Below are 57,671 nucleotides of genomic sequence, written 5' to 3'. Positions count from 1 at the left end.
GTTCAGGCGCTGGGCTGACTGTGCGGAAACAACAAATCCACAAACCGTTCTGCCGTTGGCTGCGGTTCATGATTGGCCAGCCCGGCCCGTTCGTTGGCTTCGATAAACACGTACTCCGGTTGATCGGCGGCCGACACCATCAGGTCGAGGCCGACCATCGGGATGTCGAGGGCACGCGCGGCGCGCACGGCGGCGTCGACCAGCGTCGGATGGAGGATCCCGGTGACGTCTTCCAGGCAGCCGCCGGTGTGCAGGTTGGCGGTGCGGCGCACGGCCAATTGCGCGCCACGGGGCAGGATGCTGGAGTAGTCATGACCGGCCGCGTGCAGGGTGCGTTCGGTTTCGGCGTCCAGCGGGATTTTGCTTTCGCCGTCGGTGGCGGCCTGGCGTCGGCGGCTTTGCGCCTCGATCAGGGCGCGGATGGAATGCTGGCCGTCGCCGACCACTTCGGCCGGGCGGCGGATCGCCGCGGCGACCACCTCGAAGCCGATCACCAGGATGCGCAGGTCCAGGCCTTCGTGGAAGCTTTCGAGCAAGACCCGGCTGTCGAACTGACGCGCTGCTTCAATCGCCTGTTGCACCTCTTCGATGGTCTGCAGGTCCACCGCCACGCCCTGGCCCTGTTCACCATCCAGCGGTTTGACCACGATGCGCTGGTGTTGGTCGAGGAACTCCAGGTTGTCGTCGGCGCTGCCCGCCCGCTGTTGCGCCGGCAGTTTCAATCCGGCGGCCTTGAGCACCTTGTGGGTCAGGCTTTTGTCCTGGCACAGGGTCATGCTGATGGCGCTGGTCAGGTCGCTCAACGATTCACGGCAGCGCACGCGGCGCCCGCCATGGCTGAGGGTGAACAGGCCGGCATCGGCATCGTCTACCTGCACGTCGATGCCACGGCGATGGGCTTCTTCGACGATGATCCGCGCGTAAGGGTTGAACCCCGCCTGCGGGCCCGGGCCGAGGAACAGCGGTTGGTTGATGCCGTTCTTGCGCTTGATCGCAAAGGTGGCCAGGGCGCGAAAGCCGAGCTTGGCGTAGAGGCTCTTGGCCTGGCGGTTGTCGTGCAGCACCGACAGGTCCAGGTAGCTCAGGCCACGGCTCATGAAGTGTTCCACCAGGTGGCGCACCAGCACTTCGCCGACGCCGGGGCGCGTGCAGTGCGGGTCGACCGCCAGGCACCACAGGCTGCAACCGTGTTCCGGGTCTCGGAAGGCTTTCTGATGGTTGAGGCCCATCACGCTGCCGATCACCGCGCCGCCGTGTTCGTCCTCGGCCAGCCAATACACCGGGCCGCCCGCGTGGCGGGGCGTCAGGCGCTCGGCGTCGACCGGCAGCATGCCGCGTCCCTGGTAGAGCTGGTTGACCGCCTGCCAATCGGCCGCGGTCTGGACGCGTCGAATACGGAAGCCACGAAACACGCGGGTCGACGGACGATAGTCAGAGAACCACAGGCGCAAGGTGTCGGACGGGTCGAGGAACAGTTGCTGCGGATCGATCCCGAGGATCTGCTGGGGCGCCGCCACGTACAGTGCGATGTCGCGCTCGCCGGCCTGCTCGTTGAGCAGTTCCTCGGCCAGGCTGGCCGGGTCGGGAAACGTGTGGCCGATCAACAACCGGCCCCAGCCGCAATGCACCGCGATCGGCTCGGCGGCCAGTGGGCTGCCGTCTTCGGCCAGGCGCGCTTGCAGGCGCTCGTAGGTCGGCGCCTGGCCTTTGAGCAAGCGTTGGCTGTAAGCCGCTGCGAGAGGTTTCATTGATCAGATTCCTTGTTCGCTGAGCCACAGGTTTAGCGCCGCCAGTTGCCACAGCTTGGAGCCGCGCAGCGGGGTGAGTTGACCGTGTGGGTCGGTGAGCAAGCGGTCGAGCATGGCCGGATTGAACAGGCCGCGGTCCTGGCTCGGGTCCAGCAGCAACTCGCGGACCCAGTTCAGGGTATCGCCTTGCAAATGCTTGAGGCCGGGCACCGGGAAGTAACCTTTCTTGCGGTCGATGACTTCACTCGGGATGACTCGACGCGCCGCCTCTTTGAGGACCTGCTTGCCGCCATCGGGCAATTTGAATTTGCCCGGTACGCGGGCCGACAGTTCCACCAGGCGGTAGTCGAGAAACGGTGTGCGCGCTTCCAGGCCCCAGGCCATGGTCATGTTGTCGACGCGCTTGACCGGGTCGTCGACCAGCATCACCGTGCTGTCCAGGCGCAGCGCCTTGTCTACGGCGGCATCGGCGCCCGGCATCGCGAAATGCTCGCGCACGAAGTCGCCGGCGGCGTCATTGGCGGTCAGCCATTTCGGCGCGACGGTGGCTGCGTAGTCGTCATGGCTGCGATCGAAAAACGCCTCGCGGTACGCCGCATACGGGTCGCTGGCGCCGTCCACTTGCGGGTACCAGTGGTAACCGGCGAACAGCTCGTCGGCGCCCTGGCCGCTTTGCACCACTTTGCAGTGCTTGGCCACTTCCCGTGAGAGCAGGTAAAAGGCGATGCAGTCGTGGCTGACCATCGGCTCGCTCATGGCGCGGAACGCCGCTGGCAGTTGCTCGATGATCTCGCCCTCGGCGATGCGCAGTTGGTGGTGCCGGGTGCCGTAGTGCTTGGCGATCAGGTCCGAGTACTGGAACTCGTCGCCGCGTTCGCCGCCGGCGTCTTCAAAGCCGATGGAGAAGGTCGACAGGTCCTGCACGCCGACCTCGCGCAGCAGGCCGACGAGCAGGCTCGAATCGACGCCGCCGGACAGCAGCACGCCCACATCCACGGCGGCGCGTTGGCGGATGGCCACGGCTGCGCGGGTGCTGTCGAGTACGCGCTCGGTCCAGTCTTCGAGGGTCAGGTGCTGCTCATCTTCATGCGGGCCGTAGGGCAGGGTCCACCAGGTTTTCTGCTCGGTGTTGCCGTGGGCGTCGATACGCATCCAGCTGGCTGGCGGCAGTTTTTCGATGCCGGCCAGCAGCGTGCGCGGCGCGGGCACCACGGCGTGGAAGTTCAGGTAATGGTTGAGCGCCACCGGATCGAGCACCGGGTTGATATCGCCGCCCTTGAGCAGGGCCGGCAATGTCGAGGCAAAGCGCAGGCGCTGGCCGGTGCGCGACAGGTACAAAGGCTTCACGCCGAGACGGTCGCGGGCGATGAACAGCCGCTGGGCATCGCGCTCCCAGATCGCAAACGCAAACATGCCGTTGAGCTTGGGCAGCAGGGCTTCGCCCCAGGCGTGATAGCCCTTGAGCAGCACTTCGGTGTCGCCGCCGGAATAGAAGGCGTAACCCAGGGCTTCGAGCTCCTGGCGCAGTTCCGGGAAGTTATAGATCGCGCCGTTGAAGGCCAGGGACAACCCCAGCTGCGCATCGACCATCGGTTGGGCAGAGCCGTCCGACAGGTCCATGATTTTCAGGCGTCGATGGCCCAGGGCAATCGGCCCCTGGGCATGGAAGCCCCAGGCGTCGGGGCCGCGTGGGGCCAAGTGATGGGTGATGCGCTCAATCGCAGCCATGTCGGCAGGTTGGGCATCGAAACGTAGTTCTCCAGCTAATCCGCACATAAATTCCTTACCGGTTTTTCCGTTGGGGAGGGGTCAATACTCAATACGCCCAAAAGGCGCGTACCCAGAAACTGACACACGGCTATCAGTGGAGTTTTAGATCAATCTGTTATAAGGCAAACCGCCTTGACTGTTCGGGCGTGAGCCTGCGCAGCGTGTGGCGGCGGATTTGCGGGTGGTAAATAGGCTTGGCAAATATACAAGTTTTGCGCGGTTTGCCGTTGTGGACCGGCTGTTTGAAGAGGGCCAACAGTGTGTCGCTCGGGCGCTTGACCGCGCCGTTGTTATGACCCGCCGGTGCCGCGAATCAACGCGCGCACGGCGAATCGATTGGGATGGCAGGCGTCGGCCACGCTTCTGGGCAGCGGCAGGGGTTCATCGTCCAGCCAGGCCGCCAGCAGTTCGGCGCACAGCGGCGCGGTCACCAGGCCGCGTGAGCCGTGGCCGCTGTTGATGTACACGCCGTCGAGCCACGGGCACTCGGCCTCGGGGGGCTGACGGGCGTCCTTGCGCAGCGCGGCGTAGGCCTGGTCGAAGAGGGCGCGATCGGCCAGCGGCCCGATAATCGGCAGGTAGTCCGGGCTGGTGCAGCGGAACCCGGCGCGGCCTTCGAGCTGATCGGCGGCCAGTGTGTCGGCGTTCAAGCGGTGGGCCAGGTCGACGGAGATTTCCTGCAGCATCTCCAGGTTGCCGACATGCTCGGCGACTGTCGGTGTCAGGTCGTCACTCTTGAAGTCGAAGCTGGCGCCCAGGGTGTGCTCGCCGAGGCGCGCCGGAGCCACGTAGCCCTCGGCACAGACCACGGTGGCCAGCGCCTGGCTGTCTGGGGTTTGCGCCAGGCGGGTGATTTGCCCGCGAATGCGCTTGAGGGGCAGCTCGGCGCTGAACGGGAACCGCTTGATCTCGGCCGCGCCGGCCAGTACCACCACCGTGGCGCTGGCCAGCAGGGTGTCGCCGGCCAGGGCTTGCCATTGCCCGTCGACCCGTTGCAACTCAAGGGCCTCGTGATGCGTCAGCACGTTGATCAACGGGTGCCGGGCTTGCCATTCGCATAAGGCTGGCGGGTGTACCCAGCCCCCTTCGGGGAAAAACAGCCCGCCGTGTTCCAGCGCCACCCCGGCGCGCGCTTGAGCCTGGGCCTGGTCCAACGGCTGCAGCAGGCCGGGCGCAAACGCCGCGGCCAGCTGTGCCTGGCGCTCGGCTTCCTTGGCGTTGAACGCCAGCTGCAGCACGCCGCAACCGTCCCAGTCGACGCCCCGGTGCAGGTGTTCGAGCAGGCGCCGGGTGTGGCCGAACCCGCTCAAAATCAATTGCGAAAGGGCCGTGCCATGGGCCGACAACTTGAGGTACAGCACCCCTTGCGGGTTGCCCGAGGCTTCCTCGGCCAGGCGGGCATGGCGTTCCAGCAGGCTGACGTTCCAGCCGCGCGCGGCGAGGCTGGCCGCCGTGGTGCAGCCGGCCAGGCCGCCGCCGATCACCAGGGCGCTGCGTTCGCCGTGCAGCGGCGCCGGGCGGGCGAACCACGGTTTACCTGCGGCAGGCAACGGCGTCTCGGCCGGCCAGCCGAGGAATTCACCGCGCAGGATTTCCCATTTATGCCCGATGCCCGGCGTGCGCTTCATCTTGAACCCGGCGGCATTGATCAGGCGCCGTACCCAGCCGGTGCTGGTGAAGGTGCTGATGGTCGACCCCGGGGCCGCCAGGCGCGCCAGTTCGGCAAACAGCTCGGCGGTCCACATGTCGGGGTTCTTCGCCGGGGCGAAACCGTCGAGAAACCACGCGTCGATTTGCGCATCCAACTGCGGCAACTGCTCCAGCGCATCGCCGATCAGCAGGGTCAAGGTCACACGGCCGTTATCCAGCACCAGGCGCTGGAAGCCTGGGTGGATGGCGATGTACTGCGCCAGCAATTGCGCGGCGAACGGCTGCAGTTCCGGCCAGAGGAGTAGGGCGCGTTGCAGGTCGGCGTGGCTCAGCGGGTATTTTTCCACGCTGACAAAATGCAGGCGCGCGCCGGCCACCGCGTGTTGTTCGAACAACTGCCAGGCGCAGAGAAAATTCAGCCCGGTGCCGAACCCGGTTTCGCCGATCACCAGGCGCCCGCCCGCCGGCAAGGCGGCAAACCGTGCCTGCAAACGGTTCTGTTCGAGGAACACATAGCGCGTTTCTTCAAGGCCCGACTGGTCGGAAAAGTACACATCGTCGAAGACCCGCGAATGCGGGCGACCTTGGTCATCCCAGTCGATCTGGGCGTGGGTTACAGGGTTCATGGGCGACTCGGCAAAGGCAAGGTGGCCATTCTAGCCGATCAACCGGCAATGAATTGACCCACGGCAAGCGCATGTGGAATTTCCTCCCGCGTGTTGCTGCTCAATCCGCTAGTCTTGAGCGATCTTGAAACGGAGCTGCTCATGTTCGAATCCGCTGAAATCGGTCATGCCATCGACAAAGACACTTACGACACCGAAGTACCGGCCCTGCGCGAAGCCTTGCTGGAAGTGCAGTTCGAGCTGCAACAGCAGAAACGTTTCCCGGTGATCATCCTGATCAACGGCGTCGAAGGTGCCGGCAAGGGCGAGACGGTCAAACTGCTCAACGAATGGATGGACCCGCGTCTGATCGAAGTGCGTACCTTCGACCAGCAGACCGACGAAGAACTGGCCCATCCGCCCGCCTGGCGTTACTGGCGGCAGTTGCCCGCAAAAGGCCGCATGGGGGTGTTCTTCGGCAACTGGTACAGCCAGATGCTGCAAAGCCGGGTGCAGGGCGAAATCAAGGACGCCCGGCTCGACCAGGGCATCGCCGGCGCCGAACGCCTGGAGAAGATGTTCTGCGACGAAGGCGCGGTGATCTTCAAGTTCTGGTTTCACCTGTCCAAGAAACAGATGAAGGCGCGGCTCAAGGCCCTGGCCGACGACCCGCTGCACAGTTGGCGGATCAGCCCGCTGGACTGGCAGCAGTCCAAGACCTACGACAAGTTCGTTCACTTCGGCGAACGTGTGCTGCGTCGCACCAGCCGCGACTACGCGCCCTGGCATGTGATCGAAGGGGTCGACAGCAATTACCGCAGCCTCACCGTCGGCAAGATTCTGCTCGAGGGCCTGCAAAACGCCCTGAGGCAACCCAAGGGCAAAGTCAGCGGGATGAACCCGGCGCCGTTGCCGGCGGCCGTGGACCAAGTGAGCCTGCTCAACAGTCTCGACATGACCCTGAGCCTGGAAAAAGAAGACTACGAAGAGCAGTTGATCACCGAGCAGGCGCGTCTTTCCGGCCTGATGCGGGATAAGCGCATGCGCAAGCACGCGTTGATCACGGTATTCGAAGGCAACGATGCGGCCGGCAAAGGGGGCGCGATCCGCCGGGTCGCCGCGGCCCTCGACCCTCGCCAGTACCGCATCGTGCCGATCGCCGCGCCCACCGAAGACGAGCGCGCCCAGCCTTACCTGTGGCGTTTCTGGCGGCAGATTCCGGCACGGGGCATGTTCACCGTGTTTGACCGCTCCTGGTACGGCCGCGTGCTGGTGGAGCGCATCGAAGGCTTCTGCACCCCGATGGACTCGATGCGCGCCTATGGCGAGATCAATGATTTCGAAGAGCAACTGCGCGATGCCGGAGTGATCGTGGTCAAGTTCTGGCTGGCCATCGACAAGCAGACCCAACTGGAGCGCTTCCAGGCCCGCGAAGCGATCCCGTTCAAACGCTTCAAGATCACCGACGACGACTGGCGCAACCGCGAGAAGTGGGACGAATACCGTGCCGCCGTGGGCGATATGGTCGACCGCACCAGCACCGAGGTTTCGCCGTGGACCCTGGTCGAAGCCAATGACAAGCGCTGGGCGCGGGTCAAGGTGTTGCGCACTATCAACCTGGCGTTGGAGGAGGCGTTCGCCCAGTCCGACAAGCACGACCAGAAAGGCAAGAAGAAGTAGGCCTATAGGCGGGGTGAATGATCATCGCGGTTGGGCGGGCCTGGATTTATTCTCGAGCGCTCTCCCAACAACGACAAGATCGAGGTAGCCCCATGCGTGAAGTAGTGATCGTCGACAGCGTGCGAACCGGCCTGGCCAAGTCCTTTCGCGGCAAGTTCAACCAGACCCGACCGGATGACATGGCGGCCCATTGCGTCAACGCGCTGCTGACACGCAACGGCATCGACCCGGCCACGGTGGAAGATTGCATCGTCGGCGCGGGCTCCAACGAGGGCGCCCAGGGCTACAACATCGGGCGCAACGTCGCGGTGCTGTCGCAACTGGGCACCGGCACGGCGGGGATGACTCTCAACCGTTTCTGTTCCTCGGGCTTGCAGGCGATTGCCATCGCGGCCAACCAGATCGCCTCGGGCTGCAGCGATATCATTGTCGCCGGCGGCGTCGAGTCCATCAGCCTGACCATGAAAAGCGTCAACACCGACAACCTGATCAACCCGTTGCTCAAAGCGCAGGTGCCGGGCCTCTATTTTCCCATGGGCCAGACCGCCGAAATCGTTGCGCGCCGCTATCACGTCAGCCGCGAGGACCAGGACCGGTATGCCCTGCAAAGCCAGCAGCGCACCGCCCAGGCCCAGGCCGATGGCTTGTTCAACGATGAAATCGTGCCGATGGCGGTCAAGTACGCGGTCGAGGACAAGAACAGCGGCGCCGTGCAGGTGCTCGACGGTGTGGTCGAGCGCGACGACTGCAACCGCCCCGACACCACCCTGGCCAGTCTCCAGGGCTTGAAGCCGGTGTTTGCCGAAGACGGCTCGGTGACCGCGGGCAACTCTTCGCAATTGTCCGACGGCGCCTCGATGACCCTGGTGATGAGCCTGGAAAAAGCCCTGGCCCTGGGGCTCAAGCCCAAGGCGTTTTTCCGTGGCTTTGCCGTGGCTGGCTGCGAGCCCGATGAGATGGGCATCGGCCCGGTGTTCTCGGTGCCCAAGTTGCTCAAGGCCAAGGGCTTGCAGGTGGCGGATATCGACCTGTGGGAACTCAACGAGGCGTTCGCCTCCCAGTGCCTGTATGCGCGCGACCGCCTGGAAATCGACAATGCCAAATACAACGTCAACGGCGGCTCGATCTCCATCGGCCACCCGTTCGGCATGACCGGCTCGCGGCAAGTCGGGCACCTGGTGCGTGAGTTGCAGCGGCGTAATCTGCGTTACGGCATCGTCACTATGTGCGTGGGCGGCGGCATGGGGGCGACCGGGCTGTTCGAAGCTGTGCGCTGAGCCCACTGTGGGGGCAGGCCGGCTCCCGCACTTGCACAGTGCCGTATCCCAATCCGTCTACTTGCCCCTAGAATGCCGGTTCCACTTCCTCTGGCTTCTGGGACACTCATGCACATCTCTTCCGGCCGCTGGGTCTATGGCTTTTGCTTGACCCTGCTGGCCGCGCTGCTCTGGGGCATTCTTCCGGTCAAACTCAAACAAGTGTTGCAGGTGATGGACCCGATCACCGTCACCTGGTTTCGCCTGACGGTCGCCGGCAGTTGCCTGTTCGTCTACCTCGCCGCCGTCAAGCGCTTGCCCAGCCTGCGCGTGCTCGGGCCGCGTCGCGGTTGGCTGGTGGCGATGGCCGTGTGCGGGCTGGTGGGCAACTACGTGCTGTACCTGGTGGGCCTGAACATGCTCAGCCCCGGCACGGCGCAACTGGTGGTGCAGATGGGGCCGATCTTCCTGATGGTCGCCAGCGTGTTTGTGTTTAAAGAGCGCTTCAGCCTGGGCCAGGTGTTGGGCCTGGTGGTGCTGGTCATCGGCTTTGGCCTGTTCTTCAACCAGCGTCTGGTGGAGTTGCTGACGTCCCTGGGCAGCTACACCGCCGGGGTACTGACGGTTCTGCTCGCCACTACTATCTGGGTGTTCTACGCCTTGGGCCAGAAGCAATTGCTGACGGTGTGGAATTCGCTGCAGGTGATGATGGTGATCTACCTGTCGTGCGCGGTGTTGCTCACGCCTTGGGCGCATCCGCTGGAGGCCCTGCAACTGAGTCCGCTGCAAGGCTGGCTGCTGCTGGCGTGCTGCATGAACACGCTGGTGGCCTACGGCGCATTTGCCGAGGCCCTGGCCCATTGGGAAGCCTCGCGGGTGAGTGCGACCCTGGCGCTGACGCCGTTGGTGACGTTTGTGGCGGTGGCCCTGGCGGCGTGGTGGTGGCCGGATTTTGTGCAGGCTGAAGAGATCAATGCGCTGGGGTATGTGGGGGCGTTGGTGGTGGTGTTGGGGTCGGCGACCGTGGCGTTGGCGCCGTCGTTGTTTGCGGGGCTCAAGGCGCGGCGGGCGCGGTTGGCGTCTTGATCGGCCCAGGTGTTTTTATCGGGTGTACGCGGGCCTAAGTGTGGGAGGGGGGGTGCTTGCGATGGCGCCCTGACAGCCGATACATATCTAACAGGTTCACCTCGTTCCAAATGTGGGAGGGGGCTTGCCCCCGATGGCGGCCTCTGGGCCGACCATTTTTTTGGGTTGAGTACATATCCGTTTCTTTGGTAACGGCTGCTATAGGTTCCGCTCTTACAGCGGGTCACTTTTGGAAAAGAGCCCCAAAAGTAACCAAAAGGGCTCTTGCCCCACCACTCGGCACCTCGCCTAGGCTCGGTGTGCCCGAACGCAGGCTTGAATCCGTGGGCCGCCGTCATGGGCCATCCATGGCCCAGGACGGCTAACCCGGCGTCCTGCCGGGTTACCCACGGATTCAAACCTGCGTTCGGCCAGCGTGGTTTTACGGGGCGCCTAAGATCAAGATCAAAAGCAGATCAAGAGCAAGAGCAAGAGCAAAGCAAAAGCACGCGCTATGCGCTTATTGTCCGGCCTCCAGCATGTTTTCCGGGCGTACCCATTGGTCGAACTGTTCGTCGGTGAGGTAGCCCAGGGCCAGCGCGGCTTCCCTCAGGGTCAGGCCTTCGGCGTAAGCCTTTTTGGCTATCTGCGCCGATTTGTCGTAGCCGATGTGTGGGTTGAGCGCGGTCACCAGCATCAGCCCGCGTTCCAGGTGCGCGGCCATTTGTTCGGCGTCGGGCTCGAGGCCGGTGATGCAGTGTTCCTGGAAGTTGTTGCAGCCGTCGGCCAGCAAGCGGATCGATTCCAGCAGGTTGTGGATGATCACCGGTTTGTACACGTTCAACTGCAAATGCCCCTGGCTGGCGGCAATGCCGATGGTCACGTCGTTGCCCAGGACCTGGCAGGCGAGCATCGACAGCGCTTCGCACTGGGTCGGGTTGACCTTGCCGGGCATGATCGAGCTGCCCGGTTCGTTGGCCGGCAGTTTGACTTCCGCCAGCCCGGCGCGCGGGCCGGAGCCGAGCAGGCGCAGGTCGTTGGCGATTTTCATCAGGGCCACGGCCAGGGTTTTCAGGGCGCCGTGCAGCGTCACCAGCGGTTCGTGGCCGGAGAGGGCGGCGAATTTGTTGGGTGCGGTCACGAACGGCAAACCCGACAAGGCTGCCAGCTCGGCGGCAATCGCCTCGCCAAAGCCGTGGGGCGAATTGAGCCCGGTGCCGACCGCGGTGCCGCCCTGGGCCAGCTCGCACACCTGGGGCAGGGCGCTGCGGATCGCGCGTTCGGCGTAATCGAGCTGGGCGATGAACGCCGAGAGTTCCTGGCCAAAGGTGATCGGTGTGGCATCCATCATGTGGGTGCGACCGGTCTTCACCAGCTTCATATGCCGCGCCGACAATTCCGCCAGCCCCCCGGACAGGTGTGTGATCGCCGGCAGCAGTCGCTGGTTGACCGCCTGCACCGCCGCGATGTTCATCGCGGTGGGGAAGCAGTCGTTGGAACTCTGGGAGCGGTTCACATGGTCGTTCGGATGCACCGGGCTCTTGCCGCCGCGCGTCTTGCCCGACAGCTCGTTGGCACGCCCGGCGATCACTTCGTTGGCGTTCATGTTGCTCTGGGTGCCGCTGCCGGTCTGCCACACCACCAGCGGGAACTGGTCGTCATGCTGGCCGTCGAGCACTTCGTCGGCGGCCTGTTCGATCAGGCGTGCGATGTCGGCGGGCAGGTCGCCGTTGCGGCTGTTGACCCGGGCGGCGGCTTTCTTGATCAGGGCCAGGGCGTGCAAGACCGCCAGGGGCATGCGCTGCTCACCGATGGCGAAGTTCACCAGCGAGCGTTGGGTCTGCGCGCCCCAGTAAGCGTCATCCGGGACTTGGACTTCTCCCAGGCTGTCGGTTTCGATACGGCTCATCGGGCACACTCCTTCAGGTTCGTTTGCGCAGTTTAGGCCGTGATCGGCCCTGGGGGTTCCATAAAAGCCTTTTCATCGGATTCATCCACCGCAAATCCATGCCTGACAAGGGGTGGGGTTGAGCCATGGCGTTTTTTAGGCGCAGAATGGGCGCCCTTGGGGTCTTACCTCGCCTGCTAGAAAAGGAAACTCGATGACTCGTCTTCGTGCCATCTGTACCGCGGTTGCTCTGGTTTGCGCCAGCGGCCAGGTTTTTGCCGATACCGCCAGCCACAACGCCAGTGCCGAAGCCTTCCTTACCCTGGCCCACGCTGACAAGCTGGGGACCCCGGTGTACATGCAAGTGCAGCAAATGTTCGCCCAGCGTTTCGAACAGACCAAAGCGCCTGCCGCCAAGCAGTCCGTACTGGACAGCTACCAGGCCAAGGCCAACGCCGCCCTGGACCAGGCCATCGGCTGGCCAAAACTGAAACCGGACATGGTCAAGCTCTACACCAGCAACTTCAGCGAATCCGAACTCAAGGATCTGGTTGCCTTCTACCAGTCGCCGCTGGGCAAGAAAGTCCTGGAAAAAATGCCGCAACTGACCCAGCAATCGGCCCAGATGACCCAGGCCAAGCTGGAAAGCGCCGTGCCGGTGGTGAACAAGCTGTTGGAAGACATGACCAACGAGCTGACACCTAAAGCCGCCGCACCGGCCAAGAAGAAGTAAGCAGGAATGACCATGCAACAGCGTATCGAAACGGCGCTTGCCGCCCTGGGCCCGGACCACCTGAGCGTGCTGGACGAAAGCCACATGCACAGCCGTGGGTTGCAGACCCACTTCAAGGCCGTGCTGGTCAGCCAGCAGTTCGAAGGGCTTAACCGCGTCAAGCGCCACCAGAAGGTCTACGCCACCCTGGGTGACCTGATGAGCGAGTTTCATGCGCTGGCGCTGCATACCTATACGCCTGAGGAATGGGCGAAAACCGACGCAGCCCCGGCCTCGCCGACCTGCGCTGGCGGCCATTGACGGGTTGATGTTGAATTTACTGTAGGAGCGAGCTTGCTCGCGAAAAAACTCAGAGCGCCGCTGGGCGTCAGGTTATCCGTGTCATCGTTCACGACCTTCGCGAGCAAGCTCGCTCCTACAGTTAACGGTTCATCCCTGATAGAATCCGCAACGCGCCGCTTAGCCGGCGCGTTTTTTTTGCATCCGGTTCACCCCTTACGAGGGTAGCCACCTGGAGAGAACACCCATGACTCAACCGATTGTCGTGGCGGCACTGTATAAGTTCGTCACCCTCGAAGATTACGTCGCCCTGCGCGAGCCCTTGCTGCAGGCGATGGTCGACAACGGCATCAAAGGCACCTTGCTGATCGCCGAAGAAGGCATCAACGGCACCGTTTCCGGCAGCCGCGAAGGCATTGATGGCTTGATGGCCTGGCTGAAGAACGACCCGCGCATGGTCGATATCGACCACAAAGAGTCGTACTGCGACGAGCAGCCGTTCTATCGCACCAAGGTCAAGCTCAAGAAAGAGATCGTGACCCTGGGCGTCGAAGGCGTCGACCCGAACAAAAAAGTCGGTACCTATGTCGAGCCGCAGGACTGGAACGCGCTGATCAGCGACCCGCAAGTGCTGTTGATCGATACGCGTAACGACTATGAGGTGTCCATCGGCACCTTTGAAGGCGCGATCGACCCGAAAACCACCAGTTTTCGCGAATTTCCCGACTACATCAAAGCCAACTTCGACCCGGCCAAGCACAAGAAAGTCGCCATGTTCTGCACCGGCGGCATTCGTTGCGAGAAGGCCTCCAGCTATATGCTCAGCGAAGGCTTCGATGAGGTTTACCACCTCAAGGGCGGCATCCTGAAGTACCTCGAAGAGGTGCCGCAGGCCGAGACCAAATGGCAGGGCGACTGCTTTGTGTTCGACAACCGCGTCACTGTGCGCCACGACTTGAGCGAAGGCGACTACGATCAATGTCATGCCTGTCGCACACCGGTTAGTGTGGAAGACCGCGCATCCGAGCACTACGTGGCAGGCATCAGTTGCCCGCATTGCTGGGATAAGCTGCCGGAGAAAACCCGTCGCAGCGCGATCGACCGGCAAAAGCAGATTGAATTGGCCAAGGCTCGCAATATGCCGCACCCGATTGGCTACAACTACAAGCAAACCCCTTCCGAGGCCTGAACCATGTCCGCGCGCCTGCTCTACATAATGGACCCGATGTGTTCCTGGTGCTGGGGCTTTGCTCCGGTAGCCGAGGCGTTGGTCGAGCAGGCCCAGGCGGCCGGCGTGGAGTTGCACCTGGTGGTGGGCGGCTTGCGCACCGGCAGCGGCGCGGCGCTGGACCCGTCGACCCGGCGCTATATCCTGGAACACTGGCAGGCGGTCACCGACGCTACCGGGCAGACGTTCAAGCATGAGGGCGCGCTGCCCGACGGTTTTGTCTACGACACTGAGCCGGCGTGCCGCGCCATCGTCACCGCGCGCAACCTGGCGCCGGATTGCGCGTGGAAGCTGCTGGGGCTGATCCAGCATGCGTTTTATGTCGAGGGGCGCGACGTGACCCTCGCCAGTATTCTGGTGGAGCTGGCGGAAAAAGCCGGCATACCGCGTATCGAGTTCGCCGGGGCGTTTGACCGCGCTGAGCAGCACGCCGCCACCGCCGCCGATTTCACCTGGGTGCAGGATTTGGGGATCGCCGGTTTTCCGACGTTGCTGGCCGAGCGCAATGGCCAGTTGGCCTTGCTGACCAATGGCTACCAGCCGCTGTCCGAGCTGTCGCCGCTGCTCGGCCGCTGGCTGGAGCGAGCCGCCTGTGCCTGATCAGCCTGACACAGAGCCCTCCCACCGCGTCGATCGACTGACCTGGGCGGAAATCCGCCGCCTGGCTTTGCGTCACAAGAAATCCCTGTGGATCGCCAATGGTGTCGCCGTACTGGCGACCCTGTGCAGCGTGCCCATCCCCCTGTTGTTGCCCTTGCTGGTCGACGAAGTACTGCTGGGCCATGGCGATGCCGCGCTCAAGGTAATGAACCACGCGCTGCCCCTGGGCTGGCAGAAAGCCGCCGGTTATATCGGCCTGATGCTGCTGGTGACGCTGGCCCTGCGCTGTGGTGCGCTGGTGTTCAACGTGGTGCAGGCGCGCTTGTTTGCGCGGCTGGCCAAGGACATCGTCTACCGCATCCGCGTGCGCCTGATCGAGCGGCTCAAGCGTATTTCCCTCGGCGAGTACGAAAGCCTCGGCAGCGGCACCGTCACCACGCACCTGGTCACCGACCTGGACACGCTGGACAAATTCGTCGGCGAAACCCTCAGCCGTTTCCTGGTGGCCATGCTGACCCTGGTCGGCACCTCGGCGATTCTGGTGTGGATGCACTGGCAACTGGCGTTGCTGATCCTGCTGTTCAACCCGCTGGTGATCTATGCCACGGTGCAGTTGGGCAAGCGCGTCAAACACCTGAAAAAACTGGAAAACGACAGCACCTCGCGCTTCACCCAGGCGTTGACCGAAACCCTCGACGCCATTCAGGAAGTGCGTGCCGGCAATCGCCAGGGCTTTTTCCTCGGGCGCCTCGGCCAGCGCGCCCAGGAAGTGCGTGACTATGCGATCCACTCCCAATGGAAAACCGACGCCTCCAGCCGCGCCAGCGGTTTGCTGTTCCAGTTCGGCATCGATATTTTTCGCGCGGCGGCCATGCTCACCGTGCTGTTTTCCGACCTGTCCATCGGCCAGATGCTCGCCGTGTTCAGCTACCTGTGGTTCATGATCGGCCCGGTGGAGCAGTTGTTGAACCTGCAATATGCCTACTACGCGGCGGGCGGGGCGCTGACGCGGATCAACGAGCTGCTCGCCCGTGCCGATGAGCCGCAATATGTCGGCGGCGCAGACCCGTTCACTGGGCGCGAAACGGTCGGCATCGACGTGCGTGGCCTGACGTTCGGCTATGGCGAAGAGCGGGTGCTCGACCAGTTGAACCTCAGCATCGAACCCGGTGAGAAGGTCGCGATTGTCGGCGCCAGCGGCGGCGGTAAAAGTACCCTGGTGCAACTGCTGCTGGGGCTGTACACACCGCAGGCCGGCAGTATTCGTTTCGGTGGTGCAACCCAGCAGGAAATCGGCCTGGAGACTATCCGCGAGCACGTCGCGGTGGTGCTGCAACACCCCGCGCTGTTCAACGATACCGTGCGTGCCAACCTGACCATGGGCCGCAACCGCAGTGACCAGGCGTGTTGGCAGGCCCTGGAAATCGCCCAGTTGGAGGCGACCGTCAAGGCGTTGCCCCTGGGCCTGGACAGTGTGGTGGGGCGCTCTGGCGTGCGCTTTTCCGGCGGCCAGCGCCAACGCCTGGCGATTGCGCGCATGGTCTTGGCCGAGCCGAAGGTGGTGATCCTGGATGAGGCAACCTCGGCCCTGGACGCCGCCACCGAGTACAACCTGCACCAGGCGTTGGCGCGGTTTCTCAGTGGGCGGACTACACTGATTATTGCCCATCGGCTTTCGGCGGTGAAACAAGCTGATCGGGTGCTGGTGTTCGACGGTGGGCATATCGCCGAGGACGGCGACCATCAGCAACTGATCGCGGAGGGTGGCTTGTACGCCAAACTTTACGGGCACTTGCAACAAGTGCGTTGATTTAGCCTACGCTGTGCTATTAGGAGCGGATGTTCGCGTGCGTATTCAGCTGTGCATGTGCAAGGGACTTCATGAAGCAGAAGCGGACTCTCGGAACGCCAAGGTTGTTGGGCATTGTCTGGCCCTTTATTGCCGTCGTATTGTTCCAGGCATTATTAGGCTGTGTCAGTCTGTATGTGCTTTCAGCGGTGCGCGTCTATGTGGGCGGCGAAAGCCTGTGGTCCAAGGGCCAGAAAGACGCCATCTACTATCTGACGCTGTACGCCGATAATCGCGACGAAGCCACCTACCTCAAATACCAGCAAGCCATTGCCGTGCCCCAGGGCGGGCATGAACTGCGTGTCGCCCTGGACCGTCCTGCCCCCGACCTCAAGGCGGCGCGCGAGGGGATCATCAAGGGTGGCAACCACCCGGACGACGTCTCCAGCGTGATCTGGCTGTACCTCAACTTTCGCCATTTCAGCTACCTGGAAAAAGCCATCGAACTGTGGACCGTGGGCGATGGCTATCTGGTCCAGCTGGATGATTTGGCCCGGTCGATGCACCGGGCGATCACCGCGGGTCAGGTCCATGACGACGATGTGCGGCAATGGAAGGCGCATATCTTTGCCATCAACGACGGCGTGACGCCGGCGGCCAAGGCGTTCAGCGATGCCTTGGGTGAAGGCTCGCGCGTCGTCCTGCGGCTGTTGCTGATCACCAACCTGGCCACGGCCTTGTGCCTGATCGCCCTGGCGCTGCTGCGTACCCACAAGTTGTTGGCGCAGCGGCACGCGTTCGCCGATGCCCTGCAAGTGGAGAAGGAGCGGGCACAGATCACCCTGGAGTCGATCGGCGATGGGGTGATCACCACCGATGTCGATGGCGCCATTGCCTACATGAACCCGGCCGCCGAGGCCCTGACGCGCTGGACGTCGGCCCATGCCCAGGGCCTGCCCCTGGCGGCACTGTTCAACCTGCTGGATGAAAATGCTCAGCCCGATGGTTTTGCGCTGATCGAGCACATCACCAAGGGCCGCTTGAGCGGCGGCAGCGAACACTCCAAAACCATCCAGCGCCTGGACGGCAGCACCGTTTCGGTGACCCTGGTGGGCGCGCCGATCCGCAGCGCCGGCAAAGTCAGCGGCGCGGTGCTGGTGCTGCACGACATGACCCAGGAACGTCAGTACATCGCCAACCTGTCGTGGCAAGCGACCCATGACGCGTTGACCGGCCTGGCCAACCGTCGCGAGTTCGAGTTCCGCCTGGAACAGGTGCTGCAACAGGTCGCGCGTGAGCACAGCGGGCGGCATGCCTTGATGTTCCTCGACCTGGACCAGTTCAAGCTGGTCAACGACACCTGCGGCCATGCGGCAGGCGACGAGCTGTTGCGGCATATCTGCGCACTGCTGCAATCGGATCTGCGTGAAGGTGACACCCTGGCACGACTGGGGGGCGACGAGTTCGGTATCCTGTTGGAGAACTGCCCGGCGTCGGTGGCGGAAAAAATCGCCGAAAGCCTGCGCCACACGGTGCAGAACCTGCATTTCGTGTGGAAGGGCCGGCCGTTCATGACCACCGTCAGCATTGGCCTGGTGCATATCTCCCAGGTGCCGACCACCCTGGAAACGTCGCTGCGCGCCGCCGACATGGCCTGCTATATGGCCAAGGAAAAGGGCCGCAACCGCGTGCAGGTCTACCACGCGGACGACTCCGAGCTGTCCTTGCGCTTTGGCGAGATGGCCTGGGTGCAGCGCCTGCACATGGCCCTGGAAGAAAACCGTTTTTGCCTGTACTCCCAGGAAATCGCGCCCCTGGGGCACACCGACGCCGACAATGGGCACATTGAAATCCTCCTGCGCCTGCATGACGAGGCCGGCCGCATCATTCTGCCCGACAGTTTCATTCCGGCCGCTGAACGTTACGGGTTGATGAGTTCCCTGGATCGCTGGGTGGTGGACAACGTGTTCAACCTGATTGCCCGTTGCATGCATGAGCGTCCGGGCCGGCCCATGGCAATGTGTGCGATTAATCTGTCAGGCATAACGATTGGTGATGACGCTTTTCTCGGTTTTTTACGCGAGAAGTTCGCGGCTTACAGTGTTCCGCCAGAAATGATTTGTTTTGAAATAACTGAGACCTGCGCTATTGCCAATTTGGGCAGTGCGATTCGCTTTATTAATGAACTCAAAGCCTTAGGTTGCCATTTCTCACTGGATGACTTCTGCGCCGGAATGTCCTCATTCGCTTATCTGAAACATTTACCTGTAGACTTCCTGAAGATCGATGGAAGTTTCGTAAAGGATATGCTGGACGACCCGATTAACCGCGCCATGGTCGAAGTGATCAACCACATCGGCCACGTCATGGGTAAGCGCACAATTGCTGAGTTTGTTGAAACGCCGCACATCGAACAGGCATTGCTTGAGATTGGTGTGGATTACGCTCAGGGCTATGTGATTGAACGCCCGCAATTGTTTACCTTTGATAGTTTGCAGTGTCGACCTGTGCGGCCGCAGCCTCTGTTATTCAAGGCGCCCGGCACATTCCGCTGAAACATTTGCTGGTCTGTACAATCACACTTAAAAAGGAGCCTTACAGTGATCGACACCTTCAACCGAACCGGCCCGCTTATGGAAGCCTCGAGTTACCCCACCTGGGCTCAGCAATTGATCCAGGACTGTAGCGAGAGCAAGCGCCGAGTTGTCGAACACGAACTGTATCAGCGCATGCGTGATAACACGCTGAGCGCCAAGACCATGCGCCAATACCTGATCGGTGGCTGGCCGGTGGTCGAACAGTTTGCCTTGTATATGGCACAGAACCTCACCAAGACCAAGTTTGCCCGTCATCCTGGCGAGGATATGGCGCGGCGTTGGCTGATGCGCAATATTCGGGTGGAATTGAACCACGCCGATTACTGGCTGCATTGGGCCCGCGCCCACGGCGTCAGCCTCGAAGACCTGCAAGCACAGAACGTACCCCCGGAATTGCATGCACTGAGCCATTGGTGCTGGCACACCAGTTCGGCCGATTCGTTGATCGTTGCGATCGCCGCCACCAACTACGCCATCGAGGGCGCGACGGGGGAGTGGTCCGCGTTGGTGTGCTCCACCGGCGTTTATGCGGCAGCCTTCCCCGAGGAAGACCGCAAGCGCGCGATGAAGTGGCTGAAGATGCATGCTCAGTACGACGATGCCCACCCTTGGGAAGCGCTGGAAATCGTCTGCACCCTGGCCGGTACGAACCCCAGCCGACAACTGCAGGCAGAGCTGCGCCAGGCCGTGTGCAAGAGCTACAACTACATGTACCTGTTCCTGGAAAACTGCATGCGCCTGGAGAAAGACAAACCGGCGGCAGCACCTGTTCGCGAGCGCCTGGTGCGCGTCGCCAGCGAAGCGTGATGTGAAACGCGTGGCGGGGGTTTACCCCGCCATTGCCAAGCGGTTGCGACCTTCGCGCTTGGCCACATACAAGGCGCTGTCGGCCCGACGCAACAGGCTTTCGGCAGACTCGGCAGGCAACAACGTCGAGCAGCCCAGGCTCACCGTCAGATCGATGCGTATGTCATCCGCCCAATATTCCTGGGCCTGTGTCGCCTGGCGCAGGCGCTCGCCGACGACCGCCGCCGCATCCCGGCCGGTGTTGGAGAGCAGGATCAGGAATTCTTCCCCGCCAAAGCGGAACACCATGTCCACATTGCGCAACTGGCCCTTGATCGACGCAGCCACGGCGCGCAGTACCTTGTCGCCGGCCGCGTGGCCGTGAGTGTCGTTGATGCGTTTGAAGTGATCGATGTCGAGCATCAGCAGGGACAACGGGGTCGAGTGTCGCCGCGCCATGTCGATTTCCCGCTGCAGGGTCTGGTCCATGGCGATGCGGTTGCCGGTTTCGGTCAACGGGTCACGCAGGGCGCTGCGGGTCGCGGCGCGATAGAGCAGGGCGTTACGCATCGGGTAGAGCAGGGTGGCCAGCAGTGATTCGAGTTGACTCAGTTCTTCTTCCATCAAACGTTGGTTGCGACGGAATACCAGCTCGCCCAGATGTTCGCCTTCATGGCTCAAGGCGTAGCTCACCGAATGATGGCCGCGATGGCCGAATTCCAGGCGCAGGTCACTGGCCTGATGGCTGTAGTGCAGAGCGTCCAGGGGCACCAGGCGCTGGATCTCGCGAAAGAACAGACCGAGGATGCATTGGGGTTCCAGGCTGGTCTGCAGTTGCAGGCCCAGTTGTTGGCGCAGTTGAGCAACCGTGGTGGGGCGGTGCGAGAGAGGGGATGACTGACTAAAGCCCAGGCGTTGCAATTTGGCACTGTCGAAGTCAATTGCGTGGAGCTGGGGCGGGTTTTTCATAAGCAGTCGGCCTCTAAGCACTTAGCTGTCTTACAGGCTCGATGAGAGTGGCGAGTGCCAAGCGTCTTACTGTTCCTTCAGTTCCGTAAAACATTGGAAACAGTTTAAACCGCTTTGCCAGGGGTTATAACCCTTGGGCACTGCCACACGTCTTGTCATCGCTTAACCTGCTTGAAAGGGCTAGAGCGAGATTCATGCCACTTTGTTTTATTTTTAATAAAATCCTTATAAATCAAAGGCTGTTTATGGGGTAAAAAACAGCCATGGCGAAAGGATGTCAGTTATTTGGCAGGTGACGGCGGTTTTACCCGCCGTACTGAACCAGCGTGGTGGCGTCGATCTGCTCGATCGACGTCACGCCGGTCAGCGTCATGGCCACACGCATTTCCTTGGCGAAGATATCCAACAGGTTTTCCACCCCGTGCTGGCCATCGGCGGCCAACGCATAGGCGGTCGAACGTCCCAACAGGCATGCCTTGGCGCCCAGGGCGAGCATGCGTACCACGTCGAGCCCGGAGCGGATGCCGGAGTCCACCAGCACCGTCAGGTCATCGCCGACTGCCTGGGCAATGGGCGGCAGTGCCTTGGCGGTGGAGAGCACGCCGTCCAACTGGCGGCCGCCATGGTTGGAGACCACGATGCCATCGGCGCCGAAGCTCACTGCGTCCTTGGCGTCCTGCGGGTCGAGGATGCCCTTGATGATCATCGGGCCTTTCCAGAACTCGCGTATCCACTCCAAGTCTTTCCAACTGATCGACGGGTCGAAGTTGTTGGCCAGCCAACCGACGTAATCTTCGAGGGTGGTGGGCTTGCCCAGGTACTTGGAGATATTGCCCAGGTCGTGCGGGCGGCCCAGCACGCCGACATCCCAGGCCCATTGTGGCTTGGTGACGGCCTGCAGCATCCGGCGCGCCGAGGCATACGGCCCGGACATGCCCGAGTGTGCATCACGGTAACGCGCGCCCGGCGTCGGCATATCGACGGTGAACACCAGCGTCGTCACCCCGGCGGCCTGCGCCCGTTCCAGCGCGTTACGCATAAAGCCGCGGTCCTTGAGCACATAGAGCTGGAACCAGATCGACTGCGCGCTTTGCGACGCCACTTCCTCGATCGAACACACCGACACCGTCGACAGACAGAAGGGAATCCCCTTGTTGGCCGCCGCCTTGGCCGCCTGCACCTCGCCGCGCCGTGCGTACATACCGGTCAAGCCAACGGGGCTGAGGATGATCGGCATGGCATGTTCCTGACCGAACAGCGTGGTCTTCAAGCTCAGGCTATCCACGTTGCGCAGAATGCGTTGGCGCAGGCTGATCTCGGCCAGGTCCGAACTGTTGGCACGCATCGTGTGTTCGGCGTAGGCGCCACCGTCGATGTAGTCGAACAGGAAGCGCGGCAGCTTGCGCTTGGCGGCGGCACGGTAATCGGATGCCGACGAAATGATCATGAGCAGTGACTCCACAGGGCAAAGGGGGGTTACGGTAAGCAAACTTCTGGCATGATAAAAACAACTTTTATCGTTAGTGCCCAGTCGAAAAAGGAATACCGATGAACCTGAGAACACTGCGTGTCTTCGTTGAGGTGGTGCGCCAGGGCGGGTTTTCCCAGGCGGCGCAGGTGGTGTCGCTGACCCAGTCGACGGTGAGCAAGGCCGTCAAGACCCTGGAAGAAGAACTGGGCGCGCCGCTGCTTAATCGTCTTGGACACAAGAACGAACTTACCGCCGCAGGCGAAATTGCCTACCGTCGCGCCCTGGTGCTGCTCGCCGAACGCAGCGATCTGGTCGCCGAGATCAACGACCTGCGCGACCTCAAGCGCGGCGTGCTGCGCATCGGCCTGCCGCCGGTGGGATGCGGCGTGTTGTTCGCGTCTATGTTCGCCACCTACCGCAACCGCTACCCGGACATCGATATCGAACTCACCGAGCACGGCAGCAAAAAACTGCATGAATGCCTGGAAGCCGGGGAGGTCGACCTGGCGGCCCTGTTGCTGCCGGTAGACGATGGCTTCGACTACCAGCCCGTGCGCAATGAGCCGCTGATGGCCGTGCTGCCCATGAGCCATGCGCTCGCGCGGCGCAAGCGCATCGACTTCACCGACCTCGCGGATTCACCGTTCATTCTGTTCGAAGCCGGTTTTGCCCTGAACGCATTAATCCTCGCCGCCTGCGAACGCAAGGGCGTGACGCCCCGCGTCACCGCCCGTAGTGGGCAGATCGACTTCATCGTCGACCTGGTGGCGGCAGGGCTGGGCGTCGCCTTCCTGCCACGCATGCTCGCGCACAAGCACCAGCACGCCGGCATCGCCCTGATCCCCTTGGACGAACCCCACACCGACTGGCACATCGCCCTGGCCTGGCGCGCCAGCGCCCACCTGCCACCCGCAGCGCGCGCCTGGCTGGACCTGGCCAAGGAAATGGCCCACGCAGGGTAAAAGCCGAACGGGTTATCCGATTGCGTTCGGCAATGCCAGGTAGTGCTTGACTTGTCCTTTTTAATCAGTAACATACGGTGAATTCCGCGATAGCTCAGTTGGTAGAGCAAATGACTGTTAATCATTGGGTCCCTGGTTCGAGTCCAGGTCGTGGAGCCAGACAAGGTTTCAGAGAAAGCTTTCAAAATCTCTGAACACCCCGAAAAACCCGCCTTCTGGCGGGTTTTTTCGTTTTGGCGTTCTGTCGGACCCCGGTGGGTGCCAGCCATTTCAAGGGTAGAACCCTTATCGCGCTTGCCTGAATTGCGGGAACGGATCGACACCTATAAAGGCCGCGCGCTTACCCGGCTGACGGTCTTGCTGTCGCTGCACGTGTTTGTACGCTCCAGCGAGCTGCGCTTCTGATTTCCATCGGTGGATAATTTCATCCGCAGCCGCAGAGCGCCCAACAATTCGAGCCTTGAGCCGAATTCTCCCCAGGCGTAGAAAAGGTCGGGCAGAGCGCTGTCGTTGACAGCAACCCCGGTAGCCAGAACCTTTAAGGCTACGCCACACCGTGGTGGTTCTCCCAAAGTTTGATTAGCGTCCGGCGGCTCGCACGGTCACAGCGATGCAGATGATGGTGCCGCAGCCCAGGCCCGCAGGTATCAAGCAACATGAGTGTTCGCTGCAAGCTCATGCGCGGGCTCAGGCTTGATCTTGAACCAGAGGGTGTACATCGCTGGCAGGAACACCAAGGTCAGTACTGTGCCGGCAAACGTACCGCCAATCAGGGTGTACGCCAGCGTTCCCCAGAACACCGAATGGGTCAGCGGAATGAACGCCAGCATCGCCGCCAACGCCGTGAGAATCACTGGCCGTGCACGCTGCACAGTGGCTTCGACCACTGCGTCATAAGGCGACAGACCGGCTTGCTTATTAGAGTGGATCTGGCCAATGAGGATCAGCGTGTTGCGCATCAGAATCCCTGACAAGGCAATCAATCCCACCAAGGCGTTGATCCCGAACGGCTGCTGGAACAACAGCAGAATTGGCACCACACCAATCAGGCCCAAAGGCGCGGTGGCGAACACCATCATCATTGCCGACATCGAGCGCACCTGAATGATGATGGTCAGCAACATCAGCGCAATCATGATCGGGAACAACGGCAGCAATGCCTTGTTCGCTTTACCCGACTCTTCGATCGAGCCGGCAAACTCAATGCGGTAGCCCGCCGGCAGTTTTTCGATGATGGGCTGCAGCTGCGTTATCAAGGCGTTGGAGACATCGGGAGGCTGAAGACCTTCAGCCACGTCACCGCGCACGGTGATGGTCGGCGTCCGATCGCGCCGCCGCAGGATGGGCTCCTCCATGTGCACATCTACCGCTCCTACCTGGGACAGCGACACGCGCTGGCCTTGGGCGCCGGTCAGCGTGAAGGCGGCAATTTTCGATGGATCAAGACGCGTCTCACCAGCGGAGCGAGCGACCACCTGAACCGAACGAATGTCCTCACGCACCTCGGTGACAGGCACCCCCGTGAGCAGAAATTGCAGCTGTTGCGCGACATCGGTCGAGGTCAAGCCGAATGCTTGCAGGCGATCCTGATCCAGCGTGAGATGAAGTGCCGGCACGCGCTCGCCCAAGTCGGTGTTGACGGTCCTCATCATGGGGCTGGCGGTCATGACCTCACGCACCTGCGCGGCGATATCCCGCAACACTGCGGGGTCGGCGCCCATCACCCGAAAGGCCACCGGATACGGTGAGTAAGGACCGAATACCAACTGCGTCACCCGCACGCGGGCTTCGGGCGCCAAACCATCGGTCGTGGCTTGCCTGAGCCGAATCTTGAGCGCCTCACGCTCTTGCTGATTCGCCGTCAGGACGACGATTTTTGCGAAGGATGGATCGGGTAGCTCAGGGGCCATCGCCAAATAGAAGCGCGGCGCGCCCTGGCCAATGTAAGCGGTGACGATCTTGGCTTCCGGCTGCTGAGTCAACCACGCCTCGACCTTGGCCGCCGCCATATCAGTCTGTTCGATAGAGGTGCCGTAAGGCATCTGCACCTCAACCAGCACCTCAGGTCGGTCGGATGTTGGAAAGAACTGCTTCTTGACCACGCCCATGCCCATAATCGCAACAACAAACAAGCCCACGACGGATGTCGCCACCAGGCCATTGCGGCGGATCACACTGCCCAGCAGGCGCCTGAAACGCTGGTAGTTCGGTGTACCGTAAATCGCCGTATGCCCACCTTCAGGCACCTTGATCTGCGGCAGCAGTTTGACGCCCAGGTAAGGGGTAAACACCACGGCCACCACCCAGGAAGTGATCAGCGCAATGCCAACGATCCAGAACATGTTCGCGGTGTACTCACCAGCGGTCGACTTGGCAAAACCGTTGGGCATAAAGCCGATCGCCGTCACCAACGTCCCCGACAACATCGGCGCGGCCGTGTGGCTCCAGGCATAAGCGGAGGCCTTGATTCGGTCGTAGCCTTCCTCCATCTTCACCACCATCATTTCAATGGCAATGATGGCATCGTCCACCAGCAGTCCCAGCGCCAGAATCAACGAGCCCAGGGTAATTCGATCGAAGTCTTTGCCCGTGGCCGCCATGACAATGAACACGGCCGCCAGGGTCAGCGGCACCGCTGCGGCAACCACAACGCCGACACGCCAGCCCATGCTGAGAAAACACACCAGCAGCACCACGCCCAAGGCAGCAAAAAACTTCACCATGAACTCGTTGACGGATGCGTCAATATTCACCGCCTGATCCGTGACCTTGGTCAGGCTCATGCCCAAAGGCATCTGCTCATTGATCGCTGTTGCCTCAGCGTCCAGCGACTTCCCCAAATCCAGACCGTTCCAGCCATCGCGCATGACCACGCCGAGCAACAGTGCTGGCTCGCCGTTGTTGCGTACCAGGAATGTCGCGGGGTCCTCATAACCGCGCTTGACCTCAGCCACGTCGGACAACTTGAGGGTTCTGCCCTGCACTGTCAGCGGGGTATTGCGAATCTTCTGCAGGTCATCAAACGCGCCATCCAGGCGGATGAAAACCTGGGGCCCCTTCGCTTCTACCGAACCGGCCGGCGTTATCATGTTTTGCGTGTTCAACGCACTGAAGATGTCTCGTGCAGAAATGCCCAGCGTCGCCAGGCGCTCGTAGGACAGCTCGACAAAAACGCGCTCGGCCTGTTCACCGATGATGTTGACCTTCTTCACACCCGCTACATGCAGCAAACGCTGGCGCAAGCTCTCGGCTTCGCGCACCAACAGACGTTGCGGCTCGCCCTTGGCCTTGAGCGCATAGAGCGCGAAGGTGACATCGGAATACTCATCATTGACCATCGGGCCGATCACCCCAGACGGCAACCCCTTCTGCTCATCCAGGACTTTCTTGCGCGCCTGGTAAAACTCCTCCTGGACGGCTGAGGGTGGCGTGCTATCGAGCAGATAAACCGTGGTGAATGCCAAGCCGGGCCGGGTAAAGGTCTCGGTCCTATCGTACCAACGCAGTTCCTGCATGCGTTTTTCCAGCTTTTCTACCACCTGGTCCTGCATCTCCTGGGCCGTCGCTCCAGGCCAGGCTGTGACCACCGTCATTTGTTTAATGGTGAATGCCGGGTCTTCCGCACGCCCCAGTTTGAAGAAGGCGTACAACCCACCCACAGAAATCAGCAGGATCAAAAACAGGGTGATTGAGCGCTCGCGTACTGCCAGCGCCGAAAGATTGAAGCCGCTCATCGACTCACCTCAACCACCGTTTTTTGCGTGGCACCGGCAAGTTCAGTCCTGACTTTCTCTCCCTCATTCAATAGGTGTGCACCCAATGCGACGACACGATCACCCACCTGGAGATCACCCGTCACGCGCACACTGGCCTCGTTATTCAAGCTGCGAACCTTGATCGGGCGCCACACCACATGCTCCGGTTCTCCCTCAACCACCCAGACACCCGGGCCTTTACCCGCGTCGTAGAGGGCCCCTATGGGCACCTGTAATTCCTTGGCATCAGCAACATCCGTGTCAGCGATAGACACTGAGATAGTCGAACCCAGGGTGGCGTTGGAGAGCGCCCCCTCCAGCACATAACGCGCTTCATACGTTCGGGTCTGTTGGTCCGCAGAGTCGGACAGCTGACGTAAACGGGCGCTGCCTGCACGCTGGTTCTGCCCGTAGAGCTCAACCGTCGCCGCCGAGCCCAGCGCAGGACGTAGCGTCTCGGGTAACTGGATCACGGCCTCGCGCTGCCCTGAATGGGCAACGCGTACCACCCTCTGTCCTGCGCCAACTACCTGTCCCGGCTCCGCCAAGGTATCCACTACCACCCCGTCAGCATCCGCCACCAACGTCGAATAACCGGTCGCGTTTTTCGCCACATCAGCCTGAGCCTGGGCAGCGTTTAGCTGAGCTTTCGCCGAGTCGGCAGCCGCTTTGATCCCTGCGTAAGCTGAGGCAGATACCGCACCGACGGACACCAAATCACGGTAGCGAAGCTCATCATCGGAGGTCTGCCGGGCTCGGGCCATAGCGGCCAGCACCGCTTCCTGCTGCGCCCTCGCGGTCAGCGTCAGGTCGTTGGCATCGATACGCATGAGTGGCTGCCCACGTTTGACACTCTGCCCAGAGTCCACCAAGCGCTCCAAGACTTTCCCTGGCACCCGAAAACCGAGATCGCTCTGAACTCGAGCCGCGACGATACCGGTGAATACCCGTGCTGCAGGCGCGGAGGGTTGAACCACGCCGATGCGTACCAAGGGCACTTGAAGGCGAGGATCGGCGGGCGTGGCCTCGTTGCAGGCCGCTAGGGCAAACGGCAACAAGACAATGAAAATGAGTGACATGCGGTGGCGCTGGATCATAAAGACCTCTCGGTAGCGGATGCACCATGCTTATTCAAGTGACCATTTCTGTCAATAGTCACTGCCGAGATGAATGAACGTCGCCCACTTGATCGGAGCAAAGCAAAGAGGCTCGATAGCTAGTTTTTTCAGGCGCACACGCTGATACGGATGCGCAGCGCATCCGTCAGCAGAGGTTTAAGGCATCAGGCTGCGCAGAACCAGATTGGAGATGAGAGAAGGGGCTTCTTCAACAAAATCGAGGTTGTACTGCAGTAGCAGAGGATTGATGAAGGGCCGCAGAGCGAGATGAATCGCCTCTACCGTCTCGTCCAGCGGAGTCTTGCGTTCAAACTCGCCGAGCTCTCGCCCCTCACGCACGATTTGCAACACGAAGCTCTTGATCCGAGCGTCATAGACTTGTGAACTGGGCCATCGCTCCGACGCGGAGAACGCTGCGATATCGTAGAGTTTACGGTCGTTAAAGAACAGGCTCACACCTGTAGCGATTAAGGTTTTGACCAGGCGCCGAAAACGTTCGGTCGGCGAGATGCCGTCTACATTGATGGCTTGCTCCACTGCCGTAACGATTTCAGTCAGGCAATTTGTACAGATTGCTTCACCAATCGCCTGCTTGGATTCAAAAAATTTGTAGATGTAAGCCTTGGAAAAGCCGATGGCCTTGGCTAGGTCAGAAACCGTTGTTTTGCCATAACCGTATTGACTGAAATGTTCGTTGGCCGCCGCAACAATCTGGTCTCGAATGTCGTGATCGGCTGGGCCACGGGCGCTGGGCGAAGAAACTGATGGCTGATTCATGCGAGCAGCTTACTCATCCCAACGGTGGTTGACAACTTGTGACCAAATTGTAATATCGTCACAAATCGACCTTTTCGCAGGTACCCCATGCATCCTCCTCTTCGTTTCGCCGTCTTACTGTGTTTGGGTATGGTTGCAGGTTGCGCAGTGGGCCCCGACTACTCAAAACCCAGTGTGGAATTGCCCGAGCATTTCTCGGCGCAAACGTCCAAGGCACGACAAGTGGACGCCGCAAATGCCGATCTCGCTGCTTGGTGGAATGCATTTAATGACCCGATACTCAGTCAACTGATAAATCGAGCACTTGAACAGAACCTCGATTTAGCCCAGGCAAGCGCAAGGATCGAGCAGGCTCGCGCCGGTTTGGGCGCAGCTAACGCAGCCCTCCTGCCGTCGGCTACCGTCAACGGTCAAGCGGCCCGAGCCCGTCAGTCATTGGAGACGCCGTTGGGCCAAGTGCTGAATTCAGCCCCTTCCTATAATCGCTACGGCAGTGCCTATGAGGCGAACTTGAATGCCGCCTGGGAGCTGGATGTGTTTGGCGGGCTGCGCCGAGGTAAAGAAGCGGCCTTCGCCGATTATCAGGCCTCGCAAGCCGGAGCGATTGCCACACGCCTGGCAGTGGTCGCGCAAACAGCCGACCTTTACATCAGCATCCGTGGCCTGCAAGCACGCCTGGAAATTGCCCGGCGGCAAGTCGACACACGACAACAACTGCTCACCACCATCGAACATCTTTACGCAAAAGGCCTGGCGGCTGAACTGCAGTTGAACCAGGCCCAAGGCGCGCTGAGCCAAGCGCAGGCCACCGTGCCGGTACTGCAAGCAGGCATTGACACGGCAATGAATGCGCTGGATGTCATGTTGGGCAAGGCGCCCGGCACTTACAGCGCGCAGTTGACTAAGCTGGCGCCCATCCCTGAGGTGCCAGGCCTCTCGGACATGGGCGCTCCTGCCGACCTGCTGCGTCGGCGTCCAGACTTGATCGTCGCGGAGCGCCGTCTTGCGGCATCCAGCGCGCGTATCGGCGAAGCCATGTCCGAGTACTACCCCAAACTGTCTGTGGCAGCGCTGCTCGGCAGTGCTACATCGGTATCCAGCGCGAACCTGTTCAGCAACGGCGCCAGTCAGGCTTCGGCGGCACTGGGATTACGCTGGCGGCTGTTCGATTTTGGCCGCATCAACGCCCAGATTGATTTGGCAAAGGGCCAGGAAGCCGAAGCCTTGGCCGCTTACCGCCAGTCCGTTCTGCGGGCCTGCGAAGATGTGGAAAGCGCTGTTTCGGCACGGATCAACCGCGAGCAACAATCGACCCAGCTCGCCCAGGGCGAGTCGGCGTATGCGAAAGCCAGAGCGACATCGTTTGCCGCCTATGAAAAAGGCGTGGTCAGCTTGATCGAAGTGCTGGATGCCGATGAACATCTCCTAGCTGCATCTGATGGCAGAGCCCAGGCACAAACTGAATCGGCTCGCGCTGCAGTGGCCACGTTCAAAGCATTGGGCGGCGGTTGGCAGCGAGATGACTCAGATGCTCGCGTTGTCTCAAAAAGAGCGGAAACTCGAATGTTTTTTCCTGATCCAGGGATATCGAAAGAACTCCAATAAAATACGGGCTGGATCAGGATGATCGTAGGGATGTATAGACTAAAAAACAGAATAATTTCATTGTAGAACAAATGTTTATTTTTCTGTTCGAGTCCAGGTCGTGGAGCCAGATAGAGAAAAGCCTGCAGCGATGCAGGCTTTTTTGCCTTGGATTTCGCCAGGGCGATCAAAGCGCACAGCGTGAACAGCATGAATGCGTCTCTGATCCTTCGATTCAGAGGTAAGCCCCATGAAAGTCACTGCAGTCGTTTCACCTGGCCACGGCCTAGGTAAAGCTGCATTCACGGGCGACTACCGGAAAGTGAGCAGGGTATTGGCGGTGTCGCGCGGTATCCATAAGACTCCTTCATGGGTAGTGGCGCGTTATAGCAACGCTTGGAACGCTTGGCCCGGCATAAATCCCTGCCCTGGTGCCAGCCACCGGCATGCCCGGGCTACAGGTTGCGGGCGATGTTCAGCGCGGCGTAACTCTGGGCTACCGGCATGATTTCCACCGAGTTGATGTTCACGTGCGGCGGCTGGCCTGCGATCCACACTACTGTGTTGGCCAGATCCTCAGGGCGGATTGCCTCCACGTCGCGGTACAGCGCGTTCACCGCGTCCTGGTCACCGGCCAGGCGTACCAGTGAAAATTCCGTGCCCGAGCACAGCCCCGGCTCGATGTTGCTGACCCGTACCCTGGTGCCTGCGAGGTCTGCGCGCAGGTTCAGGCTGAACTGTTTAACGAAGGCCTTGCTGGCGCCATATACGTTGCCGCCCGGGTAGGGATACGTGCCGGCAATGGAGCCGATGTTGATGATCAGCCCGTTGTTAGCTTCCACCATGGCCGGCAGCAGCTTGTGGGTGACCATGGCCAGGCCGGTGACGTTCGTGGCGATCATGCGTTCCCAGTTCTTGGCATCGGCGCTCTGGGCGCGGTCGATACCCAGTGCCAGGCCGGCGTTGTTCACCAGCAGGTCGATGTGCAGCGACGAGTCGCGAATCGATTCGCAAGCCGCGTCCAGCGAGGCGGCGTCTGTCACGTCCAGGGGCAGGGCAATGAAGTGCTCGCCCAGTTCGCGCTTCAGTTCCGCCAATTTATCTGCGCGGCGGGCGCCGCCGATCACGCGGTAATTGTCAGCGATCAATGCGCGGCAGATGGCCTTGCCGAAGCCAGCCGAAGCGCCGGTCACAAATGCAGTTTTCATCAGGTTCTCCTTGAGGGTTGAATCAAGCCAGGTACTTCACGCCAAGGCTGGCGAACAGGCAAAGCATCGAAAGCACCAGCACCTTGCGCACAACATCGTTGCCTTTACGGATGGCCAGGGCGCTGCCTATGTGGTTGCCCAGGATGTTGCAGGCCACTAGTGGCAGGGCCAGCAGGTACACCACCTTACCGGCCACAATGAAGGCGACCAGCGCGCCAATGTTGGAGGCGAAGTTGAAGCTTTTCGAGTTGGCCGAGCTGGACACCAGGTCCATCTTCAGCAGGTAGTGGAAGGCGATGATGAACATGCTGCCAGTGCCCGGCCCGAAAAAGCCGTCGTAGAAACCGATGACCAAGCAGGTCAGGGGCACTACGGTGAAGAGCATGCGGTTGCTGAGTGTGTGCTCTTGTACCGGCCGGTCCTTGGGCGTGAGAAAGATCAAGATGCCAAGAGGGATAAGCGCCAGGATGATCTTGCCCACGGTTTCCGGGGAAATCGACACGATCAGGTGGGCGCCCATGTAAGCGCCCAGCAGCGCGAACGGCACGCCCACCAGCGCCACTTTCCACACCATCTTGCTGTTGGCGAAGAAGTTGCGGATGGCGGCCAGAGTGCCTAGGGTGCTGACCAGCTTTTCCTGGCCCAGCGCTACCTGCGGCGGCAGCCCCACCAGCAGGAAACCAGGCACTAGGAACAGCCCGCCCCCTCCGGCAATGCTGTCTACGAAGCCGGCGACAAAAGCGATTGTGCCCAGCAGCATGATGGCCAGTATCCAGTGCTGGGCCCAGAACGATCCGAGTAATTCCATGGTGGTACCTGTTTAGTCAATGTGGCGATCAGGAAAGGACTTCGTAAAGGTGGTCGGCGCGGCTGTGGCAGCGTCGACTGCGGTCTTGAGGTTTGCGCTTTCCATTTCAGGTGAAGTTCCATATTTTGATGTGGATGGGTAAAAAATATTGAATCGATGCAATCATTCTAATTCCTTGAAATAAATCGACTCAATATGTTTTTGATACCTAAATTGACATTGTTTCGCTTGACTGATCATAACCTAATGATTTTATTGATTTTAATTGGAAATAAAATCTGCAGCAGCTGCTGCCGGACTGCACTTTCCCTCCGCTATGGCGCAGATGCTCCGTGCAAAATTCGGTCGCGTTGCCTTGCGGTGACGGCTGAAGTCTTGTGTTTCGGTAGAAAATTAATGACATGTATTTGATCGGTGTAATGTTTTGAATCGACTAATATTGAGTCGATTGTTGTGCGATTACGCTTATGAAAAATTTCATGGTAGGATTTCGCGCTTCAGTTGTTTCTGGTGTCGTTCCTATGTGGGTTCCTGAATACAGCGGCCATGGCCAGCCGGTTTACTTGATGATCGCCGACGCACTGGCGCGTGACATCGCTTCCGGGCACTTGGCCGCGGGCGAGCGCCTGCCCACCCTCAAGGAACTGGCTGAGGCGTTGAAAGTGACGCCGGGCACCATAGGCCGCTCCTACGACGAGGCGGCCAAGCGCGGCCTGGTGATCGGGGAAGTGGGACGGGGCACATTCGTGCTGCCGACCCGCGCTGTCTTGGCGCCGGTGGCCAGACTCGGCGTTGCCTCCAAGGTAGATACCGGGCAGATAGACCTGTCGATCATCAAGCCCTGCGACGCCGGCATGAGCGACTGGCTGCGAGGAGCAATCGAGGAGTTGGCGCAGGCGCCGGAGTTGGGATCGATCCTGGATTACGTCACCGACGGCGGCCATTCCGTGCATAAGGAGGCCGGCGCGTTGTGGGTGCAGCGCTGCCTGCCGGACGCCAACGCCCAACAGATCGTGTTGACCGCCGGTGCCCAACACGGCTTGCTGGTGGCCATCGGCGGCCTGTCCAGCGTCGGCGATATGATTCTGTGTGAGGAATATTGCTATCCGGGGATCATCTCCCTGGCCCACAGTCTGGGTCGTCGCCTGCACGGGGTGCAGGTCGATGAGTACGGCCTGGTGCCGGCGGCGCTGCGTGCTGCGTGCATTGAGCACCGGCCCACGCTGCTGGTGACGGTGGCCACGCACCAGAACCCCACCAACTCGATCATGCCCGAATCGCGTCGCCTGGAAATCGCCGAGATCGCCCGCGAGTTTGATCTGTACATCATCGATGATGATATCTACGGCTTTCTTGAGACACGCCCCGCGCACAAGCCGTTGTCGGCCTATGCCCCGGAGCGCTCGGTATACCTGACCAGCCTGTCCAAGAGCTTGCTACCGGCCCTGCGCATCGGTTACCTGTACGCGCCGCCGCAAACCCTATCGCGGCTGTCGTCCATGGTGCGCAGCAGTGTGTGGATGCCGTCGCCGTTGATGGCTCAATTGGCCAGCAACCTGATCACCAGTGGCCGTGGGGCGCAATTGGTGCGGGTGCAACAGGAGGAAGCTGCGGAGCGCCAGCGCCTGGCGCGGCAGCTACTGGGCTCGTACGACATTCGCACCCAACCCAACAGCTTCCATGTATGGCTCGAATTGCCCGAGCCCTGGACCAGCGACGAGTTCGCCAACCTCGCGCGCGCCAACGGCGTGATCGTGGTCAGTGGCAGCCAGTTCCTGGCCCAGCGCAGCGCCAGCACCCGTGGGGTACGCATCGCCCTGATGGGCCCTAGCCGTGCGGAGTTGGGGTTTGCGTTGACCAAGTTGGTCAGCCTGCTGGCTGCGCCGGAGCCGCGGTTGTTTTATTGATTGTTGTGGGGAGGGCGGTGGGAGGCCTGAAGGCGATTGTCTTGAGGTCTTTTGCGCTCTCAAGATTGAGCGCCGCTCGTGCGAGGTTCCCCGGCTCACCTTCTCTGCCGCGAGAGTTGGCAAACCGGATGTCAGCCTAGTCCTTTCATGATGCGACTCGCCCAAAACCTTGCGCGGCCAGTCACCCATTCGGCCTCGCGGTTTTTTAGGGTTCTTGTGATCTAGCTGCCCATCGTCGGATGGCTTTCTTTGCCGTTGGCGATATTTTTTAGCCATATGGCAGAGGAGGGAGGGCATGATTCCGGCGAGCAAAACCCTACAAGCAACAGCATACGATCCGGCCAGGCCTTTACCGCTGCTGTTTGGTGAAGGCACGAAACTCAAGATCACCAGCGCATTTGAGCTTCATTCGATGATGGAGAAAGGATTTCCGTCGGAGTTGGTAATCGCCCCCGCTACGTGACCACCATGTATTTTCGAAGGTGCTCGGGCTTTCGGATCGAACAGTGCAGCGGCGAACCTAAGCGGTGACAAATGAATGCCCTGCTATTATAATTTGATTATCATTGATCGATTTAGGCGACAGGCAATTCCATGGAAAACAAGACTGCACGACTGACTGTGCTCATTGATCCCGTCAAGAAAAAAGCCCTTGAGGAGCTTTGCGCGTCTCAGGACCTGACACCTTCTCAGGTCGTTCGTCAGCTGATTCGGGACTACCTCGAGACGCATGGCGTGTCCTACGCGACCAAAAGCAAAATTGCGGCCAATGCCAAGTAATTCATCCCTGTATGAGCGGGCACGACAAGTGCCTGCTCATCGCGCGTCATTCACTGTCTCCTACGTCTCGCCCTGACTCTCGTTGATCTGGGTATGACTGACCAGTGCGCCATTGAAGTCGGCATGATAATGCTGTGAACCGAGCACCTGAAGAATCCCGGCCCGGTCGAGTTTGCCAAGCACTTTCTCATTGGCTTCACACAGCTTTACGACAATGCCGCGCTTGTGCAGTTGCTCAATGACTTCGAGCAGCGTTTGCAACCCCGTGATGTCCATGAACGGCACGCGCTTCAGGCGAATAATCAACGTTCTGGGATCGGTGTGCGTTTGCGCCAAAACACGTTCAAAGGTTTCTGCGGCGCCAAAGAACAGAGGCCCCTCGATGGTGTAGACCAAAACACCGGGAGGAAGATGTGCATGTCCATTTGTACGCAACTCTGCCTCCAGCTCATCTTCGACCATTAGCTGTACCTCGACAGAGGACGCCATGCGACGCATGAATTGCAGCATGGCAAGAATCACCCCAATGTTCACGGCGATCGTCAGGTCACTGAATACGGTCAGGCCGAAGGTGATTAGCAGGATGGCAACGTCGGCTTTGGGCGCGCGTTTGACCATGCGTTTGAAGTGCTTCAGTTCGCTCATGTTGTAAGCGACCACGAACAAGATCGCCGCCAATGCGCAAAGCGGGATATCCGAAGCCAGCGGCGCCAGAAAGAAGATCAGCAAAATCAACGTGAGGGAGTGGGCAATGCCCGCGATTGGGCTATTGCCGCCATTGCGGATGTTGGTGGCCGTTCGAGCGATCGCCCCTGTCGCAGCGAAGCCACCGAACAGAGGGGTGACCAGGTTGGCAATGCCTTGTCCGATCAACTCCTGATTGGAGTCATGTTTGGTGCCGGCCATCCCGTCGGCGACAATCGCCGACAACAGTGACTCGATAGCCCCAAGCATCGCGATTGCAAACGCAGGGCCAATCAACTCAATGACCTGGGGCAGCGTTATTGCTGGAAGGCCGATTTGGGGAAGGCCTTGAGGAATGCCCCCAAATGCACTGCCGATCGTGGCCACGCCGTCGAACTGAAAATAGGCATGCAACGCCGTCACCACGACCATCGCGATCAGCGGGCCGGGAACACGCTTTAAACCCGGCAGTTTAGGCGCGAGGATCACCAGTGCCAGGCTCAGCAGGGCCAACAGTGTCGTGGGTACATGAAGGTTGGGGAATGCCTGGATGAGGTGCCACAGCCGCTGGTGGAAGTGCTCGCCACTGATTTTCGGCAAGCCCAGAAAGTCTTTCCATTGCCCGACCCAAATGATCACCCCGATGCCGGCGGTGAATCCCACAATCACCGGGTCAGGGATGAACTTGATAAGTGCGCCAAGTTTGGTGATGCCGAGCAGCAACAAAATTGCCCCGGCCATCATTGTCGCGACCTGCAAGCCATCAACGCCGTACTTGGCTGTCACGCTGGCCAGAATGACGATGAATGCGCCTGTGGGGCCCGCAATCTGCAGCCGGCTTCCGCCGAACAGCGAAACCAGCAAACCACCCACAATGGCCGTGTAGATCCCCTGTTCCGGCTTGACGCCGGAGGCGATGGCAAATGCCATGGCCAAGGGCAGCGCCACGACGCCGACGATGATCCCTGAGACGATATTTCCAAGCCAATGCTCGCGCCCTAACAAGCCCGCTTTCCAAGCTTCTCGTATCGCAATCATGACTAGCCTCGTTCTGGTGGCATGTGCATACTATTCACACGTTATGATAATAGCAAAGCAATTGGCCTAGCCTCGGTACAACACCGGCGACGCTCTAGATTCAGTGCTCAGAGAGCTGAGCCCTATGCTCGGAGACCGCGCATGAAACGCGAAGATGTCAAAACCAAACACGGGGAAGGCATGCACTTCGACACGCATGTGATAGCCAACCCGGCCAACACGCACGAGTGGATCATTCTTTTCAAAAAGGATGCCGGGAGAAGCTATTTTCTGGTCAATGACAACGAGGAAGTGGAGTCATTTGGACGCCTCGATGATCTGATCCATGAGCTTCGCGAGCTGGGTATCAAATCTGCCGAAGTACATTTCTGACAGCCACCCTCAGAAAGGTTGAGCAGGTCAGTAAAGATTGAGTTCTGTTAAAGAAAGAATCGACGCCCCCCATCCTTTTCCGCGATCGCCTGACACGGATCAACGCTGATCCGGCCCCATGAGCCGCGTCGACGCCCTTACGCGATTGTCGAAGTGCGTAGGGCGGCTCCAAGACGCGATAAGCAAACCCCGAGTCCTAGTGTGTCGTGCTTGGTGCGTAGCGCGCCGGGCTCTCGAGCGCGCAAAAAAAAGGCCACGCAAGGTGGCCTAAACGGGTTCAAGCATAGGAGGGCTCTATTGGCCAAAAAATACAGGCCCGCCCTGAAGTCTTAGGGCCAATAGCGTTGGTCTGCTGGCTGACAAACCCCTTCGTCAGCAGCATTCAAGCCGGCAACTCGATCCTGGTCTGTGGCTCAGGACCTCGTTGCCTTGTATTATAATAGTGTTAACATAATATTGTAATCAACGTCTAATTAGGGGCTCGCATGACTACCGACTTCAAGAAGGCTGCACTGGATTACCATGAATTCCCGACCCCAGGAAAAATCGGCATTGCGCTGACCAAGCCTGCCGATACCGCCGCCCAACTCGCACTGGCGTACAGCCCTGGCGTAGCCGAGCCCGTTCGCGAAATCGCGAAGGACCCGGAGAACGTCTATCGCTTTACCGGAAAAGGCAATCTGGTGGCCGTGATCACAAACGGTACGGCCATTTTGGGCCTCGGCGATCTGGGCCCCTTGGCCAGTAAGCCGGTCATGGAAGGCAAAGCGTTGCTGTTCAAGCGTTTTGCCGGTATCGACTCGATCGATATCGAAGTCAATGCCGAGAGTTCCCAGGCTTTTATCGACACCGTCGTGCGTATCGCCGACACCTTTGGTGGGATCAATCTGGAAGACATCAAAGCCCCTGAGTGCTTTGAAATCGAGGACGCACTGATCGAACAGTGCAACATCCCGGTCTTCCATGACGACCAGCACGGCACCGCCATCGTCACCGCGGCCGGCATGCTCAATGCGCTGGAGATTCAGGGCAAAACGCTGGAGAACGCGAGAATCGTCTGCCTCGGCGCCGGTGCCGCAGCCACGGCGTGCATGCGCCTGCTGCTCAGCCTTGGCGCGCAAAAAAGCAATCTGTACATGGTCGATCGTACCGGTGTCATCCACTCGGCGCGCAAAGACCTCAACCAATACAAAGCACAATTCGTTAACGACGGTGGCCCGCGCACGTTGATGGAAGCCATGAACGGTGCCGATGTGTTCGTGGGGTTGTCTGGCGCCAATCTGCTTCCGGCTGAAGCGTTGGCGGCGATGGCTCCCAAGCCGATCGTGTTTGCCTGCTCGAACCCCGATCCTGAAATCAGCTACGAGTTGGCCATGGCCACGCGTGATGACTTGATCATGGCGACCGGTCGCTCCGACTACCCGAACCAGGTCAATAACGTTCTGGGCTTTCCGTTCATCTTCCGCGGAACCCTGGATGTTCGGGCAACCCGGATCAACGAAGCGATGAAAATTGCGGCAGTGGAAGCACTGCGCCAATTGGCCAAAGAGCCAACCCCTGTGGAAGTGCTGCGAGCGTTCAACGTCGACAAGCTTGAGTTTGGGCGCGATTACATTCTCCCCAAGGCGCTCGATGCTCGCCTGCTCGGTGCAATCGCCGGCGCAGTGGCCAAGGCCGCTATCGACACCGGTGTTGCGAAGCTGCATTACCCGGCGCACTACCCGCTGTAAGCGGAGGTCAATCAGGCTGATGTGCGGCAGTTGCACGACCTTTTGCACGGTTGGCAGCTGTCGCACTCGGCGGACATCCGGCCGCCGCAGCTCCTGAACATCGACAGCCCGCCATTTGCAAGATCATCCGTTCTTGAATGATCCGAGCCACAACCCGTCTTCCTTTTATGCCTGCCTAAAAGCGATCTCACCCTGTCACGCACAGGCGTTCTAAGACCTTGGTATCATCCGGAAAACGCTGCTTTCTACCACGTGGAATTAGCATTGTATGTTAATGTTATGCGCGTCATCGATGGAGCAAATGACTGCACGCTTGATCCGGGCGCTCACCTGTAACCGCCGCATCCATAGCGAGAGCTGACACCCGTTCAGGTCGCTCGTCAATTGATCCGCAATGACCTGCGCGGTCACGGCGCGGAGGATGAAACATAGCACTCTGCCGCGGTGAAAGCCGTCAGACAGTCAATGCCTATCAGCAGACTCGTGACACCAGTCTCAGTGACCCCATCAATACAGCAGGCTGACACAGCGCTGTTAAGGAAGAGACCATGAGCAAAACCATCGCAATCATCAAGGGTGACGGCATCGGCCCTGAGATCATGCAAGCGACGCTACGCGTACTCGATGCCCTTGACTGCAATCTTCAGTACGACTTCGTTGAGGCCGGCTTGGAGGCCTTGCAGCAGCATGGGCAGCTGATGCCGCCCGCGTCCATCGATACGATCGCCAAACACGGCGTCGCACTCAAAGGCCCTCTGACCACGCCGATTGGCCGCGGCTTCTCCTCGATCAACGTCCACCTTCGCCGCCACTTCGATCTCTACGCCAACGTCCGACCGGCGATCAGTTTCCCCGGCACTCGTTCGCGCTTCGAGGGTATCGATATCATCACGGTGCGTGAAAATACCGAAGGGGCGTACCTGCCAGAAGGGCAAAGTATTTCGGAAGACGGCGAAGTCGCTCTGGCAAGCATTCGCGTAACACGCACAGCCTCCGAACGCATCGTGCGCTACGCGTTCGAGCTGGCTCGTAGCAAAGGCCGCAAAAAAGTGACCGCGGTACACAAGGCCAACATCATCAAGTCGTGCTCCGGGCTGTTCCTTGACGTGGCGCGTGAGGTTGCCGAGGATTATCCGGAAATCGAATTCCACGAGATGATCGTCGACAATGCCTGTATGCAGTTGGTGATGAATCCCCATCAATTCGATGTCATCGTCACCACCAACCTGTTTGGCGACATCCTTTCAGACCTGTGCGCAGGCCTGGTCGGTGGGTTGGGCTTGGCGCCGGGGTCCAACATCGGTGCCGATGCAGCCATCTTCGAAGCGGTCCACGGTTCGGCACCGGACATCGCCGGCAAGAACATCGCGAACCCGTGTGCATTGTTATTGGCCGCCGCAGACATGCTTGATTACCTGGGCATGGTGGACAAGGGCACGCGCATTCGTACTGCTATCCGCGTTGTTCTGGAAAACTCCCGTGACCAAGTGACACCCGATATGGGCGGGGCCGGTACCACTGAGTCCTTCGCCGATGCCTTGGTGGCCTACTTGCGTGCCTGAGTAGAGCGTCAGGAAACGCGCGCCAGCTCACTGCGAGCTGGCGACTTTCTACGTGTGCTCCACGCGGACCTGCCCGTAGGGCCGCTGGCTGGAAAACCTTCCGATACTCGAGTCCTCCAGCAGTCTTTTGTTGCCGTAACGTTGGCGTTAATAGACGTTAATCCAATATCATTATTTGCTGCGATCGCACTTGTAGATGCGCGAGGTGCCAAGGAAACAATTCAGAAATGAATTTCAGCTACCTTGATACCGATTTCGCGCAGCTCATGAATCAAATCATCAAGGTACCGAAAAGGTTCGATTTCTTCGTTGTCATTGACTAGGAAGAAGCTTCTTCCGGCATCCTTTTTAAAGAAGACGATCCACTCCTGGGTGTTGGCCGGGTTGGCAATCAAATGGGTATCAAACTGAATGCCTTCAGCGTATTTGGTTTTTACGTCTTCACGTTTCATACGGGTCTCCAAGCGCTCACGTAGTGCTGCTTTCATGCATGTCTCTGCCTCCTGGCAATCAATCAAAAGACCTCGTCCGGGCCTGAGGCCAGGGCGACGTCGATTGCCTTTCTATTATCACTGCATGATAATATTATGCACATATGATCCAGTGGAGGATAGTCGTGTGCAGAGCTGTCGAAGCGCCTGAGCCACGCGGGTCCGCGCGATGCCCTGGCGTTCAAGGCACACCGCCATGCGGCTGGCTTTGCTTTTGATTCAATGCATAAGGTTTCTGAATTTTAAGGACGACAGTCATCATGCGCAAAACAGCAATTGAGAAACGCCTTGCGCTGAATGCTCCGCCCCTGGAGCCAGGGCAACGACTGTTGGTTGGCCTTGAGCAATGTGTCGTCGTTCGGCAGCGAGAAACAGGGATCCATCAAGTTGTATTCGACTGCAAAGCCCCCAAGACTGCTCGGGTTTTTTGGGCGGAATATGAGTGGATGTTCATCGGCCGGATTAAGCGGCACGCTGAGCAAGATCCTTCATTGGAACGCTTTGTCTCGGTGCTGAGAGCAGGGTCTGAAGACTGATAGGCAGTCACGGCTCTGATCGACAGTACGCTTGGCTGAGCGCAGCCAGGTCGTGCCAGATAGAGAAAAGCCTGCAGCCATGCAGGCTTTTTTGCTGGTGTCGTTCCAGTCATCCAGGCGCACGGTGTGAGCAAGCCGAGCGACACTTCAATCCAGCAAGCGCTTCAACCCGGCGACGCCAACCGGCGGCTCCACTGTCCACGGCACTACGATGACAGCATGGTTGGTTTCTTCGGCCACTCTCGCCATTTGTTTGCGCTCGCTATCCAGGCGCGCTCGTAGCAGCGGGTCTGTCGTATCGGTGGCCAGCAACGACTTATTGACCACCCAGGCAAACGGTTCGATGTCGGCCCTGCGCAAGTCATCCTGCAGCGCCGCCGCCTGCGACACCGGGGTGGCTTCGGGCAGCGTGACGAGGATGATCTTGGTGTAGTCCGCATCTTGCAGGCGCATCAACGGCGTCACGATGTGGTCCGAGGCTTTGCCTTTGAATTCGCGAACCATCTGGCGGTGATAGGCGCCTGTGGCGTCCATCAGGAGCAGGGAGTGACCTGTGGGGGCTGTGTCGAGTACCACGAATGCACTTCTGGCTTGCGCAACCACACGGGAGAATGCGTGGAACACCGCGACCTCTTCGGTACATGGAGATTGCAGATCCTCGATGAGCAAGGCGGTTTCGTCTTCCGTCAGGCTTGGCGCGCGGGAGGCGACGATCTTGTCCACGTACTTTTGGGTCTCGACCTTAGGGTCGATGCGGCCGACGCTGAGTCCCTGCACGTCGGCATTGAGGGTTACCGCCAGATGCGCCGCAGGATCTGTCGTACTCAGGTGTACGGACTTGCCATGCTGTACCAGTCCCAGGGCGATGGCGGCGGCAATGGTGGTTTTGCCCACGCCGCCTTTGCCCATGACCATGATCAGGCCGCGCTGGTCGTGGGCTAACTCGGCGATCAATTCCGCGAGTGCGTGATATTCCAGGCGCGACGGTACTGGGTTTGCAATGCTGGCTGGGACAGCAAGCTCGGGTGTCAGCAGTGCGCGAAGCGCGGGCAAGCCAACCGAATCCACGGCCTTGAGTGGGATGTAGTCGGCTGAAAGCTGACGCAGTGACGCGGGCATCTCGTCGAGCGCCTGCTGGCCCATAGCTTCGATCGCGGCGGCGATCGGGTCATTCAAGTCGCTGCGTTTAAATACAGCATTGACCACCAGGCGCTGGTGGTTCAAGCCCAGTTCACGGAGTTCGTCGCTGGAGCGTGCAGCCTCGCTGAGCGCGCCTTTATCAGGGCGCGTCACCAGAACAACGGTAGTCAGGGCTGGATCATTGAGCGCCACTAATGCCTGATTGAACAACTGCTCCTGCATTTTCAAGCCCGAATGCGGCCCCAGGCATGATGCGCCACGATCGTTGCCTTTTAGAAAACCGCTCCACGCTTTTGGCAGGCTCAACAATCTGAGCGTGTGCCCCGTGGGCGCGGTATCGAACACGATGTGGTCATACGCCGCGCTGCCCTGCGACAGCAGGTGGGAGAACTCATCGAAGGTTGCGATTTCGGTCGTGCATGCCCCGGAGAGTTGCTCACGCACCAAGGCGATGTCTTCATCGCGGGCCTGGTCGCCCATTTGCTCGATCACCCGGGCCCGATAGTCAATTGCTGCGGTCCCTGGGTCGATATTGAGCACGAACATTCCAGGCACGTGCGGCACCGCGACAGGCTGATTGCTCAGCTCGACGCCGAGCATCTCGTCAAGGTTCGAGGCGGCGTCCGTGCTGACCAGCAGTACCTTCTTGCCTGCCTCGGCCAGGGCGAGTGATACCGCGGTTGAGACCGACGTTTTGCCGACACCGCCCTTGCCGGTGAAGAACATATATCGGGTGGGTTGATCGAGCAATTTGAGGGTGGGCTGCATGACACGCTGACTCCCTTGCGGAGCATGACTGGGTTTTGCAGTTTAGACCGATGTTCAGAATCGCCAATGGGGTCATATCAATCAAACGGTAATTTTTACCGTCCTGATAGAGGAGTGTTCTGTCGGAAGAGGGCGGTAATCCACAGCCCAAGTGAACAGCCTGTTTGGCTGGTTTTTGCCCTGCGGATCACATCGTCGAGCGTGCTGCAATTCAAATAATTGGAAAACAGAGAAAAGCCCCACAGCACACACCGATTTTTCGACGTAGGTATTTCTTTAAAAAGCCTTGATCATCGACGCCGCTCTCTCACAACAAGAGGGCAAATCTGAAAAGCAAAGACGAGCTGGCTGACAGTCATCCGCCTGTGGAGTTGTTTGCTCTAGAAAAAGGTTGGCATTGAGACTTGCTCCCCAGTAGTTAGTTGAATGCCTGCATAACTTGACGTGATAAGGAATAGTCGTGTGAATAAAAAATTAATCGTATGCACATTGTTGGCGTGCTCTGCATTTTCGGCGCTCAGCCATGCGGCGGACGGCACTATTAACTTCACCGGTACGATCACCGATGCCGCGTGTACTGTTACACCCGGTACTGCCAATCAGACGGTGACAATGGGGACGGTCAGTTCAACGGCATTGGCCAATGTCGGCGATACCGCGGCCCCGACCCGGTTCGATATCGTCCTGACTAACTGCCCGGCCACGGCCACCAGCGCGGTCGTAAAGTTTGATGGCCCGACCGACGGGAATAACAGCAGTTTGATTGCCCTGACGAGTGGGGCTGGAACCGCCGAGGGTGTGGCGATCGGTGTGTATGAGGGGGATGCCGCTACGTTGATTCCCGTGGGCTCCCCGTCCGTCAGCAAGCCTCTTTCTCCGGTAGCCGACACCACCTTCAACTTCTTCGCCAAATATGTGGCAACCGCTCCAGTGGTGGCCGGTTCCGGCAACGCCGTCAGTGATTTCACAGTTATTTATAACTGATCACTAAGACAGGCCGGGCACGCTGCTCGGCCTTCTCAACAAGTGGGTTTGCTCACGTGCAGGCTTGAGCAAAGCGTCGGTAGGAGATACGTCGATGGGGTGGCTGAAATACATGTTAACCGCCGGCCTGCTGGTCGGTACGGTGCATACAGCTATTGCGGGTGTGGTGGTGGGGGGCACGCGGGTGGTGTACGACGGCTCAAGGAAAGAAGCCTCGATTTCGGTGAAAAACACCGAGAAGACCAAGCCGTATCTGATTCAGTCATGGGTCGATGACGGGGCGCAGACTGCACTTGGCAAGGCGCCGTTTATCATGACGCCGCCGCTGTTTCGGCTGGATGCCGAGCAGGAGAATGTGCTGCGCATCATTCGCACCGGAGGGGATTTTCCGCAGGACAGAGAGTCGGTGTTCTGGGTGAATATCAAGTCGATTCCCGCCTCGGAAAAAACCGAAGAAAACCAACTGCTGATTTCTGTGAAGAGTCGGATAAAACTCTTCTATCGCCCGCCGGGAATGCCAGGAGAGTCGCTGAATGCTTATAAGGCACTGGTCTTTACGCGGGTAGGTAAAGCGTTGCAGGTCAACAACCCTACGGCGTATCACGTGTCTTTTTTTCGCGTGAGCGTGGGTGACCAGGTTATTAACGATGCCGGTATGGTTGCTCCCAAAAGTACATTGGCCTGGCCGATGCCGGAAGGTGCAAGTGGAGCCGTCAGTTGGCAAGCCATCAATGATTATGGCGGTATTACGCCGCAGGCCAGTGCGCCACTCTAATTCATAAGGGCTGTTAGTTTTAACGGCTACCTGTTTCGTTAATGCGTTGGATCAACCGCCCTTTGGTGTTGGGGTGGCGGGCACTGTGTTGCCCGGATTGCGGGGCTTCTTATATGAACGCTATAAATAATGGAATGCTACGCCTGAAACTAAAGGTGCTGGCCGCGCATGCACTCAAATGCATGATAGGCATTACGCTGTGTGCGTCCAATGCGCTGGCGCGCGAGTATTTCAATGCCAGTGCCTTGGAGATCGACAATGCAGAACAAACGTGGGTCGACCTCGACGCATTCTCCAATCAGGGCGGGCAGTTGCCTGGAAGTTATTCAGTGGACCTCTACTTGAACGACCGACGAATAGCCAGTCGTGATATTAACTTCGTTGCGCTGGACGGTCTGTTGCAACCTGAACTTACCCCACGACAATTACAGGAGATGGGCGTCAAGTTGCAGGCGTTTCCTGCGTTGCGCGAACTGCCCCAGGAAACCCCCATCAGCAACCTGCAGGCATACATTCCAGATGCGGGCAGCGTGTTCAACTTTCATCAGCGCCGTCTGGACATCAGCATTCCCCAAGCGGCGCTCACCCGTGAAGCACGCGGGCAGATTGATCCTGAACAGTGGGACCAAGGCCTGCCGGCCGCGCTGCTCAATTACAGTTTCAGCGGTGCGAACACCCGGCGCGAAGGGCGTTCCGGCAGCGATGACAATTACTACCTGAACCTGCGCAGCGGGTTGAACCTGGGCGCCTGGCGGCTACGTAACTACTCGACTTACACCCAAGGTGACAGCCGAGCCCAATGGGCCAGCCTCAATACGTACCTTCAGCGTGATGTGCATTCGTTGAAGAGCCAGTTGGTCGTGGGGGACAGCTTCACGCCGGGGGAGTTGTTCAACAGCGTGCAGTATCAGGGCATTCAATTGGCCTCGGACGACAACATGTACCCCGACAGCCTGCGTGGGTTCGCCCCGGTGGTGAGAGGCATCGCTCGCAGCAACGCCCAGGTGACGGTGCGCCAGAACGGTTACATCATCTATCAGACTTATGTGCCCGCTGGCGCATTCGAAATCACGGATTTGTACCCCACGTCTTCCAGCGGCGATATGGAAGTCACCATCACCGAGGCTGATGGCAGCGTGCGCAGCTCGATTCAGCCTTTTTCGGCGGTGCCGGTGATGGTCCGGGAAGGGCGCTTCAAGTATTCGCTGGTCGCGGGCGAATACCGTTCGACGGCGAGCAAGAGCAGCACCCCCGCATTTGCCCAGGGTACGCTGATTTACGGGTTGCCCGGCGACACCACCGTATACGCGGGTGTCCTTGCCTCGGCGAAGTATTCGGCGACGTCCTTGGGTGTCGGCCACGGGTTTGGCGAATGGGGCTCGCTTTCCATGGATGTGAGCCAGGCCCGCACCGAGTTGCGCCAGGGTTCCCGGCACGATGGTCAGTCGGTGCGCTTTCAATATGCGAAGGATATCGCGGCCACCAACACCACGTTCACCCTGGCCGGTTACCGTTATTCCACCAGCGGTTATTACGATTTCCAGGAAGCCAATGAGATCGACCCCGGCAACTTCAATGACTGGCGACGCCTGTATAACCGGCGCAGCCGTGCGCAACTCAATATCAATCAGTCCCTGGGCGAATACGGCAACTTTTATATCAATGGTTATCAGCAGGACTTCTGGCGACAAACCGGTTACGAACGGAGCCTGAGTGCCGGTTATAACCTGAGCCGGGGCGGCGTGACCTACGGTTTGAGTTATGCCTACACGCAGACCCCCGCGTATAACGGGCGCAAGCGCAATGACCAGCAACTGGCATTCAATATCCAGTTGCCGTTGGGGAGTGCTCTGCGTAATAGCTGGGTGAATTACAACCTGAATACCGATGCACAGGGAAAGACCGCCCACGAACTGGGGCTCAGTGGCGCGACGCTGCCGGACGATAATCTGATCTACAGCGTCAGCCAGGGTTATGCCAGCCCAGGGCAAGGCAACAGCGGCAATGCTCACGCGACGTATAAAGGCGCTTACGCGGAAACCAAGCTCGGTTACAACTACGAGCGACACTCCCGACAACTCAACTATGGCGCGCAGGGTGGCGTCGTTGCGCACCCGTTCGGCATCACCTTCTCCCAACCCCAGGGCGAAACCATGGCACTGGTGCGGGCGCCTGGTGCTGCCGGGGTCAAAGTGCAAAACAACACCGGGGTCAATACCGATTGGCGCGGTTATGCGCTGGTTCCTCATGTCAGCACCTATCGTCGCAACCGCATTGCGTTGAGCACCGAAACACTGGCCGATGACATCGACATCGAGGCCAATACCCAATCGGTCATCCCGACCCGTGGCGCCTTGGTGCTCGCGGATTTCCAGACCCGCGTCGGCAGCCGGGTACTGATGGCCCTCACATATCAGGGAAAACCCGTCACGTTCGGCGCCAGCGCAACGCTGGTGCAAGAGTCGACGACGTTTGCCAGCAGCGGCATTGTCGGCCTGGAAGGGGAGGTTTATCTAAGCGGCATGCCGGAACAGGGTGAAGTGAAGGTTCAGTGGGGCGAGCAAGCGGACCAACAATGCACGGCAGCTTTTGTTTTACCGATATCCATTGAAGGGTCGCAGCCGTTTTCAATCATCAGGACGTTATCGGTGTCATGCAATTAATCGAGGGCTTTTTATGCTGGGTGTACAACGGACGCTGATTAGGTTGTTCTGTTTTGGCAGTGCGGCATGGGTTTTAACGGTGTTATCGAATAACGCATTGGCATCGTGCCGTTTTTACAATGGCGTGTCGTCGGCGTTGACGCGAACGGTAAATTTTGGAACGTTGATTGTCCAGCGTGATACTCCCATCGGCACGGTTTTGGCAACCGCCAATACCGGCGCCTACAATGGTGGCCGGTATTTTTACGGCTGCAGTGTGAATTATGTGCATCGCTTTGCAATGGAACAGTTCAGAGTCATCAGCGCATATGGGAATAACGTATACAACACCAATATAGCGGGTGTGGGGATTCGTGTATTATTCTTCGGCGGCGCTATGCCTTACGATGTCAACTTCAACGGGCCCAGCACTGTTGCGCTGCCTGAACCCGGAATTACCGTGCAGTTGGTAAAAACCACTTCGGGGGCAGTTGGGGCCGGTGTTCTGACGAATGGAAGACTCGCCTCAGGCAGTATCGTTAATTATTTTTATGCTGCTTACGCCAGCCTGTCCGGCAGCAATACCATCATTCCCGTCGCTTGTTCGGTCTCCAATACGTCCATCCCTGTGCCCATGGGCAATGTGCCGCGAAGCCAGTTCACCGGCCCGGGAAGCGCGGGAGATGAAATCAACTTTTCCATCCCGCTCGATTGCGATGCCAATACACGGGTCAAAGTTGCCCTGGATGGCAACGCCCACAGCTCCGGGATTGCTGGGGTGCTGGCACTGAATGCGTCTCCTACCGCCGCAACCGGGGTTGGCGTAAGGCTCTACTACAACAATGCCCCCGTCACGCTTAGAACGCCGATTGCCGCGGGCACTACGGTCAGCGACGGCCCCTATGCAATCCCGTTGGTGGCACGTTACTACCAGACCGATGCCAACGTTACCGCCGGCCAGGCCAACAGCACCGCGACGTTTACCATGACCTACAACTGACCAAACCCGAAGGTCGGACGTAGCGCTGCGGGGTGTGGGGTGTGGGAATTTTCTGCTGTAATGCCGGGGCTAGAGCAGGCGCGGCCCTGCGGCACTAACCTGGTTTTTCACGGTCAACAGCCCCCGCACCATCGTTGATGGTTGTCGGTTTATCCTCAGCCAAAAGATCTAGAACATGTACCTACGCAACATTGCAGTCGGGCTGTCGGCCCTTGTTTTACTCTCGACCGCGGCCCATGCCCGCAGTCTGCCTGACCTCTACACGGCCACCGAACAACGTGCCTCCTTTGATGGCTGTGCCGATCTTTTCCCCGCCGCCAAACCCATCAACACTGCCACCGTGCCCGCCAGCATGCGGCCCCTGGCCCTGTGTTCGGACAATTTTGCGGTGCTCTATTCGCAGACCAGCAAGACGCCGCTGGTGGTGGTCGAGCGCCTGAACGCCGAGCAATTGCAGGATGCCAAGGGCGAGGAGCGCACCAACCTGTTCTACCCCGACCCGCGCATCCCCAAGGATGGCCGTGCAGAGTTGAGCGACTACCACAGCCAGCATCCGGCCGTCGACCGTGGCCACCAGTCGCCGGCCGCCGACGCACCGAACGCCCATGCCATGGCGCAGTCGTTTGCACTGTCGAACATGGTGCCGCAAGACCCTACCAACAACCGTAAGATCTGGAGCAAGGTCGAGGCGGATGTGCGCAAGTTCGCCAAGCGCGCTGGCGGTGATGTGTTTGTGTTCACCGGCCCGTTGTTTGACCCCGGCTACGGCACCATCGGCGACAACCAGGTCTGGGTGCCGACGCGCCTGTTCAAGCTGGTGTACGACGCTTCGTCGAAACGCGCCTGGGCTTACGTGCTGCCCAACGCGCAGACGCGCATCCAGCGGCCAATGGACTATGACGCGTTCGTGAAGAGTACCGGGCTGAAGTTGCTCGGTAATCTTCCGGTCTCCGGGTCAGTAGGGCGCACGTAAGAGGGGGAGTCACCCAGCGTCGTGCTACGCCACATCGAGCGTGCGAAACTCGACGGTGAGGTGACTCACTTCATGCACCGGTTTGAGGCGCTCGCGAATGCTGTCGGCATCCGCTGTGGAGCGGCCGACAACGCTCACGATTGCCGCATGCACACCGGGCCCTACCTGCCAGACGTGCAAGTCGGTAATCGTCGCGTCGCCCGGTTGTTCCACCAGCTCCCGGATCTCCGCAGCAACATGCTCATGGGTCTGATCGAGTAGTACGCCGGCAGTCACGCCCATCAAGCTCCAGGCCCAGCGTGCGATCACGATGGCGCCGACGATACCCATCAACGGGTCGAGCCAGACCCAACCCAGGTACCGCCCCGCGAGCAGCGCAGCGATTGCCAGCACCGAGGTCAGTGCATCGGCGAGCACATGCACATAGGCGGATCTCAGGTTGTTATCGTGGCCATGGTGGCCGTGGGCATGTTCGTGTTCGTGTTCGTGATCATGCCCATGGCTATGACCGTGGCCGAGCAACAGCGCACTGACGATATTGACCACCAGCCCCACCACGGCAATCAGCGTCGCGGTGCCGAACTGCACGTCGGTCGGTTGCAACAGGCGCATGACCGACTCGATGCCAATGCCCAGGGACACCAGCGCCAGGATCAGCGCCGAGGCAAAGCCGCCCAGATCACCGACCTTGCCGGTGCCGAAGCTGAACCGCGGGCTCGACGCATGGCGTCGGGCATAGGCGTAGGCCGCGGCGGCGATGCCCAACGCACCCGCGTGGGTGGCCATATGAAAACCGTCGGCCAGCAGGGCCATCGAACCGGTGAGGGCGCCGGCGGCGATTTCCGCGACCATCATCACCACCGTCAACATCACCACCCATAAGGTGCGCTTGGCGTTTTCTTCGTGGGCCGAGCCGAGGAAGACATGCTCGTGGGTATGATCAAGGCTCATTTGGAGTACCGCCGAATGGCTTCAAGCAACTCTTCGACGCCCTGGTTGCGTTCTTCCTCGCTGAGGGATGGGTCCGCCACATGCGCCCGGGCATGTTCTTCGATGATTTCTTCCATCAAGCCGTTGATGGCGCCGCGTGTGGCGGCGACCAGGTGCAGGGTCTTGGCGCAATCGCTGTCCGATTCCAACGCTCTTTCCACCGCTTGAATCTGACCGGCAATGCGCTTGACGCGCTTGATCAGACTGTCTTTGTTGGCCGCTATATGGCTCAAAATATACCCCCCCTACCTATGAGGCGCGGAGCATGGCATACCCCGCCCCCCTATGCAATCTTCCGCCGAGAGACAGACCCTCTCGGTTTATACTCGACGGTCTGGTCATCAACCCCCTTCAAATGAATTGAGATACCTCATGAGCACCTCTCTTTCCACAACCTCTGCGCGCAAGCCTGTCGCGCCCCTGGTGGCCTTTGTGCTCCTGGTGCTGGGCGCCGTGTTCCTGCACAACCTTGTCGGCATGCGCCAGGTGCTGTTGCTGGTCGTCGGCGCGGCGCTGGGCTTGACCCTGTACCACGCCGCCTTCGGTTTCACCTCGGCCTGGCGCGTGTTTATCAATGACCGGCGCGGCGCCGGTTTGCGTGCGCAAATGGTGATGCTGGCGATAGCGGTATTGCTGTTCTTCCCGGCGCTGGGGGCGGGCACGTTGTTCGGCCAGCCGGTGGTCGGGCTGGTAGCGCCGGCCGGGGTATCGGTGGTGTTCGGTGCGTTCATTTTCGGCATCGGCATGCAGCTGGGCGGCGGCTGTGCGTCGGGCACCCTGTTCACCGTGGGCGGCGGTAATGCGCGCATGTTGGTGACGCTGTTCTTCTTTATCTGTGGTTCGTTGATCGCCACGCACCATGTGGGCTGGTGGTTTGCACTGCCGGCGTTCCCGGCGACGTCGATCGTCAAAAGTGTCGGCGTCATGCCGGCGCTGCTTCTGAACCTGGCGGTGTTCGGCCTTATCGCAGCCGTCAGCGTGCGCCTGGAAAAGGCCCGTCATGGTCAACTGGAAGCCGGCGTGACCAGCGAGCATCAAGGCTTGCGCCGCTTCCTGCGTGGCCCCTGGCCCTTGGTGTGGGGCGCGATTGGCCTGGCCCTGCTCAATTACGCAACCCTGGCCCTGGCCGGGCGACCGTGGGGCATCACCTCGGCGTTCGCGCTGTGGGGCGCCAAGGTGGCGAGTGGCCTGGGTGTGGAGGTGGGCAGTTGGGCGTTCTGGCAAATGCCGGGCAACGCCAAGGCCCTGGCCGCGCCGGTGTGGGAAGACATCACCAGCGTGATGGACATTGGCATCGTCCTCGGTGCGCTCCTGGCCGCCGGCCTGGCCGGGCGTTTCGCCCCCAACCTGAACATTCCTGCGCGCTCGCTGATGGCGGCGGTGATCGGTGGCCTGCTGCTCGGTTACGGCTCGCGCCTGGCCTACGGTTGCAACATCGGCGCGTACTTCAGCGGCATCGCCTCCGGCAGCCTGCATGGCTGGGTGTGGCTGGTGGCGGCGTTCATCGGCAACAGCGTCGGCGTGCGGTTGCGCCCGTTCTTCTTTGCCGGCGAGCGGCCGCAGGTGGCGTTGAGCGGGTGCTGAGAATGCCCGCACACGTGCTGCCCCGATGCGCTTTGTCTTGAGCCACCCTTTGTTTTAATTGTGGGGTGTCGGCTGCAGAAACTGTGTGATCAGCGCAACGACCTGCTGCTGGATCACCTGCCGTGGCCGCGCGCCGTCGCCGTCCCGGCAGATCACGCCATCGCCTGGCGAATCTTCCTCAATCAACGCCACCGCGCCGGGCTTGCAGCTCGACATAAAGCTGAAGTGGGTGGCGTCGCTGATCGCTACGTAGCGCGTCGAGGCTGTTGGTAGGCGCCTGGCCAAGTCGGCGGACTCCAACTCGGCGGGCATATCCTCCGAGGGCACCGCTCCCGCGATCACCAGCGTCGGCACTGACAATGCGGCCAGACTGGCGTCGGTCATACCGCGTGACAGGCCCAGGTCCAATGACACCACGGCGCTGACGCGCTTGTCGCGCAGGTCCGCGGCCAGTTGGGCCTTTGCGGCTGGCGTGTTGGCGGGGTTGATCTGGTGGTAGACGATGCAACCGCCCAACTTCGGGTGTGCGTCGCAGTCCTGGGTGAAAAGGTCGGGGTCGAACCGTGCCCCGGCGAGTTCCATCACGGTCCAGCCACCGAGGGAATGGCCTGCCGCAGCGATCCGGTTTTTGGCGACCGCGCCAAATTGCTTCGGCTGCGCCAGCACCGCATCGATGGCCCGGCTCACGTCTTTGGGCCGTTGCCATAACTGCGCGGCGGCTTGCGGGCTGCGATCCCTGGTGGTGGTGCCCGGGTGATTGACCGCTGCGACGATGTAACCCCGGTGCGCCAATGCACTGGCCAGCCACGCCTGATTGCCCCAATTACCGCCGTAACCGTGGGAGAGCACAACCAGCGGATGCTCGCCGCTCGCCGGCGGCGCGTTGGGCACCGCGAGGGCGCCGATAAAAGCCACGCTGTCGGCGATCGGTTCGGCGGTTGCGGTGGTGGCGGCGGGGTACCAGACGACCATCTCCAGCGGACGCTCATGGTGAGCATCGGCCAGCGTAGCGGTTTGGAAGCCGATGGCGTTGTCGACCGCGAGCGCGGGCGCGGGCGTGGTCAGGCAGATCAGGAGCAGAGCGGCGAGGGCGGTTTTCACGGTTTCTATCGTCCTTGATGTGAGCGCCGCATCATAGCCTGAAAGGCTGCCCAGCCAGATACTCGCGAGCAGCCCAACACGCGCGACCTCTGGCTGAACATGCTGTTCCCGCTACTCGAACATCCGACATCGACCCCTTGGGGGCCTACGCATGCGTAAGCCCAGTCAGCGTATCCGCAATCGTCTTGGTCCGTTGCGCGGTCCCCTCGGTGGCGCGGCTTGACGCCTCCAGCGCATCGAGCATTTCGCGCAAGGCGCCGACGCCGCTGGACTGGTCTTCAATCTGCTGGGCAACACGCTGGATTTCGCCGGACAGCAGGTCGATATCCACACCGATTTCCGCCGCATTCTTGCGGGTGATTTCCGCCAGCTTGCGCACCTCATCCGCCACTACCGCAAAACCGCGGCCCAGGTCGCCTGCGCGCGCGGCTTCGATGGCGGCGTTGAGCGCCAGCAGGTTGGTCTGGCCGGCGATTTGCTGAATCACCTGCACAATCGACTGGATACGCAAACTCGAACCGGCCAGGGTCCGCGCGCCGACTACGGCATCGTCCGCCTGGCTGGACAAGCCCTCGACCGTCGCCCCGGCCTTTGCAGACACGCTGTTCTGCTGGTCGATGGTGCCCACCAGTTCGTCCATCGAGGCGTGCAATTCGCCGGAGTAATGCTTGATCTGCGAGGCGATTTCCGCCTGTTGACGTTCGGCCTGGGCCAGCACTTGGCCGAGGTCTGCCAGGCCCTCGAACACCGGCAGGATATTGCTGTCCAGCCCGCGGGTATTCAGGGCGCCGCTGAAGTCATTGTTTTTGAACGCGGCAATCTGCTTGACCACCACATGGTTTAATCCGGCCAGCTTATTTACCTGGCGGCGTAGGAAGAAGGCTTTGAACTCGCCGTAGTGCGCAATGAAGTTGTCCAGGTATTCGTCGCTGTAGCTGGCGCCCTTGGCCACTCGAAAGAAGAAAATCGCGGTCAGGGTCTGGTTCAGGTTCAGGCCAAGGATTTCACCGAAGGTCGACAGCCCCGCCAGCGGCACATCGCCAAACGTCCCGGCCATGCTGCCCAATTCGCTGGGGTTGTTCAGCCTGCGCAAAATGCAGTCATTGAGAATGCCCGCCACCGGCTGGCCGCCCTTGCCGCGCAGGAACTGCGCGTAGTCCGTGCGGGTGGCCTCACGCAACGGCGTGCGCCGCACCATCACCAGCTCCTCGCCGGGGGCCACGTCGCAATACAGCTGGACGATCTGCTGTTCATAGTCGATCCGTGCGATGGAGCGCACGAACAATTCATTGCCCACGCGGATGGCAAACGAGAAATCCGCCAACTTCGCTTCCAGCGCCTGGGGCGCGCAACTGAACGCGTCACACAGCGCCTGCACCATGCTCTTGATATTGCCCGCGCTGTCGATCACCTGGTCAATCGTGCGGTCCTCTTCGGAGGCGGTCAGCACGCTGAAGGTCAAGTCAGCCGGTTTGAAATTCTGGCTTTTAAATACGCCAAAACGCACATTCGCGGCGGTTTTCAGGAACACGATCTGTGCGTGGTTCTGATAACTGCGCTGGCCGTCATGGATCAGGGTTTTCTGGAAATCCAACTTACCCCCGGCCGAACCGCCGACAAACAGGCAGGGGAAGCGCCCCGACTCATACAGCGCCTCCATGAAAAACGACTCCGACGCGGACAGCCCATCGAACACCACATAGGCCAGGGTGTCGCGATGGTCGATCGGCGTGTGTGCCTGTACCCGCTTGATATTGCTCGTCAGCTTGGCAATCCGCTCCTTCATCCCCATGCGCTTGCCGCCGCTGCGGATGTCCTCACACTCCAGCGGCACCATCACCACCTCGGCCGAGGCGATCAGGCTGTCGTCGAACAACTGCAGGACAATCCGGTCCCAGCGCTCGCCGGTAGTGCAATACAGCGAATTCGCCGCGTTGCACAACTCGCCAGCGGTGGTACACAGGCTGATGCTGGTGTGGGGAAAGCGACGCTTGAGCTTGGCGGCAATCTGGTCGATGTCCAGGTGCGGAGAGATGAAACCGGTGATCAGCACGGGCGCGATGCGCAGGTTGGCCAATGAGGACTCCAGTTCATTGGCGGTGCAGGTGAGGGTGGCGGTGCCTTGTCGATCGGCCCGGGCTTTTTTTAGAAGGTTGAGTGGGTTCATGGCGGCGGGCTCGATCCAGTGAGGGGCGCATGCGTTGGGCTTGCGGTTAATCAAGTTATCGGCCGATATGGCGGGGGCTGGAGCCGTAACAGAGGGGGTGCGACAAAGTGAACAGGACAATTTATTGCCGCCATTTAACTGGCGAATAAGTGTGCCCCCTTTATCGCGGATCAGTGTAGGCGTTGACTGATAACTTCACCGGTCTTGGCATCTTCCAGCCAGATTTCCCATTGATTGAGGCCAATATACTTAGCGCGCGCAATTGTCTTTTGGTCGCGGGCGCCATTGAACTCAAGGTCGGCAAACATAAAGTGTCGAAGCCGCTGGTATTCCAACTGGATCTACGGTTGCGCGGTCCACACGGCCAGTTCATAGCCGTCGGGATCAATGAAGTGGAACCTGCTTCCACCGGGGAACGCAAAAATTTCGCGGGAGATCACTGCGCCCAGAGCCTTGAGCCGCTGTTGCGCGTCTGCCAGATTGTCCGAATACAAGATGATTAAAGGGCCGCCCGGTCGAACCGGCTCCCCGGTGGTGAAACCACCGGTCAGCCGGCCATCGCTGAATTCGGTATAGGTCGGACCGTAGTCGACGAACGTCCAGCCGAAGGCGTTGCCGTAGAAGGCTTTGCTGCGGGCAATGTCGCTGACATTGAATTCAATATTGTCGATCTGTCGATCTTGACCACGAACGCTCATGGTTGCCTCCTTGGCGAATGTCCAAAGCGGCGATTGTAACGGTTCGAGCGTTGAAATGTCGCTGGGAACAAGGCGCTAAGCCTTGCCATACGCCATGTACTCGTTCTGCAACACGATGTGATCCGCCACGTACTTCGCATCATGCCAAACCCCATAGATAAACGACGACGCCCGGTTCACCAGGTTTGGCAGGCCCAGGAAATAGATCCCGCTCTGCGCCGAAATCCCGCGTTTGTGGAACGGTTCGCCGTTCTCGTCGAACGCATCCACCTTCAACCAACTGAAGTCGAACTTGAAGCCGGTGGCCCATAGAATCGTGGTCACGCCGGCTTCGGCCAGGTCCAGGCTGAGGGTCGGGTTCAGCAGGCATTGCGGGTCGGGCAGCAGTTCCCAGGCTTGCGGTTCTTCGGGGAACGGCAAGCCGTTTGCCTCGATGTACGCATCGGCGTCGCGCAGTACGTCGAAGTACGCCCGATCGCCCTGCGCCACGTTGGCGGCCAGGCCGGGGGCGAAGGTCATGACGCCAGCGTTCCACTGTTCGGTGACGCCCACCAGGTTGATCCCTTGATGCGCGAGGCGGCGGAAGTCGACGGTCTTGCCGCCTTCGTAGCCGCTGACGGCAAAGGCCACGTGTTTTTTCTTCGGCTGGATTTTGACTTCGTCCCACAGGCCCAGGGCGCCGAGCCACCAGCAGTAGTCGCGGCCGCGGTAGGCGCGGGGAGGGCGGTAGTGTTCGCCGACCGAGAGGTACACGGTTTTGCCGGCCTTTTGCAGTTCTTCGGCGATTTGCGCGCCGGAGGCCCCGGCGCCGACCACCAGCACGGCGCCTTCGGGCAGTTGGCCGGGGTTCTTGTAGGCGCAGGAATGCAACTGATGCAGCGGCGCGGTGGCGGGGACGATGTCCGGGATCGAGGGGCGTTGGAACGGGCCGGTGGCGGCCACCACGTTAGCGGCCTCGATCACGCCCGCCGAGGTGGTCACCTTGAAGCCGGGGCGCCCGACATGGCGCTCCACTTGCTGCACTTCGACGCCGGTACGCACCGGGGCGTTGAGCATTTCGACATAGGCTTGGAAGTAGTCGGCCATGCGCTCCTTGGGCGGGAAGGCTTCGGGGGAGATGCCCTCGAATTTCAGGCCGGGGAAGCGGTCGTGCCAGGCCGGGCCGTTGGCGACCAGCGAGTCCCAGCGCTCCGAACGCCAGCGCTCGGCGATGCGGCTGCGCTCCAGCACGATATGCGGCACGCCCATCAGGGACAGGTGTTCGCTCATGGCGACGCCGGCCTGGCCAGCGCCGACTACCAGGGTGTTGATGGTTTCTACTGACATAGGAAGGGCCTGAATAGTAAGAAGTCTGTCTGAAAAGAACGGGCGCGGTCGCGGTGGACCGCCAATGTGGACGCGTGGGTGATACCGTTCACTGCGG

At 60.2% G+C, this 57,671-nt stretch carries 46 protein-coding genes, 1 tRNA gene and 1 pseudogene (1 of these 48 only partly in view); 26 read left to right on the top strand and 22 right to left on the bottom strand.

What is annotated here, in order from left to right:
• Window positions 1–2: 2 nt before the first annotated feature.
• The 3 genes from ngg to mnmC all read right to left on the bottom strand — a co-directional run bounded on the left by ngg (window position 3) and on the right by mnmC (window position 5,794).
• Window positions 3–1,748, bottom strand: coding sequence for an N-acetylglutaminylglutamine synthetase (gene ngg, locus LQ249_RS21965; protein WP_232565906.1), 1,746 nt, complete (start codon window positions 1,746–1,748; stop codon window positions 3–5).
• 3 nt (window positions 1,749–1,751) lie between these two features.
• The gene (locus tag LQ249_RS21960; protein WP_232565905.1) at window positions 1,752–3,524 is read right to left on the bottom strand and encodes an N-acetylglutaminylglutamine amidotransferase; all 1,773 of its coding nucleotides are present in this window, start codon (window positions 3,522–3,524) and stop codon (window positions 1,752–1,754) included.
• Window positions 3,525–3,808: 284 nt separating this feature from the next.
• Window positions 3,809–5,794 carry a bifunctional tRNA (5-methylaminomethyl-2-thiouridine)(34)-methyltransferase MnmD/FAD-dependent 5-carboxymethylaminomethyl-2-thiouridine(34) oxidoreductase MnmC gene (gene mnmC / locus LQ249_RS21955; RefSeq protein WP_232565904.1) on the bottom strand — a complete coding sequence of 662 codons (1,986 nt, stop codon included), beginning with the start codon at window positions 5,792–5,794 and terminating at the stop codon, window positions 3,809–3,811.
• A gap of 141 nt (window positions 5,795–5,935) precedes the next feature.
• Between mnmC and pap the strand changes: the two genes are divergently transcribed.
• The 3 genes from pap to LQ249_RS21940 all read left to right on the top strand — a co-directional run bounded on the left by pap (window position 5,936) and on the right by LQ249_RS21940 (window position 9,795).
• Window positions 5,936–7,453, top strand: coding sequence for a polyphosphate:AMP phosphotransferase (gene pap / locus LQ249_RS21950; protein WP_046382583.1), 1,518 nt, complete (start codon window positions 5,936–5,938; stop codon window positions 7,451–7,453).
• A 92-nt stretch (window positions 7,454–7,545) separates the two neighbouring features.
• Window positions 7,546–8,730 (top strand): thiolase family protein, encoded by a 1,185-nt coding sequence (locus LQ249_RS21945; RefSeq protein WP_046483950.1) that lies wholly within the window; start codon window positions 7,546–7,548, stop codon window positions 8,728–8,730.
• 108 nt (window positions 8,731–8,838) lie between these two features.
• Window positions 8,839–9,795, top strand: coding sequence for a DMT family transporter (locus tag LQ249_RS21940; protein ID WP_232565903.1), 957 nt, complete (start codon window positions 8,839–8,841; stop codon window positions 9,793–9,795).
• A 499-nt stretch (window positions 9,796–10,294) separates the two neighbouring features.
• Here LQ249_RS21940 and LQ249_RS21935 read toward each other — a convergent pair whose 3' ends face one another.
• The gene (locus tag LQ249_RS21935) at window positions 10,295–11,683 is read right to left on the bottom strand and encodes a class II fumarate hydratase (RefSeq protein ID WP_017845865.1); all 1,389 of its coding nucleotides are present in this window, start codon (window positions 11,681–11,683) and stop codon (window positions 10,295–10,297) included.
• Between the two features lie 193 nt (window positions 11,684–11,876).
• On the opposite strand from LQ249_RS21935, the gene LQ249_RS21930 reads away from it, so the two are divergent.
• Both LQ249_RS21930 and LQ249_RS21925 read left to right on the top strand, forming a co-directional pair.
• The gene (locus tag LQ249_RS21930) at window positions 11,877–12,395 is read left to right on the top strand and encodes a DUF2059 domain-containing protein (protein WP_010567461.1); all 519 of its coding nucleotides are present in this window, start codon (window positions 11,877–11,879) and stop codon (window positions 12,393–12,395) included.
• 6 nt (window positions 12,396–12,401) lie between these two features.
• The gene (locus tag LQ249_RS21925) at window positions 12,402–12,695 is read left to right on the top strand and encodes a BolA family protein (protein ID WP_026139887.1); all 294 of its coding nucleotides are present in this window, start codon (window positions 12,402–12,404) and stop codon (window positions 12,693–12,695) included.
• Window positions 12,696–12,712: 17 nt separating this feature from the next.
• Here LQ249_RS21925 and LQ249_RS21920 read toward each other — a convergent pair.
• Window positions 12,713–12,835: pseudogene (locus tag LQ249_RS21920) on the bottom strand (outer membrane lipoprotein carrier protein LolA); the annotation flags it as partial.
• Window positions 12,836–12,921: 86 nt separating this feature from the next.
• Between LQ249_RS21920 and trhO the strand changes: the two are divergent.
• The 5 genes from trhO to LQ249_RS21895 all read left to right on the top strand — a co-directional run bounded on the left by trhO (window position 12,922) and on the right by LQ249_RS21895 (window position 19,695).
• The gene (gene trhO / locus LQ249_RS21915) at window positions 12,922–13,863 is read left to right on the top strand and encodes an oxygen-dependent tRNA uridine(34) hydroxylase TrhO (protein WP_017845867.1); all 942 of its coding nucleotides are present in this window, start codon (window positions 12,922–12,924) and stop codon (window positions 13,861–13,863) included.
• Window positions 13,864–13,866: 3 nt separating this feature from the next.
• A complete protein-coding gene (locus LQ249_RS21910; RefSeq protein WP_057003905.1) occupies window positions 13,867–14,502 on the top strand; it encodes a DsbA family protein in 636 nt (211 codons plus the stop codon).
• The gene (locus tag LQ249_RS21905) at window positions 14,495–16,312 is read left to right on the top strand and encodes an ABC transporter ATP-binding protein (protein ID WP_046382588.1); all 1,818 of its coding nucleotides are present in this window, start codon (window positions 14,495–14,497) and stop codon (window positions 16,310–16,312) included. The genes LQ249_RS21910 and LQ249_RS21905 overlap by 8 nt, the downstream gene beginning before the upstream one ends.
• A gap of 71 nt (window positions 16,313–16,383) precedes the next feature.
• Window positions 16,384–18,846, top strand: coding sequence for an EAL domain-containing protein (locus LQ249_RS21900; RefSeq protein WP_046382589.1), 2,463 nt, complete (start codon window positions 16,384–16,386; stop codon window positions 18,844–18,846).
• 78 nt (window positions 18,847–18,924) lie between these two features.
• Complete coding sequence (locus LQ249_RS21895; protein WP_186352193.1) at window positions 18,925–19,695, top strand: TenA family transcriptional regulator; 771 nt, start codon at window positions 18,925–18,927, stop codon at window positions 19,693–19,695.
• Between the two features lie 21 nt (window positions 19,696–19,716).
• Here the strand turns inward: LQ249_RS21895 and LQ249_RS21890 are convergent, their stop codons facing one another.
• Window positions 19,717–20,643, bottom strand: coding sequence for a GGDEF domain-containing protein (locus LQ249_RS21890; RefSeq protein ID WP_046382591.1), 927 nt, complete (start codon window positions 20,641–20,643; stop codon window positions 19,717–19,719).
• Window positions 20,644–20,947: 304 nt separating this feature from the next.
• Window positions 20,948–22,090, bottom strand: coding sequence for an FMN-dependent L-lactate dehydrogenase LldD (gene lldD, locus LQ249_RS21885; protein ID WP_046382592.1), 1,143 nt, complete (start codon window positions 22,088–22,090; stop codon window positions 20,948–20,950).
• Between the two features lie 101 nt (window positions 22,091–22,191).
• Here lldD and LQ249_RS21880 point away from each other — a divergent pair, with 101 nt between their 5' ends.
• Together LQ249_RS21880 and LQ249_RS21875 are read left to right on the top strand one after the other, a co-directional pair.
• A complete protein-coding gene (locus LQ249_RS21880; protein WP_046382593.1) occupies window positions 22,192–23,076 on the top strand; it encodes a LysR family transcriptional regulator in 885 nt (294 codons plus the stop codon).
• 83 nt (window positions 23,077–23,159) lie between these two features.
• Window positions 23,160–23,235, top strand: a tRNA-Asn gene (locus LQ249_RS21875).
• Between the two features lie 488 nt (window positions 23,236–23,723).
• Here LQ249_RS21875 and LQ249_RS21865 read toward each other — a convergent pair.
• From LQ249_RS21865 to LQ249_RS21855, 3 genes are all read right to left on the bottom strand, one after another.
• Window positions 23,724–26,810: an efflux RND transporter permease subunit gene (locus LQ249_RS21865; protein ID WP_169881253.1), complete on the bottom strand. Its 3,087-nt coding sequence runs from the start codon at window positions 26,808–26,810 to the stop codon at window positions 23,724–23,726.
• Window positions 26,807–27,928: an efflux RND transporter periplasmic adaptor subunit gene (locus LQ249_RS21860; RefSeq protein WP_169881252.1), complete on the bottom strand. Its 1,122-nt coding sequence runs from the start codon at window positions 27,926–27,928 to the stop codon at window positions 26,807–26,809. The genes LQ249_RS21865 and LQ249_RS21860 overlap by 4 nt, the downstream gene beginning before the upstream one ends.
• Before the next feature lie 177 nt (window positions 27,929–28,105).
• The gene (locus LQ249_RS21855; protein WP_046382597.1) at window positions 28,106–28,726 is read right to left on the bottom strand and encodes a TetR/AcrR family transcriptional regulator; all 621 of its coding nucleotides are present in this window, start codon (window positions 28,724–28,726) and stop codon (window positions 28,106–28,108) included.
• A gap of 87 nt (window positions 28,727–28,813) precedes the next feature.
• Between LQ249_RS21855 and LQ249_RS21850 the strand changes: the two genes are divergently transcribed.
• Window positions 28,814–30,331 (top strand): efflux transporter outer membrane subunit, encoded by a 1,518-nt coding sequence (locus tag LQ249_RS21850; protein ID WP_232565902.1) that lies wholly within the window; start codon window positions 28,814–28,816, stop codon window positions 30,329–30,331.
• A gap of 434 nt (window positions 30,332–30,765) precedes the next feature.
• On the opposite strand, the gene LQ249_RS21845 is transcribed toward LQ249_RS21850, so the two are convergent.
• Both LQ249_RS21845 and LQ249_RS21840 read right to left on the bottom strand, forming a co-directional pair.
• Window positions 30,766–31,518: an SDR family NAD(P)-dependent oxidoreductase gene (locus tag LQ249_RS21845; RefSeq protein WP_017845883.1), complete on the bottom strand. Its 753-nt coding sequence runs from the start codon at window positions 31,516–31,518 to the stop codon at window positions 30,766–30,768.
• Between the two features lie 22 nt (window positions 31,519–31,540).
• A complete protein-coding gene (locus LQ249_RS21840; RefSeq protein ID WP_017845884.1) occupies window positions 31,541–32,326 on the bottom strand; it encodes a sulfite exporter TauE/SafE family protein in 786 nt (261 codons plus the stop codon).
• A 521-nt stretch (window positions 32,327–32,847) separates the two neighbouring features.
• Between LQ249_RS21840 and LQ249_RS21835 the strand changes: the two genes are divergently transcribed.
• The 3 genes from LQ249_RS21835 to LQ249_RS21825 all read left to right on the top strand — a co-directional run bounded on the left by LQ249_RS21835 (window position 32,848) and on the right by LQ249_RS21825 (window position 35,013).
• Complete coding sequence (locus tag LQ249_RS21835) at window positions 32,848–34,233, top strand: aminotransferase-like domain-containing protein (protein ID WP_128192368.1); 1,386 nt, start codon at window positions 32,848–32,850, stop codon at window positions 34,231–34,233.
• Window positions 34,234–34,528: 295 nt separating this feature from the next.
• Window positions 34,529–34,696: a hypothetical protein gene (locus LQ249_RS21830; protein ID WP_158243621.1), complete on the top strand. Its 168-nt coding sequence runs from the start codon at window positions 34,529–34,531 to the stop codon at window positions 34,694–34,696.
• 131 nt (window positions 34,697–34,827) lie between these two features.
• Window positions 34,828–35,013: a ribbon-helix-helix protein, CopG family gene (locus tag LQ249_RS21825; protein ID WP_017845887.1), complete on the top strand. Its 186-nt coding sequence runs from the start codon at window positions 34,828–34,830 to the stop codon at window positions 35,011–35,013.
• Between the two features lie 60 nt (window positions 35,014–35,073).
• Here the strand turns inward: LQ249_RS21825 and LQ249_RS21820 are convergent, their stop codons facing one another.
• Window positions 35,074–36,735, bottom strand: coding sequence for a SulP family inorganic anion transporter (locus LQ249_RS21820; RefSeq protein ID WP_026139891.1), 1,662 nt, complete (start codon window positions 36,733–36,735; stop codon window positions 35,074–35,076).
• A 141-nt stretch (window positions 36,736–36,876) separates the two neighbouring features.
• Here LQ249_RS21820 and LQ249_RS21815 point away from each other — a divergent pair, with 141 nt between their 5' ends.
• From LQ249_RS21815 to LQ249_RS21805, 3 genes are all read left to right on the top strand, one after another.
• Complete coding sequence (locus LQ249_RS21815; protein ID WP_017845889.1) at window positions 36,877–37,107, top strand: hypothetical protein; 231 nt, start codon at window positions 36,877–36,879, stop codon at window positions 37,105–37,107.
• Window positions 37,108–37,592: 485 nt separating this feature from the next.
• Window positions 37,593–38,837 (top strand): malic enzyme-like NAD(P)-binding protein, encoded by a 1,245-nt coding sequence (locus LQ249_RS21810; RefSeq protein WP_046382600.1) that lies wholly within the window; start codon window positions 37,593–37,595, stop codon window positions 38,835–38,837.
• 548 nt (window positions 38,838–39,385) lie between these two features.
• Complete coding sequence (locus LQ249_RS21805; protein WP_079444408.1) at window positions 39,386–40,399, top strand: isocitrate dehydrogenase; 1,014 nt, start codon at window positions 39,386–39,388, stop codon at window positions 40,397–40,399.
• Between the two features lie 221 nt (window positions 40,400–40,620).
• On the opposite strand, the gene LQ249_RS21800 is transcribed toward LQ249_RS21805, so the two are convergent.
• A complete protein-coding gene (locus tag LQ249_RS21800; RefSeq protein ID WP_017845892.1) occupies window positions 40,621–40,851 on the bottom strand; it encodes a hypothetical protein in 231 nt (76 codons plus the stop codon).
• A 299-nt stretch (window positions 40,852–41,150) separates the two neighbouring features.
• Here LQ249_RS21800 and LQ249_RS21795 point away from each other — a divergent pair, with 299 nt between their 5' ends.
• On the top strand, window positions 41,151–41,426 hold the full coding sequence (locus tag LQ249_RS21795; RefSeq protein ID WP_046382602.1) for a hypothetical protein: 276 nt from the start codon (window positions 41,151–41,153) through the stop codon (window positions 41,424–41,426).
• A gap of 147 nt (window positions 41,427–41,573) precedes the next feature.
• On the opposite strand, the gene arsA is transcribed toward LQ249_RS21795, so the two are convergent.
• The gene (gene arsA, locus LQ249_RS21790; protein WP_079444407.1) at window positions 41,574–43,334 is read right to left on the bottom strand and encodes an arsenical pump-driving ATPase; all 1,761 of its coding nucleotides are present in this window, start codon (window positions 43,332–43,334) and stop codon (window positions 41,574–41,576) included.
• Between the two features lie 462 nt (window positions 43,335–43,796).
• Here arsA and LQ249_RS21785 point away from each other — a divergent pair, with 462 nt between their 5' ends.
• The 5 genes from LQ249_RS21785 (at window position 43,797) to LQ249_RS21765 (ending at window position 49,708) form a co-directional block, all read left to right on the top strand.
• Window positions 43,797–44,318, top strand: a complete 522-nt coding sequence (locus LQ249_RS21785; RefSeq protein WP_017845895.1) for a fimbrial protein — start codon at window positions 43,797–43,799, stop codon at window positions 44,316–44,318.
• A 94-nt stretch (window positions 44,319–44,412) separates the two neighbouring features.
• Window positions 44,413–45,093, top strand: a complete 681-nt coding sequence (locus tag LQ249_RS21780; protein ID WP_057005953.1) for a fimbrial biogenesis chaperone — start codon at window positions 44,413–44,415, stop codon at window positions 45,091–45,093.
• A gap of 113 nt (window positions 45,094–45,206) precedes the next feature.
• A complete protein-coding gene (locus LQ249_RS21775; RefSeq protein ID WP_232565901.1) occupies window positions 45,207–47,756 on the top strand; it encodes a fimbria/pilus outer membrane usher protein in 2,550 nt (849 codons plus the stop codon).
• Between the two features lie 13 nt (window positions 47,757–47,769).
• Window positions 47,770–48,735: a fimbrial protein gene (locus tag LQ249_RS21770; RefSeq protein ID WP_052735766.1), complete on the top strand. Its 966-nt coding sequence runs from the start codon at window positions 47,770–47,772 to the stop codon at window positions 48,733–48,735.
• A 175-nt stretch (window positions 48,736–48,910) separates the two neighbouring features.
• Window positions 48,911–49,708: a DNA/RNA non-specific endonuclease gene (locus LQ249_RS21765; protein ID WP_046382606.1), complete on the top strand. Its 798-nt coding sequence runs from the start codon at window positions 48,911–48,913 to the stop codon at window positions 49,706–49,708.
• 24 nt (window positions 49,709–49,732) lie between these two features.
• Here the strand turns inward: LQ249_RS21765 and dmeF are convergent, their stop codons facing one another.
• Both dmeF and LQ249_RS21755 read right to left on the bottom strand, forming a co-directional pair.
• The gene (gene dmeF / locus LQ249_RS21760) at window positions 49,733–50,659 is read right to left on the bottom strand and encodes a CDF family Co(II)/Ni(II) efflux transporter DmeF (RefSeq protein WP_232565900.1); all 927 of its coding nucleotides are present in this window, start codon (window positions 50,657–50,659) and stop codon (window positions 49,733–49,735) included.
• Window positions 50,656–50,931, bottom strand: a complete 276-nt coding sequence (locus tag LQ249_RS21755) for a metal/formaldehyde-sensitive transcriptional repressor (protein ID WP_017849380.1) — start codon at window positions 50,929–50,931, stop codon at window positions 50,656–50,658. The genes dmeF and LQ249_RS21755 overlap by 4 nt, the downstream gene beginning before the upstream one ends.
• Before the next feature lie 139 nt (window positions 50,932–51,070).
• On the opposite strand from LQ249_RS21755, the gene LQ249_RS21750 reads away from it, so the two are divergent.
• Entirely contained in the window at window positions 51,071–52,282 is a 1,212-nt protein-coding gene (locus LQ249_RS21750; RefSeq protein WP_046486823.1) for a YeeE/YedE family protein, read from the top strand.
• 54 nt (window positions 52,283–52,336) lie between these two features.
• Here LQ249_RS21750 and LQ249_RS21745 read toward each other — a convergent pair whose 3' ends face one another.
• The 5 genes from LQ249_RS21745 to LQ249_RS21725 all read right to left on the bottom strand — a co-directional run.
• A complete protein-coding gene (locus tag LQ249_RS21745) occupies window positions 52,337–53,383 on the bottom strand; it encodes an alpha/beta hydrolase family protein (protein ID WP_232565899.1) in 1,047 nt (348 codons plus the stop codon).
• Window positions 53,384–53,528: 145 nt separating this feature from the next.
• Window positions 53,529–55,550, bottom strand: coding sequence for an FIST N-terminal domain-containing protein (locus LQ249_RS21740; protein ID WP_079444404.1), 2,022 nt, complete (start codon window positions 55,548–55,550; stop codon window positions 53,529–53,531).
• Window positions 55,551–55,891: 341 nt separating this feature from the next.
• Window positions 55,892–56,248, bottom strand: coding sequence for a VOC family protein (locus tag LQ249_RS21735; protein WP_177029995.1), 357 nt, complete (start codon window positions 56,246–56,248; stop codon window positions 55,892–55,894).
• Between the two features lie 75 nt (window positions 56,249–56,323).
• The gene (locus tag LQ249_RS21730; RefSeq protein ID WP_104902741.1) at window positions 56,324–57,574 is read right to left on the bottom strand and encodes a flavin-containing monooxygenase; all 1,251 of its coding nucleotides are present in this window, start codon (window positions 57,572–57,574) and stop codon (window positions 56,324–56,326) included.
• 88 nt (window positions 57,575–57,662) lie between these two features.
• A protein-coding gene (locus LQ249_RS21725) for a type II 3-dehydroquinate dehydratase (RefSeq protein ID WP_169865565.1) crosses the window boundary here: on the bottom strand, window positions 57,663–57,671 show its end. It continues 441 nt past the right edge of the window; only the last 9 of its 450 coding nucleotides appear in the window; the start codon falls outside the window, past its right edge; it ends in the stop codon at window positions 57,663–57,665.

This window comes from Pseudomonas sp. 7-41, from assembly GCF_021233075.1.
Classification (GTDB): Bacteria; Pseudomonadota; Gammaproteobacteria; order Pseudomonadales; family Pseudomonadaceae; genus Aquipseudomonas; species Aquipseudomonas veronii.
Note: the sequence above shows the minus strand (reverse complement) of the source record. Positions and strands in the feature narration are given on the sequence as shown.

Excerpts from the sequence above, each read along its gene's own strand:
- LQ249_RS21865 (WP_169881253.1), bottom strand. The coding sequence starts at position 26,810 with ATGAGCGGCTTCAATCTTTCGGCGCTGGCAGTACGCGAGCGCTCAATC.
- LQ249_RS21830 (WP_158243621.1), top strand. The coding sequence starts at position 34,529 with ATGATTCCGGCGAGCAAAACCCTACAAGCAACAGCATACGATCCGGCC.
- LQ249_RS21750 (WP_046486823.1), top strand. The coding sequence starts at position 51,071 with ATGAGCACCTCTCTTTCCACAACCTCTGCGCGCAAGCCTGTCGCGCCC.
- LQ249_RS21890 (WP_046382591.1), bottom strand. The coding sequence starts at position 20,643 with ATGAAAAACCCGCCCCAGCTCCACGCAATTGACTTCGACAGTGCCAAA.
- LQ249_RS21855 (WP_046382597.1), bottom strand. The coding sequence starts at position 28,726 with ATGAATCAGCCATCAGTTTCTTCGCCCAGCGCCCGTGGCCCAGCCGAT.
- LQ249_RS21840 (WP_017845884.1), bottom strand. The coding sequence starts at position 32,326 with ATGGAATTACTCGGATCGTTCTGGGCCCAGCACTGGATACTGGCCATC.
- ngg (WP_232565906.1), bottom strand. The coding sequence starts at position 1,748 with ATGAAACCTCTCGCAGCGGCTTACAGCCAACGCTTGCTCAAAGGCCAG.
- LQ249_RS21850 (WP_232565902.1), top strand. The coding sequence starts at position 28,814 with ATGCATCCTCCTCTTCGTTTCGCCGTCTTACTGTGTTTGGGTATGGTT.
- LQ249_RS21835 (WP_128192368.1), top strand. The coding sequence starts at position 32,848 with ATGTGGGTTCCTGAATACAGCGGCCATGGCCAGCCGGTTTACTTGATG.
- LQ249_RS21940 (WP_232565903.1), top strand. The coding sequence starts at position 8,839 with ATGCACATCTCTTCCGGCCGCTGGGTCTATGGCTTTTGCTTGACCCTG.
- LQ249_RS21810 (WP_046382600.1), top strand. The coding sequence starts at position 37,593 with ATGACTACCGACTTCAAGAAGGCTGCACTGGATTACCATGAATTCCCG.
- LQ249_RS21930 (WP_010567461.1), top strand. The coding sequence starts at position 11,877 with ATGACTCGTCTTCGTGCCATCTGTACCGCGGTTGCTCTGGTTTGCGCC.
- LQ249_RS21895 (WP_186352193.1), top strand. The coding sequence starts at position 18,925 with ATGGAAGCCTCGAGTTACCCCACCTGGGCTCAGCAATTGATCCAGGAC.
- LQ249_RS21735 (WP_177029995.1), bottom strand. The coding sequence starts at position 56,248 with ATGAGCGTTCGTGGTCAAGATCGACAGATCGACAATATTGAATTCAAT.
- LQ249_RS21770 (WP_052735766.1), top strand. The coding sequence starts at position 47,770 with ATGCTGGGTGTACAACGGACGCTGATTAGGTTGTTCTGTTTTGGCAGT.
- LQ249_RS21945 (WP_046483950.1), top strand. The coding sequence starts at position 7,546 with ATGCGTGAAGTAGTGATCGTCGACAGCGTGCGAACCGGCCTGGCCAAG.
- mnmC (WP_232565904.1), bottom strand. The coding sequence starts at position 5,794 with ATGAACCCTGTAACCCACGCCCAGATCGACTGGGATGACCAAGGTCGC.
- LQ249_RS21900 (WP_046382589.1), top strand. The coding sequence starts at position 16,384 with ATGAAGCAGAAGCGGACTCTCGGAACGCCAAGGTTGTTGGGCATTGTC.
- LQ249_RS21910 (WP_057003905.1), top strand. The coding sequence starts at position 13,867 with ATGTCCGCGCGCCTGCTCTACATAATGGACCCGATGTGTTCCTGGTGC.
- LQ249_RS21740 (WP_079444404.1), bottom strand. The coding sequence starts at position 55,550 with ATGAACCCACTCAACCTTCTAAAAAAAGCCCGGGCCGATCGACAAGGC.
- LQ249_RS21860 (WP_169881252.1), bottom strand. The coding sequence starts at position 27,928 with ATGATCCAGCGCCACCGCATGTCACTCATTTTCATTGTCTTGTTGCCG.
- trhO (WP_017845867.1), top strand. The coding sequence starts at position 12,922 with ATGACTCAACCGATTGTCGTGGCGGCACTGTATAAGTTCGTCACCCTC.
- LQ249_RS21935 (WP_017845865.1), bottom strand. The coding sequence starts at position 11,683 with ATGAGCCGTATCGAAACCGACAGCCTGGGAGAAGTCCAAGTCCCGGAT.
- LQ249_RS21795 (WP_046382602.1), top strand. The coding sequence starts at position 41,151 with ATGCGCAAAACAGCAATTGAGAAACGCCTTGCGCTGAATGCTCCGCCC.
- LQ249_RS21880 (WP_046382593.1), top strand. The coding sequence starts at position 22,192 with ATGAACCTGAGAACACTGCGTGTCTTCGTTGAGGTGGTGCGCCAGGGC.
- LQ249_RS21825 (WP_017845887.1), top strand. The coding sequence starts at position 34,828 with ATGGAAAACAAGACTGCACGACTGACTGTGCTCATTGATCCCGTCAAG.
- LQ249_RS21800 (WP_017845892.1), bottom strand. The coding sequence starts at position 40,851 with ATGAAACGTGAAGACGTAAAAACCAAATACGCTGAAGGCATTCAGTTT.
- LQ249_RS21805 (WP_079444408.1), top strand. The coding sequence starts at position 39,386 with ATGAGCAAAACCATCGCAATCATCAAGGGTGACGGCATCGGCCCTGAG.
- LQ249_RS21960 (WP_232565905.1), bottom strand. The coding sequence starts at position 3,524 with ATGTGCGGATTAGCTGGAGAACTACGTTTCGATGCCCAACCTGCCGAC.
- LQ249_RS21765 (WP_046382606.1), top strand. The coding sequence starts at position 48,911 with ATGTACCTACGCAACATTGCAGTCGGGCTGTCGGCCCTTGTTTTACTC.
- LQ249_RS21780 (WP_057005953.1), top strand. The coding sequence starts at position 44,413 with ATGGGGTGGCTGAAATACATGTTAACCGCCGGCCTGCTGGTCGGTACG.
- LQ249_RS21775 (WP_232565901.1), top strand. The coding sequence starts at position 45,207 with ATGAACGCTATAAATAATGGAATGCTACGCCTGAAACTAAAGGTGCTG.
- LQ249_RS21820 (WP_026139891.1), bottom strand. The coding sequence starts at position 36,735 with ATGATTGCGATACGAGAAGCTTGGAAAGCGGGCTTGTTAGGGCGCGAG.
- LQ249_RS21730 (WP_104902741.1), bottom strand. The coding sequence starts at position 57,574 with ATGTCAGTAGAAACCATCAACACCCTGGTAGTCGGCGCTGGCCAGGCC.
- LQ249_RS21845 (WP_017845883.1), bottom strand. The coding sequence starts at position 31,518 with ATGAAAACTGCATTTGTGACCGGCGCTTCGGCTGGCTTCGGCAAGGCC.
- LQ249_RS21925 (WP_026139887.1), top strand. The coding sequence starts at position 12,402 with ATGACCATGCAACAGCGTATCGAAACGGCGCTTGCCGCCCTGGGCCCG.
- arsA (WP_079444407.1), bottom strand. The coding sequence starts at position 43,334 with ATGCAGCCCACCCTCAAATTGCTCGATCAACCCACCCGATATATGTTC.
- dmeF (WP_232565900.1), bottom strand. The coding sequence starts at position 50,659 with ATGAGCCTTGATCATACCCACGAGCATGTCTTCCTCGGCTCGGCCCAC.
- LQ249_RS21815 (WP_017845889.1), top strand. The coding sequence starts at position 36,877 with ATGAAACGCGAAGATGTCAAAACCAAACACGGGGAAGGCATGCACTTC.
- pap (WP_046382583.1), top strand. The coding sequence starts at position 5,936 with ATGTTCGAATCCGCTGAAATCGGTCATGCCATCGACAAAGACACTTAC.
- lldD (WP_046382592.1), bottom strand. The coding sequence starts at position 22,090 with ATGATCATTTCGTCGGCATCCGATTACCGTGCCGCCGCCAAGCGCAAG.